We start from the raw sequence: 44,397 nt of genomic DNA on the forward strand, positions 1-44,397 counted from the left end.
GGATTTGAACCTGTGACCCCATCATTATGAGTGATGTGCTCTAACCAGCTGAGCTACTTAGCCATCTCTTTTGTTATCACTTCATCGCTGAGTGCGGGGCGTATTATGCTGATATGACCCAAATCCGTCAACACCTTTTTTGCAAAAAAACACTTAACAGGGTTTGTTTGCAGGAAAATTAAGCTAAGAGACTAAATTTTAATAAAATTGCTGTTTTTTTAACTGCAAATCAACTGCCAAAGTACACTAAGTAATAACAACTTAAAACCGTTAGTACAAAAATTGCTGAGTATTTCAGCAGTCGTTTTGCGATCAAGTCGTATTAAAGCCTAAGTTTATTGCGTATTTTAGCTATTGAATGAAGCTATGATACTTAACAACTAGGCTATGTAATCATTTTAAGCAGGCATAAGCCGCGCTAATTGCGCTAAAAGTTACATATTAATCACCGTGGAGGCAGTTGGTAGGGCAATTTGCTTATTATAGATACGTATTTCTCACGTCAAATAGAGTATTTAACATAGCTCGTTAGTAGAATAGTAAATCGTAACAATACTTAATCATTTTGCGGACTAAATGTGTTGCTATCTGTATTAACAAATTCTCTTTTAGAGCAACTAAATAGAAGTTTTTTGCCCAGCTATTAACACGTTTATCCATTCTCAAAATAGATCACTTAGCTAAGCAAAGTGGTATAAAAAGCTAAAAGTGATTAAGGTCGTTTAATTTTTGGATAAAACCTTACTTGGTTACAGGCATAAAAAAACCCGCATTAAGCGGGTTTTTATAAACAGGTTGTTTAAGCGTAATTATACGTTAAACAAGAAGTTCATTACATCGCCATCTTTAACAATGTACTCTTTACCTTCTTGACGCATTTTACCTGCTTCTTTAGCGCCACCTTCGCCGTTAAAGGCAATGTAGTCGTCATAAGCAATGGTTTGTGCACGAATAAAGCCACGTTCAAAGTCGGTGTGAATTTTACCAGCCGCTTGCGGTGCTGTTGCACCAACTGGAATAGTCCAAGCGCGTACTTCTTTTACACCTGCAGTGAAGTAGGTTTGCAAATGTAATAGCTCGTATCCACCACGAATTACTCGGTTAAGGCCTGGTTCGTCTAAGCCTAGGTCAGCCATAAATTCAAGCTTGTCTTCTTCATCTAGTTCAGAAAGCTCAGACTCAATTGCTGCACACACCGGAATAACAACCGCGTCTTCAGACTCTGCAATAGCGCGCACACGATCAAGGTGTGGATTATTTTCAAAGCCATCTTCAGCTACGTTAGCTATGTACATGGTAGGTTTAATAGTTAAGAAGTTAATTGAGCTAATTGCTGCTTTTTCTTCTTTAGTAAGCTCTAAAGAACGAAGTGTTAAGCCTTCGTCTAAATGTGCTTTAACTTTTTCAAGTACTGCATTTTGCTCTTTAGCGTCTTTATCGCCGCCTTTCGCTTTTTTAGCATTACGGAAAATGGCTTTATCAGCACTGTCCATATCGGCAAGTACTAATTCGGTATTGATAACGTCAATATCGTCAGCAGGGTCAATAGTGCCTGCAACGTGAATTACGTTTTCGTCTTCAAAACAGCGAACTACATGGCCAATTGCATCCGTTTCACGGATGTTTGCTAAAAATTGGTTTCCTAAACCTTCACCTTTCGATGCGCCTTTTACTAAACCAGCAATATCAACAAATTCCATACTAGTAGGTAGAATACGTTGAGGATTTACAATTTTTGCTAGCTCGTCTAAGCGAGGATCGGGTACCGGTACTACACCTGTGTTAGGTTCGATGGTACAAAAAGGAAAGTTAGCGGCTTCAATACCCGCTTTAGTTAGTGCATTAAAAAGCGTTGATTTACCAACATTAGGCAAGCCAACGATGCCACATTTAAAACCCATAGTAAGATACCTTGTTAAGATTCGTTTAAACGATTATGGTTTAAAAGAATGTAGTCTGTTTTGTGCTTTTAACACACCATCTTTTGCAAGTATTTCCATACAACGAACTGCTTCATCAACCGCTGCATCCATTTTTTCTTGGTCTTCTTTGGGGGCTTTTCCAAGCACCCAACCTGTGACCATTTCACGATGTCCTGGATGACCGATACCTATGCGTAAGCGCATAAAATCTTTTTGGTTTGCCATTTTTGCAATAATGTCTTTTAAGCCATTATGACCGCCATGGCCGCCGCCTTTTTTAAGTTTGGCAACGCCTGGGTCTAAATCCATTTCGTCATGGGCAACGAGTATGTTTTCCACGGGGATTTTGAAAAAATTGGCTAAACTACCGACCGCTTTACCACTTAAGTTCATGTAGGTGGTGGGGATCAATAATTTGAATTCTTGGCCTTGGATGATCACTTTGCCAGTTAGGCCGTGATATTTAGGATCGTGTTTGAGCGTGCAGTTGTATCGTGCTGCGAGTTCTTCAATAAACCAAGCACCTGCATTGTGGCGTGTGTTTGCGTATTCGGGGCCTGGATTAGCCAGGCCCACAAGCATTTGAATAGAATTCAAGGTGCAAGACCTTAAATATTATTCAGCAGCGTCTGAAGCTTCTTCTTCAGCTGGAGCTGCTTTGTTAGCTTTGATAGTTACTACTGACAGGTCGTGGCCTTCGCCTTTACCTAGCTCAACAGACTGAACGCCTGCAGGAAGCTCAAGGTCAGAGATGTGAACTGAATCACCAACTACTAGGTTAGAAACGTTAACTTCAACGAATTCTGGTAACGCTTTAGGAAGACAAGAAATCTCAACTTCAGTTAACTGGTGAACAACAGTTGCGCCAGCTTTAGTTACTACTTCTTCACCGATGAAGTGAAGAGGAACTTTAGTTACTAGTTTGTGAGTTGCATCTACACGTTGGAAATCAAGGTGAGTGATTTTTGGCTTGAATGGGTGACGTTGAATATCTTTTAAGATAGCTTCAACAGACTCGCCGCCAACATTTAGCGTAAGAATGTGCGTGTAAAAACCTTCGCTTTCTTGTGCTTTGATCATGTCTTTATGAGCAAGAGTAAGCGATACCGCTTCTTTATCTGCACCGTAAAGGATAGCAGGTACTTTGTCTTCGCGACGTAGGCGGCGGCTCGCACCAGTACCAGTTTCTACGCGAAGTTCAGCGTTGTAAGTATAAGTTTCGTTAGACATAATGTCTCCAATAATTAAAAGTGTTAGGGCCTTTGCGACCAAGGTCCCTACCCAAAAGGCGCGCTATCATAACACCACCCCCCGATAAAATAAACAACACATACAAAAAAAGCGCCAAAAGGCGCTTACATGTTCAAGCAGATGCGTGGTTTTAGTGTTCAAACATCGCTGAAATAGATTCTTCATTGCTGATGCGACGAATTGTTTCGGCTAACATGTCAGCAAGTGTCAGTACTTTTACTTTATCAAGCGCTTTTAATTCATCAGATAACGGAATTGAGTCAGTTACAATCACTTCATCGATTACTGAGTTACGGATGTTCTCTGCGGCTTTGCCCGATAAAATAGGGTGTGTTGCATAGGCAAATACGCGTTTAGCACCATGTTCTTTAAGTGCTTCTGCGGCTTTACATAAGGTACCACCGGTATCAATCATATCATCTACGATAATACAGTCGCGCCCTTCAACATCACCAATAATATGCATTACTTGAGAAACGTTTGCTTGCGGGCGACGTTTATCAATAATAGCAAGGTCTGTGTCGTGAAGTAGTTTTGCAATAGCGCGGGCACGCACTACACCACCAATATCTGGTGATACTACAACAACGTCTTCAAACTCACGCTCTTCCATATCTTCAAGTAGTACAGGGCTACCAAATACGTTATCTACTGGTACATCAAAGAAGCCTTGGATTTGCTCGGCATGTAAATCAACCGTAAGAACGCGGTCAACACCTACACTTGATAAGAAATCGGCAACAACTTTAGCGGTAATTGGAACGCGCGCAGAACGTACTCGACGGTCTTGACGTGCATAACCAAAATAAGGAATAACGGCCGTAATACGACCTGCTGATGCACGACGTAGAGCATCAACCATAACGATAAGTTCCATTAGGTTATCGTTAGTAGGGGCACAGGTTGATTGCAAGATAAAAACATCCGAGCCACGAACATTTTCATTTATTTGAACACTGATCTCACCGTCGCTAAAACGGCCAACAACAGCATCGCCTAATTCAATATACAAACGTTTTGCAACTTTTTGAGCTAACTCAGGTGTTGCGTTACCAGCGAAGAGCTTCATGTCAGGCACGGTAGGGTTCCTCAGGCACTGAATTTTTGGACTAACGGGTAAATAGGTAAAACCTACTACGCGTTAACTTATGATTACTTGTACGTTACTTCATTGATCGAATATGGCGGCAAGCTCCGTATGAGCAGGTGAGACATTTGTGCTTGAAGCAACAAAACCCTGCCAAGTATGGGGGAGGTTATCAAGTACATCTTGTGCTTGAACTTGACTAGCAAATTCGACAAAACAACATGAACCTGTTCCGGTCATCTTCGACGGGGCGTATTTTAGCAACCACTGTAGGGTTTTTTCAACCTCGGGGCAGAGCTTTTTAACTAAAGGCTCACAATCATTGGTTAATTTGTGGGTTTGCCAATCACCTGAAATTTTTGGTGTGTCGCGTTTTAAATCTGGATGGGTGAATATTTTAGCGGTACTTACATGTTGATTAGGATGTACTACACAATACCATTTTTGCGCTAATTCTACGTCCACCAACTGTTCGCCAATACCGTGCGCTATGGCGCTTTTACCACGAATAAATACTGGTACGTCGGCACCTAATTGCAAGCCTAGGTTGGCTAATTCATCGATGCTTAGCTGAGTATCCCACATTTTATTAAGCGCAAGTAACGTGGTGGCAGCATCTGACGAACCGCCACCAACACCGCCGCCCATAGGCAGGCGTTTAATTAGATTTATTTTCACACCTGATGAAATACGACAATGTTTTTTAAGTAATAAAGCAGCTTTATAGATGAGATTATCGCAATCTGCTATGCCTTTAGTATCACCCGTTACTAAAATAGTAGCGCTTTCATTAGCAGAAAATTCGAGTGTGTCTCCAAAATTTAAAAAGGTAAATAAAGTTTCTAGTTCGTGATAGCCATCATCACGACGCGCGTTGATGTGTAAAAATAAGTTGAGTTTTGCCGGCGCAATGACCGAAAAAGCCGTTTGAGTATTCATGCTTAATTAAACTGCCAATTGTAGAGTTGAATTTTGATTTTAATTTGCTGGTGTTTTAGCGTGACATTGCCGGGGACCCAAAAGCCACCTTGCTGTTTATAGTTTGAATACGTTATTTGCCATTTTTTATTCGTGTTATCGTACCAGATAACTTGTTGTGCACGGCCAAGTTCGTCTACTTTTAATGTTTGTGAGGTTAACGTGCCTTTTAACCAGTTATCAGCGTTATCAACAGGTAAATCAAAACCGGTTAAGCGTTTCAATAATAACGCAGCGTTAGTATCCGTGTATGTTTTATCGTCGTAATCAAGTAGCGCACCTGTGCGGGTTTGTTTTAACGACAATATGCGTGTACCAATAAACGTAGTGAGCACTAAGTTGTTTTGTTTTTCGTCTTGTTGCCAATTTAAGTTTGCAGATTGTCGCTCATCTGGACTTATAAACGCTAACTTACCTTGAGCTTGCCAGGTTTTTTGCGCCGCTAAGCGAGGTTTCCAATCATCGTAAAGCGTTGTTTTTGTATCAATTTTGTGGGCGCAGCCCGCTAAAAACAGAAAAAGAGTGAATAAAATTAAATAATGTCTAATCAAATGTTGTTCCTTACTTTCCATATTCCGCTGATTTTTGGTAAAATTGCCGCCTTTAAAGTAGGGCGCAGCAATATTTGGCAAATATGACCATCATAGCACTTGGTATTAATCACAAAACCGCATCCGTAGAATTACGTGAAAAAGTGGCTTTTTCGCCTGAGCAAATGTCTGAGGCGCTCCAGCAATTAAGCGGTCATGCCGACTTTAACGAAGCCGTTATTGTATCTACCTGTAACCGTACCGAAATCTATTGTAGCCTTGAGCAGTCAAATTCCCAAGCATTGCTAGCGTGGCTTGCCAGTTTCCATGGCTTAGATGAACATGAACTGAGCAAAAATATATATTGCCACCAAGGTGATGCTGCTATTAATCATTTAATGCGTGTTGCGTGCGGCTTAGATTCATTGGTATTGGGTGAGCCGCAAATTTTAGGGCAAATTAAGCAAGCTTACCATAGTGCTAAAACACATGATGCTGTAGGCGTTAAGTTTGATAGGTTGTTTCAAAAAACCTTTTCGGTCGCTAAGCAAGTTCGTACCGACACCGATATTGGTGCCAGTGCTGTGTCGGTGGCGTTTGCTGCGGTTAATTTAGCAAAACATATTTACGGCAAGCTTGATAAAACTAATGTGTTATTAATTGGTGCCGGCGAAACAATAGAGCTTGTCGCTAAACATTTATACCAAAATGAGCCGCAACAAATTACGGTTGCCAATAGAACCATTGAGCGTGCACGCGGTTTAGCGCAGGAAGTATCGGCCGATGTGATTGCGCTGGCGCAGTTACCTGAACGTTTGCACAAAGCCGATATTGTTATTAGCTCAACAGCCAGTACGTTACCAATTATAGGTAAAGGGGTAGTAGAGCAAGCATTAAAACAGCGCCGCCATAAGCCTATGCTGTTTATTGATATAGCTGTACCGCGCGATATAGAAAGCCAAGTAGGCGAGCTTGATGCGGCCTATTTATATTCCGTTGATGACTTACAAGCCATTGTAAGCGAGAATATGGCCGCGCGTGAACAGGCAGCACAGCAAGCACAATTAATAATAAGCGAGCGCGTAAAAGAATTTGAAATGTGGGTTCGCTCTCTCGATTCGGTTGACTTAATTCGCCACTACCGAAACGACGTACAAACCATTAAGTCAGAACTTGTTGAGCGGGCGGTTAGTCAGCTAAATACAGGTAAAGATGCAGAAAAAATTATATTAGAGTTGGCCAATAAATTAACCAACCGCTTAATGCACGCGCCTACCCGTGCAATTCAAGATGCGGCTAAAAAAGGTGAAGTGGCTCAACTAACTCAGTTGAAAAAAATGTTAGGTATTGATCAGGAATAACAGTTAAATGAAAGAGTCTGTATATCGTAAATTAGAAACCTTAGTAGAACGCTACGAAGAAGTACAAGCGCTACTGAGCGATCCGTCGGTCATTAGTGATCAAAACCGCTTTCGTGCTCTTTCAAAAGAATACTCTGAGCTTGAAGAAATTGTAAAAACATTTTTAGCATACCAACAAGCACAAGACGACGTCGCCACTGCTGAAGAAATGCTAAAAGATTCAGACCCAGATATGCGTGAAATGGCGCAAGAAGAATACAAAGAAGCTAAAGCGCAAATTTTATCATTAGAAGATGAGCTACAAGTGCTTATGCTTCCAAAAGATCCTAAAGATAACAACAATGTATTTTTAGAAGTACGTGCCGGTACTGGTGGTGACGAAGCGGCTATTTTTGCAGGCGATTTATTTAGAATGTACAGCCGTTACGCTGAAACACAAAAATGGAAAGTGGAAGTGGTGAGCACCAATGAAGGTGAACACGGCGGCTACAAAGAAGTTATCGCAAATATTAGCGGCGAAGGCGTGTACGGTAAGCTTAAGTTTGAATCGGGCGCTCACCGTGTACAACGCGTACCAGAGACTGAATCGCAAGGGCGTGTACATACCTCTGCGTGTACGGTAGCAGTAATGGCTGAAATTCCAGAAGCCGAAGCCATTGAAATAAACACTGCTGATATAAAAGTAGATACATTTAGAGCCTCGGGTGCCGGTGGGCAGCACGTAAATAAAACCGATTCTGCAATTCGTATTACTCATATTCCAACAGGCGTGGTGGTTGAGTGTCAGGATGAGCGTTCGCAACATAAAAACCGTGCTAAAGCGATGTCGGTGCTTTCTGCGCGCTTACAGCAGGCCGAAGATGAAAAACGCCAAGCCGAAGAAGCTTCTGAACGTCGTAATTTAGTGGGAAGTGGCGACCGCTCAGAGCGTATTCGTACTTACAACTACCCGCAAGGACGTATTACCGATCACCGTATTAATTTAACGCTTTATCGCTTAAACGAAGTGGTAACCGGTGATTTAGGCGCAATTATTGACCCATTAATGCAAGAGCATCAGGCCGATTTACTTGCCGCCATGGGCGATGAGTAATTGTGAGTCACACTCTTGAGCAGGCAATCGCGGTTGGTGCAAACATACTTGCACCAACAAGTGACAGTGCCAAATTAGATGCACAAGTACTGTTATTACACGTTCTTCAAAAGCCTCGCAGTTATTTATTTACATGGCCAGATAAGCTGCTTAGTAGCGATGAGCAGCGCCAATATGATGAATTTTGTCAGCGGCGTTTAAATGGTGAGCCCGTAGCGCATATTATTGGTGAGCGCGAATTTTGGAGCTTACCCCTAGAGGTAAATACCACGACGCTTATTCCTAGACCGGATACTGAAACCTTAGTTGAACACGCTTTAGAGCTTGCCATGCCTGAGCAAGCTAAAGTGCTTGATTTAGGCACTGGGACTGGTGCTATTGCACTTGCACTGGGCAGTGAAATGCCAAAGTGGCATATTACCGCAGTAGACAAAGTAGCAGATGCGGTGGCCTTAGCGACGCGTAATCAGCAGCGTTTAGCGATTAATAATGTGCAAGTTATGCAAAGCAATTGGTTTAGCGCGCTGAAAAATGAGCAGTTTAATTTAATTGTTACCAACCCCCCTTACATTGAGCACGACGATAAGCATTTAAAAGAAGGGGATGTGCGCTTTGAACCGCTTTCTGCATTAGTGGCCGATGAGGCTGGAATGGCTGATATAAAACAAATAATTACACAATCACGTGACTATTTGCTCGCGAGTGGCTATCTTTTAATAGAACATGGTTTTGAACAGGGTGAAGCTGTTCGACATTTGTTTGAACAAATGGCGTATATAAATATTAAAACAGTAAAAGACTTGGGAAATAACGATCGTGTAACGCTCGCACAATGGCCTTAATTTGACAACAAACAGCCATGATGTGTGTTCTATAAATGCATTAAGGAACTTTTAATATGATGGGTGATTTTTTATTTTCAGATGAGCCAGAAGAGTTAGAAAGTGAAGTAGAGCTTGGCACTTGGAAAGTATTAATCGTTGATGACGAACCTGAAGTTCATGCTGTTACAAAGCTTGCGTTGAGTGATTTTGAATTTCAGAATAAACGTTTAGAGTTTTTAAGCGCATATTCAGGCGCTGAAGCAAAAGAATTAATAAATGCGCACCCAGATGCCGCTATTGTACTGCTAGATGTAGTAATGGAAACCGATGATGCCGGGTTGCAAGTTGCTAAATTTATCCGCGAAGAAGCTAACAATAATCATATTCGTATTATTTTAAGAACAGGTCAGCCAGGGCAAGCACCTGAACGTCAAGTTATTATTAATTATGATATTAATGATTACAAATCAAAAACAGAGTTGACAGCGCAAAAGTTGTTTACTGTTATTATGTCAAGCCTGCGCTCGTATCGCGATATTATTTCTATAGAACAATCTCGCGAAGGGCTTGAAAAAATCATTATTGCCTCGCGGGATATTTTTGCAACGCGTTCAATTGAGCAGTTTATGGAAGGAGTAATGCAGCAACTTACTTCTTTACTAGGCATTGCGGATCAAGCCGTTTATGCAACAACATTGGTTGCTCAAAATATTGAAGACAGTAGTAACGATAAGTTGATTGTTCGCTCTGCTACGGGAGAGTTTGAAAAAAGCGAAGGTAAAGTTTTGGATGATGTACTTCCCAGTGAGCAATTAGAAGCCTGCCATAAAGCACTTGAAGATAAGAGCATAATCTATAAAGACAACTATTTATTTGCTTATTGTAGCAGCGAGTACAATCATAATTCGATGCTATTTATATCGGGGATCCCTAAAAATATAACCGATACGCAACGTAATTTAATTGAGATTTTTTCTCAAAATGTGCAACTTGCATTTGAGAACGTGCAACGCCAACAAGGCTAGCTATTACTGTACATTAAAAAGCACATAGCGTTTGCAGCTATGTGCTTTTTGGTTTATGGGGCATAATAGCCGATATAGTCCGTAGAGCATGTTGAACGTTAAACGGATTCTAATACCAATCCGCAATAATATCTAATCGTTTTGCGGGGCTAAACGTGTCGTTATCTGCGTTTTTCCATCCTCAAAATAGATCACTTACTTATGCGGATTGGTATAATAATTTTAATAAAACAAAAAGTACTGAGGCTTATGGATTATTTAGCAGTAAAACACTCACACATGGCAATTGCTATGCTAAGCGTTATTTTATTTTACATCCGCTCTTTTTCGCGTATGGGCAGTGGCAAGTTTGCCAAAAATAAATTGGTTTTTATTGGCAGTCACAGCATTGACACTTTGTTACTTATTTCTGCATTTACACTCGTATTTATGGCCAAAATAAACCCATTTGAGCAACTATGGTTATTAGAAAAAATAGTGCTTGTGGTGATTTATATTGCGATAGGTATTATTAGTGTTAAACAAACGAAAACACTGCCTAAAATTATGTATGTGGCGGTTAATACGGTGGTCATTTTAGCAATAGGGTATTTAGCAACGGCTAAAGCGCCGCTACTTTTATAAGAATTTTTGGTTAAGAGTCGATGCGTGTTTAATTTTTTTAGACACGCACAGCACCCTAGAAAAACGCTTTATTCGGCAAACGCCGCTCTGTATTTGCCAAATCCTTCACACTTTCACAAGCTACCGTGCTACCACTTTTTTGTAAAGCGCATCACTATTCTTAATTTATAAGCCAAAGCTTTGCTGGATTGGTAACTATCCTTAAAATTAGGTAAACTATGCCTTCGTTTTTTAATAAATGTTGTAGTATTGATGACCACCCTCGGGTATGACGAACACGACGAATCTTATTTAGATGATGCATATGATGAATTTACTCCACCGCCACTTTATCGGTGTATTAATGCAGAATCGAAATGGGACCCTCAAATAGACTTAGCACCTACTTTTTCTGTTTTAACTGACTTTGAACAGCAGATAAGTGCATTGTGCGTTAAGCAAAAAGACCCTCACGATAGATTAGAAGCTTTACTTGATACTTTTTATAGCAAGTGGCTATTTAGTGCCTCAGGCTTAAAGGTGCCAGAGCATAAAATAAATAGTTTGAGTTACACACTCACCATGCGCAGCGGCTCAGTAACCACATTAGGAATTTTATTAACACACTTGCTTGAGCAAGCGCAGCTAGATGCTAGCGTGTGTATTAATCAGGGCGATATTAGCGTTCATGTCGCAATAAGTGATGAAGAAGGCTACATTATTGAGCCGAGCAGTGGACAACAAAGCTGGTATATCATTCCTGAAAATGCGGATGAAGAAAATGGCCAAGAACAAGAGCCACTTGAGCTTATCTATAACGATGAAGTTTATAAATTGTTTTTAGCGCAGCAAAAATGGTCGTTTATTAGCGAGAATAAATTTGGCCATGCTTTAGTTTGTGTTGAGTTGCTAATGGAGCTATTAGGCGATGACCCGTACGAGAGACGCGACAGAGGTTACTTACTCAACCAGTTAGATTGTCCTAAAATGGCACGCGATGATTTACAGTTTTTTATTGATGAGTGCCCAGACGACCCGGCAATCGAAATTATTCAGCATCAACTAGAAGAACTTGAAGATAATAATAAAACACACCATTAAGAATAGGAACAAATATGGCTGATACTCACACTGCATTAATTACCAATGATGCTGTTGTACTGGGGTTGCTTGCTGTAATTTTAGGGTTTATTTTTAAAACCTCTAGCAGCGAAAATCCCAAACTAAAAGCATTTTATAAGTATGTACCGGCATTATTGTTGTGTTACTTTTTACCTTCTTTACTCAATACCTTTGGCATTGTTGATGGGCATAGCTCCAATATTTATTATGTTGCCTCGCGATATTTACTGCCTGCATGTTTAATCTTACTTACCATTAGTATTGATTTAAAAGCGATTATCAATTTAGGCCCCAAAGCGCTCATTATGTTTTTAGTGGGAACGCTGGGTATTGTGATAGGTGGACCTTTATCAATTTTAGTGGTGAGTGTATTTAGCCCTGATTTAGTAGGCGGCCACGGCCCAGATGCTGTTTGGCGTGGTATGACAACGGTTGCCGGCAGCTGGATTGGTGGCGGCGCTAACCAAGCTTCAATGAAAGAAATGTTTGAAGTGGGCGGCGATATTTTCTCGGTTATGGTGACCGTTGATGTGATTGTGGCGAATATTTGGATGGCTGTTTTATTACTAATGGCCGCAAACCATAAAAAAATTGATGCCGCAACAGGGGCTGATACTACCGCCATTGAAGATTTAAAAAACCGTGTTGAGCAATACCACGCAGAGCATGCTCGCATGCCGACACTTAATGACTACATGACCATTATTGCCATAGCATTTGGTATAACAGGGCTCGCTCATTTTTGTGCCGACTTTTTAGGGCCGTTTTTTGCAAACAATTATGCGTGGGCTAAAGAGTACAGCTTAAACAGTAAATTCTTTTGGCTAATTGTTATTTCAACCACGATTGGTATTAGTTTATCATTTACTAAAGTAAGACAAATAGAAGCGTTTGGCGCATCAAAAGTTGCTTCAAGCTTTTTATATATTTTAGTAGCATCAATTGGCTTACACATGAACGTAACCGCTATATTTAGTAACCCTGGGTTATTTTTAATTGGGGCTATTTGGATGCTAACACACGCAAGTTTAATGCTGATTGTGGCCAAAGTAATAAAAGCCCCGTTATTTTATATGGCGGTTGGCTCGCAAGCTAACGTTGGCGGCGCTGCGTCGGCGCCTGTGGTGGCTTCTGCGTTTCACCCTTCGCTTGCGCCAGTGGGCGTGTTATTAGCTGTACTAGGGTATGGTGTAGGTACATATATGGCCTACATTTGTGGATTAATGATGCAAGCAGTTGCACCTTAAGGAATTTAAATGAACAACCAAGTAATTAATATTAATAACATTGAGCTGGCAAACGACAAACCATTTGTATTATTTGGTGGTATGAATGTTTTAGAATCGCGCGATTTAGCAATGCGCATTGCAGAGCACTATGTAGAAGTAACGTCTAAATTAAATATTCCTTATGTATTTAAAGCCTCGTTTGATAAAGCGAATCGCTCATCAATAAATTCATACCGCGGTCCAGGTATGGAAGAAGGCTTAAAAATATTTGAAGAGATTAAAAATACCTTTAATATTCCGCTTATAACCGACGTGCACGAACCACACCAAGCAGCGCCTGTTGCTGAAGTGGTTGATGTAATTCAATTACCTGCATTTTTAGCACGCCAAACAGATTTAGTAGTCGCTATGGCTAAAACGGGTGCCATTATTAATGTGAAAAAACCACAGTTTTTAGCACCACACGAAATGCGTCATATCATTACTAAATTTAATGAAGCGGGTAACAACAATGTTGCACTGTGTGAGCGCGGCTCAAGCTTTGGTTACAACAACTTAGTGGTTGATATGCTAGGTATGGATGATATGAAAGCTATGGCACCGGTTATTTTTGATGCAACCCATGCGCTACAACGCCCAGGCGGGCGAGCAGACTCTGCTGATGGACGCCGTGCACAAGCTGCCGAGCTTGCTCGCAGTGGCATGGCATTGGGTATAGCGGGCTTATTTATTGAAGCGCACCCTAATCCTAATGAAGCAAAGTGTGATGGCCCATGTGCATTAGCACTTAGTAAGCTTGAAGGGTACTTATCGCAAATGAAAGCAGTAGATGATTTAATTAAAAGCTTTGCACCACTTGATACAAGCGCAAGCGATTTATAATTTAACACCTATTTAAGTAATAGTTAAAAAGCGGCTTAGGTCGCTTTTTTTATTCCTTTAATATACACGCACAACGATGCTGTATATAATCTTACGCATAAGAAAAACTAATTCTAAGCTTGGTTACTATGTCAAGACGAGTCCCTCCACTAAACGCACTTAAAGCTTTTGAAGCTGCGGCACGCCATTTAAGCTTTACTAAAGCAGCAGAAGAACTGTATGTAACGCAAGCAGCAGTGAGCCACCAAATTAAAACACTTGAGGAACATTTAGGCCTAAAATTGTTTTTACGTAAAAACCGCTCGTTGTTGTTAACTGAAGAAGGCCAAGGGTACTTTTTAGATATAAAAGAGATTTTTACGCAGTTAATAGATGCTACCGAAAAGCTACTTGCTCGCGGTGCAAAGGGGTCACTTACCGTAAGCTTAACTCCTAGTTTTGCGATTCAGTGGTTAGTACCTCGGTTAAGTTTGTTTAATGAGCTGCACCCTGAAATAGATGTGCGTATAAAAGCGCAAGACCAAGATGAAAATTCATTAAGTGATGATGTAGATATTGCTATTTATTATGGCAGAGGGCATTGGAGCGGGGTTCAAACTTACAAACTACACACAGAGTATTTAGTGCCTTTATGCAGCCCGCTGTTATTAAGCGGTCATAAGCCGCTTAATGAGCCAAGTGATTTAGCTCAACACACGCTGTTGCACGATACCACACGGCGTAACTGGAAAACTTGGATGAAAACGGCGGGTGTACGCAACGTTCAAGTAAATCAAGGTCCCATATTTAGCCACTCGTCAATGGTATTGCAAGCCGCGGTGCATGGCCAAGGGGTAGCAATAGGCAATAGTGTGCTTGCCAAACCCGATATTGATGCTGGTCGTTTAGTGATCCCGTTTAGTCACAGTTTAGAAAGCAAAAATGCGTATTACTTAGTGATCAGAGAGTCGCAAACAGAGCTGGGTAAAATAGTGTCGTTTAAGGATTGGATGCTCAGCTTGGTTGAACAAGAACAAGAGTATTAATAATGATTGAATGGTTTAAAAGTGAAACGCAGCCGGCTATTGCACAGTTTATATTTGCGCACGGTGCAGGGGCTGGTTCAGATTCTGATTTTATGCAGCATATGGCTAAACTCATTAGTACGCAGGGTATTGATGTAGGTTTATTTGATTTTGAATACATGCAAATCGCTAAACGAACACAAAAACGTAGGCCACCAGAGCGAGCTCCAAAACTGTTAGCTTATTACGAGCAAGTACTGACAAATGCGCAACCTAATTTACCGTTATTTATTGGCGGCAAGTCGATGGGTGGGCGCATGGCGTCTATGCTTGCATGTACTTCTGCACAACCGATAGCTGGTGTTTTAGCGTTTGGCTATCCGTTTCATCCACCCGGTAAGCCCGAAAAGTTACGCACCGAACACTTTGCAGACATACCTTGCCCGTTTTTAGTATTACAAGGCGAACGAGATACCTTTGGCACTCGCGAAGAGCTTAAAACGCTTTCTATGCCAAAACAGCCAAGCTTTGTATGGCTTAGCGATGGTGACCATTCACTTAAACCTCGTAAAAAAAGTGGTGTAAGCGAGCTTGAAAACCGCGAAACAGCGGCGCGTGAAGCAGGTAAATTTATAGCCAATAGAGTGGAGCAATTATGATTAAATTATTTTTACTTACAGGCAGCTTTTTTTGCATGCTGTCGGTTATGTTAGGGGCGTTTGCCGCGCATGGCTTAAAAAGTCGTTTAACTGAGTATTCACTTGGGGTATTTAAAACCGCAGCTGAGTATCAAATGATGCATGGCCTAGCGCTTATAGCCGTAGCGATTTTAATTAAGTGGGGTATTAATTTAACTATGGCGGGTGGTTTTTTTATTGCCGGTACGCTGCTTTTTAGTGGCAGTTTGTATTTATTAGCACTTAGCGGAATGAAGTGGTTAGGCCCAATAACCCCATTAGGTGGGTTATGTTTTATAATTGGTTGGGTTGTTATTTTAGTGCAAGTTGCACGATTTAAGTTTTAAAGAGTTTAAGGGTTAATATGTCTAGTGTTGTGATTTATTGTCGTAGTGGTTTTGAAAACGATGCGGCTGCTGAAATAACGTTTCATGCTGCCGAGCAAGGTTTTGCCGGCTATGTTAAAGCCAAACCAAATACCGGCTACGTGATTTATGAATGTTTTGAAGCGCAACACAGCGACGAAATAATCAAAAAGGTCGACTTTAAAAATATGGTATTTGCGCGCCAGTGGTTTGCAGGTACGTTGATTGAAAATATGCCGGTAGAGGACCGTGTGACGGCATTAAAAGAAGCCGCAAAGGATTTTCCATTGTGCAGTGAATTGCGTGTAGAAACCCCCGATACTAACGAAGGCAAAGAGCTGCTGACCTTTTGTAAAAAAATATCAACACCACTAAAAAAAGCACTTGAAAAACAAAACACGGTATTGCGTGAGCCAAAAGCAAACCGCCCAGTGATGCATATACTATTTTTAGCCAATAATGCCGCGTATGTAGGGTATTCGTATAGCTATAATAATTCGCCATTTTTTATGGGTATTTTACGTTTACGTATGCCAAGTGATGGACCGAGCCGCTCAACGTTAAAACTTGACGAAGCCTTTAATGTTTTTATACCTGAGAAAGAACGTGAAGAGCGAGTACAACCAGGCATGCGAGGGGTTGATTTAGGTGCTTGCCCTGGCGGTTGGACCTATCAATTAGTGCGCCGAGGCATGTTTGTGAGCGCAATAGATAATGGCCCAATGAACGATAGTTTGATGGAAACAGGCCAAGTTAAACATTTTAGAGCTGATGGTTTCAAATATCGCCCAGAAAAAAGAAATATTAATTGGTTAGTGTGCGATATGGTGGAAAAACCAACCAAAGTGACTAATCTAATGATTGACTGGGCAGTAAACGCATACGCCAAAGAGCTTATATTTAATTTAAAGCTGCCTATGAAAAAACGCTTTGATAGTGTTTATGAATGCCTGACGATGATCAAAGAAGAGCTTGCTAAGTACGGTATAACCTATGAGTTGCAAGCAAAGCATTTGTATCATGATCGTGAGGAAGTCACCGTTCATTTAAACGTTGTTAAGGTGCCCCAAAATTTGTATAGCTAAATTATAGAGGCATAAAAGTGGTATTAAATAATGTTTACAAATGGCTAGGATTACTTTTTTTATCACTTTTAATAGCCGGTTGCGGCGGCGGGGGCAGTGATGGTGACTCCTCAGACAGCGGTTCGACTGCTAATACTGCCCCTACCGTTAGTATTGATGTTAGCAGCAGTGTTATTGTTGCTAGTCAAACCTTTACCATTACAGCTCAAGCAAGCGATAGCGACGGGCAGGTTTCTAGTTACCAGTGGCAGCAGCTATCGGGGCCTGAATTTACCTTTACAGCCAATGGCAACACACTCACCGTAACGGCCCCAAGTGTAAATACTGACACTAATTTTAGCTTTTCGGTGCTAGTAACTGATAACGACGGGGCGACATCAGAGCAGGTGTTTTCAGGCACGGTTACTGTCCAAAATACGCCTCCTACGGTAAACATTACAGGCCCAAGCAGCGCACTGGCTAATACCCAAGTGAGTTTAACTGCTAATGCACAAGATATCGACGGCACGATTAGCAGCATAGTGTGGGTGCAATCTGCTGGTTCCTCTATTGAATTTAGCCAAACCGAAGGTGCACTAAACTTTACTGCACCGAATGTGAGTGAAAACGAAACGCTAGGTTTTACTGTTACTGTAACTGATAATGCAGGAGGCACTGTGCAAGGCAGCGCAACGGTACTTATTACGCAATTAAACAGTGCGCCTAGTATTACCTTAGCAGGGCCTGAGGAGGCAATGCAAAATGAGTCAGTTACAATAACAGCCACTGCGCAAGACGATGATGGCACTATTAACGAACTAAGCTGGCAGCAAACAAACGGCCCTGTGGTCGAATTCACGCAAACCGATTCAAGCATTACCTTTATGGCCCCAACGGTTGCTCAGAACACCAATATTACCTTTTTAGCCACAGTTAAAGATAACGACGATGCAACCAATAGTGCACAAAAAACGGTAATTGTGGTGCCGCCAAATACTCCACCTGTAGCTGATGATATAAGCATTGAAGTGGAGTACAACTTAAGTGCTGAATTTAATTTATTAGTAAATGACATCGATGGGGATACGGTACAAATTATCTTTCCAGATGATTTAGAAGGGGCACAAGTAAGCGTTATTGATGCCCAAGCGCTGCGCTTTAGCTATACACCGCCTGTAAATAGTATTTCTGCAAAAAGCTATACTCTGATAGCCAGTGACGGTGAAGACAGCACTAACTTTTTACTCAACACAATAGTTGTTGATACCAGCGCTGCAACGGTGACAGAAATAACACCTAATGGATCAGATGAACCGGTATTGGTTGACACCCCCCTTAGCATTACGTTCTCTGATGTAATGCGCAGTAGTTCGTTAACTGTTAATAGTAGCGCGGGTAGTTGTGAAGGCAGTATTCAGGTATCAAGTGATGATTTTGCAACCTGTGTGGCACTGAATATAGAAAGCATATCTGATGGGCCAGATGAAACGAATGAGTATTTTAAAAGCGTTAACCTAAGCGCTAATTTTTCAGAAAACACGCTATACAAAGTCCGCTTAACTGATCTGCTAGTAAATTTCTTCGGCACTGCTTCAATAGCTGGTCAAGTGAGTGAGTTTACTACGTCTACCCAAGATTTAAAAATCACTGAAATCATATCGGTTCAATTTACTAATGATACGCCCTGGGTTGAGATTTATAATGGCACTGGAGAGGCTGTTAATTTACAAAATTACTCATTAAAAACGCACGCAATTAATATGCTTGATAGTTCAGTAAGCGCCGAGCAAGTATTTACTTTACCCAATAAAGTAGTAGAAAACGGCAGTTATATTTTACTGCAAAGCCGCTTTGGTGATGAATTTTTAGCAAGTGCGGCACTTAATAACCCTAAAATTGTGCTGGTGGGTAACCAAAGCGATGAACTACGTCCTTATTGGTATATAAATGGCTATGCAGAGCTATTAAACAGTGCAGCAACACAAACAATCGACTTTGTAAAATTTGGTAACTCTAACCAGCAACCAGTTAGTGCCGCGCAATGGCAAGGCGGCAATGCGCCAGCAATGCAGGCTGAACAAGGGTCAAGCTTAAAACGTGCGCTTAATGCAACAGATACTAACCAAGCAAGCGATTGGGCTTACTCAGTTTTTAATACGCCTGCAGGGCAAAACGATGTTACCTGTGATACCGATACTGATTTAGATGGTATTCCAGATTGTGCTGAGCAAGAAGGCTCAACCTTTGGCGGGCTACCCTTATACGAATGGGGAGCGCGTGAAAATCAAAAAGATATATTTATAGAAATTGATTATATGGACAGTACAGATCCAGGTATTACGCCACAGCGCATAGCACTTGAAAAAGTAGTGAGTGTATTTGCATCTAATGGTTACATGGTTCACTTTGATGTGGGCGATTTGTTTGATCAAAGCACGGGTATTTCCACCGCTAACTTTGATTTAGGGGGCGGTACAACCGTACCATTTAACAGCTACACGCCCTTTGAATATGATCAAGGCACAGCTAATTTATTTGCTTATAAAATGGAATATGCCGATACAACGCGCCGTCCGATTTTTCATTATTTATTAATGGCAAACAGTGGTAACGAAGACGGCAGCATTAGTGGCTCGGGTATTGCTGAAATAAATGGTAATGACCTAATGTTGACCATGGGCGGTTGGGGGTTATCGGTTGATGATCAAACATCACAAAATGTGACGAACAATTACCAAGCATCTACTATTTTTCATGAGTTAGGCCATAATTTAGGGCTTTACCATGGTGGCGATGAAGAAGTGAACTTTAAGCCAAACCATTTAAGCTCAATGAATTACTTATATCAATTAACGGGGCTTGCAAGCATAGGCAATAATGAAGGCGACCGTTATTACGATCGGTTTTATACCAATAATATTAATTGTGACCTTGTACCAAATACTAATAATCAAACGGGCTCAACAGATGACTTTATAATTGACTATTCAAATGGTAGTGCTGCAGATATAAATGAAAGTGCTATTGAAGAAAGCGCCGGGTTAAATAGACCAGGCTCCGAGGCAGTTGATTATAATTGCAATGCAATATTTGGCGATACATTGACTAACTTTGATGCAAACCAAGACTCGCAAATTACTATACTTACCGACGCTGACGAGTGGGGCATGATCAACCTGCAGTTTTACTCGCAAAGTGCAGGCAATCGATTTGGTGTTGCCAATACAATGAGCCATAAACAGTATCAACAACAACGTGTTCAAGCTGTTTCTACTTCATTGCCTAGCTATATAAAAGAAGCAGCACCAAGCGAGCTTATAATCAACCAAATTAAAGCAATTAAAGAGCACTAAATGAGCTACCGATTTAAAAAAGCAGCCCTCTTGCAAGGTGCTATTATTTGTTTTATCGCTGCGTGTAGCCAAAACGCCACATATAACACTGGCAATAGCCATGATAGTGAATGGTTACTAACTGATGCACTTTATTATAATAACAAGCCAGTAAATTGGCAGCAAAGGCGTGTAAACGGGTGCAGCACGTGTTTAATACAAAAAGACTCTGTACTACAGCCCGAGGGCATAACGCGTTTTAATACGCTTTATAAAGAAGGTGAGTGGATTGCAATGCAAGAGCAAAGCAGTTTAAATGTTATAAGGTTAAAACTGCCTTTGCACACCCCCTATTTGTATGTTGAGCAATTAGCAAACGGCGAGCTTAAACTGTTTAATCAGCAGCATACTTATAAAACTAAAATAGGCGAAGTCATCAACATAACGTTTAAAAAGCAGTTATTCTCGATAGTGATCACTGCGTTTATTTTACAAGATGAAAAAAGTGCACCACTGCCAAGGCGCGCTAAATTAAATTACACTGCACTTAAATTGAAGTAGGTAAAATAAAAGCACCAAAAGGTGCTTTTATTAATTGCTATAGTGTTATTTAGCCCGCTCGGTATTTAGAGCGGTAATTATCTACCCACAAACGGGTGGCGCCACACACAGCAACGGGCATAACAATTAGGTTAATAAATGGGATTGCAGTGAGCAGCATAACAGCAAAGCCAAAGCCATAAGATAAGCCTTGCTTAGACTTTAAATCGTCTTTCATTTGTTTAAAGCCTACTTTATGGTTATCGAAAGCGAAGTCTTTGTATTGCACAGCATACATCCAACATGTAAATAAAACCCATAATACTTGGCCAATAACGGGTAAAATCCACAGTAAAATAAAAAAGCCAATAGCGCGGGGTAAGTAATAGCAAAGCTTTGTCCACTCTCTGCCTACCATGCGGGGTATGTCTTTAACTAAATCAGCAAAACCGTCGTCATTTATTTTTTGACCTGTTAAATAAAGCTCAACTTTTTCACTGAGTAAGCCATTAAATGGTGCGGCAATAAAGTTGGTTATTACGGTAAAAAGCATACTGTAACTAAATAGTACAACAAGTATTGCTATAGGCCACATTAGCCACTCAAGCCAACTAAGCCACTCAGGTAACATGTTGTTGATATAATTAAAGCTGTCGCTTAACCAACCAAATAAAAAGAAGAGTGAACTACCAAACAATAAAATATTAAGTAAAAGCGGAATAAGCACAAAGCGCTTAAGGCCTTTTTGGCTAATTAATTTAAAGCCCGAAAAAAAATATTCCATACCTTGTATGATCTGCACAGTAACCTCAAAAAATACTCATATCTGCATGCAGTATAATTAGACTGATAATTTTGAACAGCCTTTTTAAGTAACAAAGTGTTAAACCTGCAAAATTTTTAAAAAGTTGATGAATGTCTTAGTTGGGTCGCTTTGTTAACAATGTTTATTTTTTGTTGCAAAATAATGTGGGCTTGACGCATACTAACACTGATATTTAGCTATTTTATTAAAAACAATTTCTATAATCGTAATAATAAAACTCGCGTTGTAAGTTTTTTAACTATACTCACTTTAAATATACGAACTAAGAGCAGGAATTTATTGATGCACTGCTTTTTTAAAGTGCTTAATAACTTAATAGTACCTAGATGCATGGTGAAGTATGAATACTGCAAAACTAAAACAATTGTTATCTCACCAGCAGAATATATTATCTAAAATTGCGTTAGGTATAGCTTTAGACGATGTTTTACAAGATATTTGTTTAGCTATAGAGCAGATCATTGAAGACAGCTCGGCAAGGTGCTCTATACTTTCTTTAACGGGTAATCAGTTATTTCATCGTGCTGCCCCAAATATCGACGATGGATATTTAAAGGCAATAAATGGTTTATTTATAGGTCCTAACGTTGGCTCTTGCGGCACCGCTGCTTATAAAAACGAACGAATTATTGCGCCTGATATTAACCTCTCACCTTTATGGGAAGGTTTCAAAGAGTTAGCGCAAAGCTATGGTTTATACTCTTGTTGGTCATCCCCGATTGTGTCAACCACTGATGAAATATTAGGCACGTTTGCTATTTACCACGGCACCCCTAAAGCACCTACACAGCAAGATTTAGAGCTTATTGACTATTTTGTACACTTTTCCAGCATAGCACTTGAAAAAAACGCAGAATCGCTAAAAGCTAGGCAGCTAGTTGCAGACCTGCAAAAAAGTAATGAAAAATTTAAAGCGTTTACGCAGGTGATGCCCGATCTTATTTTGATTTTGAACGAAGAGGGAGTCTATACCGATATTTATGGCACCTCGAATGATTTATTACTCGAATCATCGAATGATTTGGTTGGTCAAAGTGTAAAAGATTTGTTCCCTGTAAAAGATGCCGACATGATTATGGGGGTTATCAACAAAACCATCCAAACTAATGAAATGCAAGTATTTGAGTACGATTTAAAAGTGCCTAAGGGCCACATCACCTTTGAAGGTAGAGCGGCCGCACTTAACAACTATCAGCCAGACAATCCAACACTTAAACACGTAGTGTGGATGGCAAGAGATGTGACCCTACGCAAAAAAGCCGAGCAAGAAGTGCAGCGGCTTGCTTTTTTTGATCCTTTAACTGGGTTACCTAATAGGCGCATGCTCAGCGACAGCTTAAAAAAATGTGTAGAGCGTATTAAACGCAGCAACAAAACGGGCGCACTTTTGTTTTTAGATGTTGATAACTTTAAACGAATAAATGACTCACTAGGTCACGGCGCAGGCGATCAAGTACTAAAAGAATTGGCAAAACGCTTAAGTGGCGTATTAAGAGCATCAGATACGTTAGCGAGAGTGGGGGGCGATGAATTTATTATTTTACTCGAATACATTGGTGAGCATAATCACCAAGCCTGTGTTGAATCTGAAATAGTCGCAAAAAAAGTGCAAAGCGTGTTTAACGATAAGTTTTCAATTGGGGAGCTGGCATTTCAAGTGAGCTGTAGTATAGGCATTTGTTTAATCAACGAAGAGCACACAATCACCGATAACATATTAAAATTTGCAGATACCGCTATGTACCGCTCCAAAGAAAAAGGGGGAAACAGCTGCAGCTTTTATGATCCTAGGTTGCAAACATTACTTGAAAAACAAGCTGAATTAGAAACCGATATTGTAAGGGCCATTGCAAATAATGAGTTTTGTGCGTATTTTCAGCCGCAAATAAATATGCAAGGGAATTTAGTGGGTGCAGAGGCGCTGATTAGATGGATTCATCCAGAAAAAGGGGTTATCGCGCCCAACCAGTTTATACCCATAGCAGAACAATACGGTTTGCTCCAAAAACTGCAAAATATAGTGCTTCGTAATATTTGTAGCCTTATCAATCAACTTAGTCAAAGCAATATGATAGAAGAGCACTTTAGTGTATCTATAAATATTAGCCATATACAGTTTAATTCGTCGCAGCTTACCCGTGAGCTATGCTCTACAATTAAAGAGTTCAACATAAAGCCACAACACATAAAACTTGAGATCACAGAAACCATGTTGTCGGGTGATATAAACAGCACAATAAAACAAATGGCTGAACTACAAGAACGTGGATTTGTGTTTTCAATTGACGACTTTGGCACTGGCTATTCGTGCTTAGCACATTTGAATGCCTTCCCTGTTCAGGAAATAAAAATTGATAAAAGCTTCATTGATAAAATTTTAGATAAAGGCAAAGGCTTTAATATTGTTAATACGATTATAAGCCTTGGTAAAAGTTTAGATATTACTGTGGTCGCCGAGGGTGTAGAGCAAGAGGCGCAATTTGAGCTACTAAACTTGCTCAATGCAGATTGCATACAAGGCTACCTAGTCGCAAAGCCAATGAACAGCAGCAATTACCTTAAGTGGCATGCCCATCAATTAAAAAAGCAAAGTCTAAGTGCTTAGTAGCCTGAACGTTGTTTACGCTCATTTAGCTAACGTTTTAATAATTCTATTTTTACCTTATTAAAACATTTTGTTTAAACAACACTAGGAACACATGTCGTAAATATATATTATGAACTTATTATAATGATTCAAAATAAAAAATGGACGACAAGAGATGCAGTTAGTCGAATTAACCCCTAAGGATCCTGATGTAGTTAATGTGTTTGCAGATATAGATAGACTGATAAACTCGTTATATCCGGTGGCTACAGCCCAATCTCTTAAAATAGAAGAATTAGATAAAGACAACGTTTACGCAATTGGTTTAAAAAATGAAGATGGCATTATAGCTTGTGGCGCTATTGTTAAGCAAAATGACGGTACGCTTTATGGCGAAATAAGGCGCTTATACGTTAAACCGAGTTACCGAGGTAGAGGCTTTTCAAGACGTATCATGCAAAACTTGCTGCATTATGCCGGCGAAACAAAAATTCCACTCATTCGTTTAGAAACGGGCCCTAAGCAAACCGAATCAATTAGTTTATACGAGGATTTAGGTTTTGAGCGCTGTGCAAGCTTTGGCTCGTATAAAGATAACCCACAAAGTGTATTTATGGAGCTTGGTCTAAGCCCTGAGCCAAAATAAAATTGCTAATTTACTCCTTGCGCCTGCCCTTTAATGTGGGCGCAAAAAATACTTCACTGTTTTTCATTGCGCTGTTCGTATAAAATTCGCCACGTAAGTTTTAATCTGCATTTAGCACTTCATAAGTGAGAATTTTATCTTTTTTAAAAGTAGCCCAAAACCAATGAGCGATTTAACAGTAGTAACCCACAGCGGTAATTTCCATGCCGACGATGTGTTTAGCATTGCGGTACTTAAGCATGTATTGCCTGCCTTTAACTTGGTACGAACCCGCGATAAAGCCATAATAGAAAGTGCCGATATTGTTGTTGATGTAGGTGGCGAATACAACCCTGACACAGGACGCTTTGATCACCACCAACGCGGCGGCGCAGGCGAGCGTGAAAATGGCACGCCATACTCGTCATTTGGCTTAATTTGGAAAAAGTATGGTGTAGCACTGTGTGATAATAACCAAGCGGTGGCTGATAGAGTAGACGCTGGTTTAGTCTCTACTATTGATGCAATAGATTGTGGTTACGTTAAAGGTGTGGTTGAGGGCATAACGCTTAGCCAAACGCTTTCTATGTTTAATCCTACATGGGAAGAGGAAGGCAACTTTGATGAATGCTTTGATGAAGCCGTTGAGTTTGCAGCGCGTTTATTAACCCGTTTTATTGCCTCAGCAAAGGGAAGCATTAACGCCAAAGATATTGTTGCAAAAGCAATAGAAGAGGCAAAAGATCCCCGCGTGATTATTTTAGAAAAATACACACCATGGAAAAAAACAGTACACCATTTATCAAGCGACGCTTTATTTATGGTTTACCCTTCGCAAAACGGCCAATGGATTATTCAAACTGTACCAGTAGAGCCAGGCTCGTTTGAAGACAGAAAGTCACTGCCTAAAGCGTGGGCTGGTTTATCGGATGAAGAGTTTCAAGCTGAAACAGGCTTAGACGACGCTGTATTTTGCCACAATGGTTTATTTATAGCCGGTACTAAATCGTTCGAAAGTACAATGAAGCTGGCTGACGCGGCCTTGGCCGAGTAACTTGTTTTGCTTAAATATGGGTAAAGAATTTTTTACCCATATTTCACATTATATTTTAGCTAAGTAACTAATTTTTAGTTACTTAGCGTTATTATGTTCTTGTTATTTAAATTACGTGAGGTTTTATGTTTGAAGTAAAAACTATCGCGCTATTTATTATTACCGCCCTTGCTGAAATTATTGGTTGTTACTTACCTTATCTTTGGCTTAAAGAAGATAAATCCATATTCCTTTTAATACCTGCAGCAGTCAGTTTAGCGCTATTCGCGTGGTTGCTAACGTTACACCCAGCAGCCGCTGGACGAGTGTATGCCGCGTATGGCGGCGTGTACATATGTGTGGCTTTACTGTGGTTATGGGCTATTGATGGCGTAAAACTTACAATGTGGGATTTAGTGGGCGGGGCGGTTGCCTTACTGGGTATGGCTATTATTATTTTTGCGCCTAAAAGCGCTTAAAAAGTAAGTCATATTAAAGGTGAAAAACGCCTTACAGGCTATTGTTAACGCGCATATATCGCTCAATTAAATTGCCAACTACTTTTTTATAAGTAAGCGTTAAAGCTGGGTTATCTATTAAACTTGTTTGTACAACATGCCCGGTATATAAGCCATAAAACTCATACGCAAAAATGCTCGGCTCTTTGTCTTGGCTAAAGTAGCCTTGTGCTTGGCAGTTAACTGCAAGTTTAGTGAGGTAGTTAATCATTTTTAAGTGTTGGTCTTGCATAAACTGCCTTACCAAACAATTGGGGCTCGCTTTAAATTCTACCGACGCTTTAATGAGCGGGCAGCATGCCTGCTTACCAGGCGATACCGTATCTAAAAAATTGAGCCACTCAAGCCAGCGTTGCTGAAAATTATTTAAATGAATTAACGCATCTTCATCAACAGATATATCAACAACCTGTTTTCTAAACTCTTCTTCTGTGTAGGCCAAAATAGCCACTTGCATATCTTCTTTATTGGCAAAGTGTGAGATCACCCCCGTACGCGACATGTTAGTTACTGCCGCTATTTTCCCTATCGACAAGCTATATAAACCTTGTGCAGCCGCATAGGCCATTCCTTTGTGCAGTATATTGCGCTTAGTGCTCTCACTTTTTTTCATTGTTAATCCATAAAGCGTGTTATTTGGTCGTACACGTATTGGCTTTTTAAAATGCGTACGTGCCCAAGCTCCTGTGTGGCCACAAGTGTTGCGGGTGTGTTCTCAGTCAATAATTTTATTGCTTCAAAGCTTGCCACTGAGTCATTTTTATCATGAATAAACAACATGTTTTCGTTTATTTTATTTTTAGAATGGTCAGGGTGAAGGTTTTGCCAGCTAATACCATATTTATCCGACACCTTATTAAGCATGTTTTCTAGCATGAGCTCAGAAATCCCCACTTGCCTAACTTTTGCAAACATGGCTTCAAATATTTGTGCAGGGGCAGAGATAAACACAATTTTTTTATTTTCTAAATAATGAGGCGCTAAGTTTAACAAAGCAACACCGCCCATAGAGTGTGTAACGACTCTATTAATGGTAATGTTTTGCCCATTAAAGTACTCAAAAGCCGCTGTTAGACCCTGCATATACCCGTATAAGTGCGAGGTATTGCCGTGCGAATAGCCATGGCCTATGTGATCAATTGAATAAACATTAAAGCCTTTTTCAAGTAGTTCGTCTATTAAAGCAGTAAATCGATTAGTGCTGTCGGCCCAGCCATGAGATAAAAATACCGTTTTAGTGTTTTCGGCTTGGCTAAAATAGTACAGGTTTACTGCACCAAGCTCGGTAGTAAGTTTAATATTAATTGGCTGTATACATGTTCTAAATTCGTATTGGCGTCGGCTATGCGGATTACAAAATACCTTCATGGCAAGGCGGGCACTGAGTTTAGGAAATGTTTTGGTCAGACCAAAAGTGGCAGCCTTTGTTATTTTAGAAAATTTAGGTGGCTTGTTTTGATTAAAATAAATTTGTTTCATATTTATACCAAATAAGTACAGTTGTTCTATTTTATATTAAAAAAGTACAGCTGTACTTATTTTTTTAGCTGTAAAAAGCTAAGGTGTAGGTGTTTTTTCTCAACACTAAAAATCACTCGTTACGAGTAAAAATACTTGTTGGACTTAACAGTCTATTTTTCTTTTAATGCGCCCAACTCGCCGAACCGGCATTCATTAAACAAAAGAGAAAGATAAATGAAAGAGACAACATCACTAGAACAAGCTCGCACGAGTTACAATGTTCGTCATTGGAGCCAAGGTTTTTTTGGTATTAATGATCAAGGTGATGTGTATGTTGCCCCAAAGGCTCACGCCCCAGAGCAAACTATTGCACTAACAGATATTACAAAACAACTTCAAGAAAAGGGCTTAAGCTTACCGGCTTTAGTGCGCTTTCCACAAATTTTACATCATCGTGTGCACAGTTTATGTAGTGCGTTTAATACCGCGATTGAAAACTATGGTTACCCAAAAGATTACTTATTAGTTTACCCAATTAAAGTAAACCAACAGCGCGAAGTGGTTGAAGAAATAGTAGCAAGCCAAGCCGAATTAGAAAAAAAACAATTAGGCCTTGAGGCGGGCAGCAAACCAGAGCTTTTAACAGTATTGGCAATGGCAGAAAAAACCAGTGCAGTGATTGTATGTAATGGCTACAAAGACAAAGAATATGTGCGCTTAGCACTGATTGGCGAAAAGCTAGGCCACAAAGTATACATAGTGCTTGAAAAGCTTTCTGAGCTCGACATGGTGCTTAACCAAGCAAAAGCGCTAAATGTTAAACCACGTATTGGTATTCGTGTACGTTTAGCATCGCAAGGCAAAGGTAAGTGGCAAGCAAGTGGCGGCGAAAAATCTAAGTTTGGTTTATCAGCGTCGCAAGTTTTGCACGTAGTGAACCGTTTAAAAGACGCAGGCCAGCTTGATTTAATGCAACTTATTCATTTTCACTTAGGCTCGCAAATGGCAAACATTCGCGATGTGCGTTTAGGTGTAAGCGAGGCTGCGCGTTTTTACTGTGAGTTACGCAAATTAGGTGCAAACATTGAGTGCTTAGATGTAGGGGGCGGTTTAGCGATTGATTACGATGGTACACGCAGCCAATCGCATAACTCTATGAATTACAGCTTAGCTGAATATGCAAATAACATTGTGTACACCATTGGTGATACCTGTAAGCAGTACGCGCAGCCCATGCCGACGATTATTTCTGAGTCAGGACGTGCGCTTACGGCGCATCATGCAGTGCTTATTTCTAATGTTATTGGTACTGAAAGTTACACGCCAGAGGAATTAGTAGCGCCAGTGGCGGATGCACCTCTGTTATTAAAAAACATGTGGGCATCGTTTGTGCAATTAACCGATTTAACGGATGACCGTGCACTGATTGAAATTTATCACGATAGCCAAGGTGACTTAGCAGAGGCGCATAACCAATTTGCACTGGGGCTTTTAGATTTAACGCAGCGTGCGTGGGCAGAGCAAGTTAACTTGCGTATTTGTTATGAGCTTAACAAACACATGGATAACAAAAACCGTTTTCATCGCCCAATTATTGACGAGTTAAATGCGCGTTTAGCTGATAAGTTTTTTGTAAACTTTTCGCTTTTTCAATCATTGCCTGATGCGTGGGGGATTGATCAAGTGTTTCCGGTATTGCCATTAAGTGGATTAACCGAAGCACCAAAAAATCGTGCGGTATTACTTGATATAACCTGTGATTCAGACGGCGCACTTGAACACTATGTTGATGGCCAAGGCATTGAAAGCACCTTACCCGTGCCTGAGTACAGTGTAGATAAACCTTACTTAATGGGCTTTTTCTTAGTGGGAGCGTATCAAGAAATTTTAGGTGATATGCACAATTTATTTGGCGATACGCACAGTGCCATTATCAATATGGATGAGCAAGGTGTTGCCAGTATTAGCGAGATAAACCAAGGCGATACGGTGGCCGATATGATGCGCTATGTGCATTTAGATGTTGAGAGTTTTCAACAGTCGTACGCGCAGTTAGTGTCTGCAAAAATAGACAAAAATGAACAGCAAAGCGTTTTAGACGAGTTGCAAAACGGCCTTAATGGCTACACTTATTTAGAAGAGTTATAAGCAATGTCTAGCTTGTTTGGTCATGTTGACCACTCATTGTATTCAAACGGGATGACGTTTCTACGTCGTCCTATGGTGCAAAATATTAATGCCATTGATGCAGATGTTGTTGTATTAGGTTTACCCTTTGATTTGGCAACGTCGGGTCGCCCCGGTGCACGCTTAGGGCCCGATGCCATTCGCAGAGCGTCGGTACATTTAGCCTGGGAAGACACTAAATACCCGTGGACATTTCCTTTGTTCGAGCGTTTAACGGTTGCAGATGCAGGGGATTTTACTTATCCGGTAGGCGATCCTGAGTATTTTACGGCACAGCTAGAAATGGCCGCAGAGCAAATACTTCGCCAAGGTACAACGCTGTTAGGCCTTGGGGGCGATCACTTTGTAACGCTTCCGCTATTGCGTGCACATGCAAAGATACATGGCAAAATGGCCTTGGTTCATTTTGATGCGCACACTGATACATACAGCAATGGCTCACGTTTTGATCACGGTACTATGTTTTATCATGCGCCTATGGAAGGGTTGATTGATGTAGAGCACAGTATACAAATTGGTATTCGCACCGACTTTGACCAATCAAAGCACGAGTTTGCCGTGATTGATGCAATGCAGGCTAACGATTTACCTGCCAATGACATTGCAGCGCAAATACGTGAGCGAGTAGGCGACTTACCCGTTTACCTAACGTTTGATATAGATTGTTTAGACCCTACATTTGCACCAGGTACAGGCACACCGGTATGCGGTGGTTTAACATCTGATAAAGTGCTTAAAATACTGCGCGCGCTAAAAGGCATAAATATGGTGGGTATGGATGTGGTAGAGGTATCACCGTCGTACGACCAAAGCGAGCTTACCGCTATTGCCGCAGCAACCATTGCGAGCGAGTTATTGCATTTGTGGACACATAAAAATAAGTATTAACGTTATAAGAGAGCACTACAAAAAAGGTATGGGCAGGCATACCTTTTTTATTTTAAAGATACCGATTATTTAGTAATTTCTTTTAACCAAATAACGCTTAATCCAATAAGCGGCAGGTTAGTGGTTACTGGGTTAAATGCTTCAATAAGTAATTGTGGCTGCATTGCTACTACAGCGAGTAGAAGGCCAATCAACGCTACGATATTTAAAATAACGATGTGCTTTTGTTTATAAAACACTAATAAGCACACGCCAAATATAATTTCGCCAATACCCGCCGAACGTGTAATTAAGTCAGACACTTGTGCTGAAAAACCCGCACTGCCAGTCATCAATTTTTCAAGTGGTGCAATATGATACAGCTTTGGGAAAAAGCCGTGGTATATCCAACTCAGCCCCACAATATAGCGGGCAAGTTGAATATAAACCGTGTTATTTTCTGGCATTATCAATGCGCTCTTGTGCACTTGGGTGGCTTGATAGGTATTCGAGCAAATTATTAACCTTTTCAAGGTGTTCATTTTCACTTGTATGGGCACTTTGCAGTGCTTGTATGGCATCGGCAAAATCATTGCTCGAATAACCCAAATGCTCAAGTTGAATGAGCGCATAGCTATCTGCCTCACGCTCCATATCACGCGAAAACCCTTGCTGTGCAAAGGTAGCACCGGTGCCAAGTGCCACTTCTGCTATGCCTTCTAAATCACCAAATATCACCGCAAGTACAATGGTACTGGCTGCCGATTGCGCGGTCATGCGTACACTATGCTGGTGGACTACATGACCAATTTCGTGAAGTAATACCGCTTTTAACGCGTTGGGTTTATCAGCTAATAAGTTAGCTAATTCATCAGTGACCACTATGCGCCCGTGAGGCATTGCAAATGCATTCGCTCCAAAGGCCTCTGATTTATAAAACGACAACCTATAAATAGATGGCTCAAGTGAGAGTTCATTAAGCATGGTATTAAAGTATTGTTGTACTCTAATTTGTTGCTCATTAGGTAGTTCGCTTTCATCAAGTGCTAGCTTTTCAATTATGGTAAAGCTTTGTTCACCCATCTGCTCTACAACACTACGCGGCAGAGTATCAATACTGTAAACGGCAATAGTGGGCACAACTTTATAAAGCATTAGCCACATAAAAAGCGGTGTAAAAATAACAGCCGCGATAATGGCCCATTTACTTTTTTCAAGGCGCTCGAGTCTATCGAGTTTATTCGTTTTAAAAGGCCAGCGATAATTTACATCAGTAGGAATAAAGCGGCTACCATCATTAAAACACAGTTCGTCAGCAAGACCGGCAAGCCCTGGGGTGAGTGTTATATCGCTTATAGCGTAGCTTGAAATAAGCTGATCATCGTAGCTAATCTCAACACAGGTGTCGCTAATATTAGCGACACCTTGCTGGTAATTGCTTGATGCTTTGGGGAAGTAATGTCCCTGTACGTGCATAATTAGCTCTTAGGTTAGCGATAGGTCAATATCAAATACATTGGCCGCTTCTTCGGCAAATGATGACTGCTCTTGCTGCGTACTATCAACCAAGTTTAGGGCGCTTGGGTAAATACTAACGGTTGTAACCTCGGCAAGCATCCTTGATGTGCGTACTTTGGTCCACGGGTAGGCAAGCCCAAGAGTAAACGCAATGGCTAGCATATTAGTTAACAGTAATATGGCAAAAGGAATAGGCTTAAGCTCTGATTTAAATGACGCTACGTCTTCAAATTGACTGTTATCAAAAATATGGTTACGAATAGCCGCAGCCCACACAGCGGTTACTATTGCTATCATAAATACGTAAGCAATCATTATCCCACCAAACATAATGCCCATTTTGGCTGGATCTTGTGCAGCTTGTTGGTTTTCTGCATTCATTAAATCAAGGCCAAACAAGCCTAAAACAGCCATAAAAATCACCATAGTGATAGAGCTCACCACAAAACAAATAAGGGCGGTTAAGTAGTAGGTTTCACCTTTTAGGTTTACGGTTAACGGCGTATCACCGTAGCTAATATTGCTGTGTATGTAACTGTCGATACGTTTTAAAACATACGGCATTAATAAATAAAGGGTAAAAATACTGGCGATAGGTAACAGTATAAAATTAATGAAGGCTTCGCCGTAATCGCCTTTAAATGCAAAGCGTACATTTCGATGACGGGTCATACGCATATTAAAGCGCAGGCCTTGGTTAATAATCCATGGCATTAAAAAGATAAAAGCAACCGCAAATAGTAAGCCTACAAGAGGAAAAAAGCTGCTACCAAAGGAGTAAATTAAAAATACAATAACCGCTAAAATACGGCCTTTTAAAATTTGCATCGGGGTGGCTAAGTAGTCAAAGCTGTGTCCGTCAATGCGGGTGTGGCCATAAAAGTATCGCATTGTGCGCACTTTTGCCCAAGCCGAATAAATACCTAAAGTAAGCACGCTCAGTAAAATATTGACTATCCAAATACCAAAAAATTCACCGCCTTTACCGCTAAACTGTACTTTGCCGCTAAAAATAGGGGCAGCAGGTTCACTTACTGCAGGGTTGGTTTCTGGGGGAGTAGGGTGTATAGATTCCATTAAAATTATATCCATGTTGTTTTTTTGTTAATTTACCTAAATTTGGTGCAAAGCTCAATCTTTAATAGCCTTACAGCCTACAATGGCGCTGCTTTTAATATATGTGGTGCTGCACTTTAAATCATCTCTGGTATACTAGGGCGATAATTTTATGGGGCTGTTATGATTTCAAAAAACCAACTCAAGCTTATTCGCCAACTTGGCCAAAAAAAGTACCGAAAGCAATATAATCAATACCTTGTACAAGGTGAAAAAAACGTACTTGAGTTGTTAAACAGCCCATTAAAGGCGGTTGATATATTTGCAACACAGGCGTTTATAAATACTCACCAAAACCAGTTTCCACATGTAGATTTTACGCCGGCAGAAGAAGAGTCGCTGACTAAAGCCAGTACCTTAGTGAGTAATAACGCGGCCATTGCCGTGGTTGATATGCCAAAGGCTGATTTACCTGATAATAGCGGCTTAATATTGGCGCTTGATGGGGTTTCTGATCCGGGGAATTTAGGTACTATTATCAGAGTTGCCGACTGGTATGGCATTAAACATATAGTAACAAGTACCGATAGTGCCGATGCTTACAACCCTAAAACAATTAGCGCGACTATGGGTTCGTTTGTCAGAGTATCGGTAAGCCAAGTAGAGCTACCTGAATACTTACAATCATTAAATATGCCTATTTATGGGGCATTTTTAGATGGGCAAAGCGTACATACAACAGACTTTAGCGCAAAAGGTGTGTTGCTTATGGGCAGTGAGTCGCATGGCATACGCGAGCAGTGTGCAAAATTAGTAAGCGATAAAATAACCATACCGGCTTTTGGTGAGGCAGAGTCACTTAATGTGGCAATGGCCACAGGTATTATTTTAGATAACTTTAAACGCCAAGCTTAACTTTTTAACTGTTTATGAGTTAAATTGTTTATAAGTAATAACAATAATAATCGGTAATAACAATAAGATGCGCTTAAGCACTATTAAATTAGCGGGCTTTAAATCGTTTGTAGAGCCCACTAAAATTCCATTTCCTGATCAAATGACGTGTGTTGTTGGGCCTAACGGCTGTGGCAAATCAAACGTGATTGACGCTGTGCGATGGGTGCTTGGTGAAAGCTCAGCTAAAAACTTACGTGGCGATGCCATGACCGATGTTATTTTTAATGGTTCAACTAATCGTAAACCTATCTCGCAAGCTTCAGTAGAGCTTATTTTTGATAACACCCAAGGTGATTTACCTAATACATTTGCCGACAGAAACCAAATAGCGATTAAGCGTTTAGTAACACGCGATGGTCAATCGTTATACTTTTTAAATGGGAGCAAATGCCGTAAGCGCGATATTACCGATATATTTTTAGGCACTGGGCTTGGTCCGCGTAGTTACGCAATTATAGAGCAAGGGATGATCTCGCGTTTAATCGAGAGCAAACCTCAAGAGCTGCGCGTATTTTTAGAAGAAGCCGCTGGTGTGTCTAAATACAAAGAACGCCGCCGCGAAACGCAAACCCGCATTAAAAGTACCCGCGAAAACCTTGAGCGTTTACTTGATGTGCGTAAAGAATTACAAGCGCAACTAGATAAACTGGCTGTGCAGTCGGTTGATGCGAAAAAATACCGCGATTTAAAAGCGCAAGAGCGTACCTTAAAAGGCCAAGTGTCTGTATTAAAATGGCAAAAACTGCATCAACAACAGCTTGAAAAAAGTGAGCAAATTAAAAAGCTTAATGAGCAAATCGCCTTTTTTAAAACGGCCCACTCAGGCCACGACGATGTGCTTGCAAGCCTAGAGGCTCAAGTAAATGCAGAGCAAGATGCGCTTAACGATGCGCAGCACCAACAACACGTTACCCACACAGAGTTGACTCGCGCCGAACAGCAACACATTAATATTAAACAGCAAACGCAAACACTTAAGCAAAGTATGGTTAAGCTTGAGCAACGAAAGCTGCAAAGTGAAGCGCTAAAAACACAGCAGCAAAACGTATGTGAGCAGTTAGCTGTGAGCCACCAAGAGATAAGTGAGTACAGTTTAGAGTGCAGAGAGCAAGTCGAAGAGCTTAGCCTTACACTTGCAGATTTAGCGGATGAAAAAAATAAGCACACAGCCGCGTGGCAAAGCCTAAATCAACAACAGCACGCGCTTAATAATAAAGTACAGGCGCAGCAAAGTAGTGTTAAGCAAACAGAGCAATCATTAGCCCATGTAAACGCACAGCTTAGCCAGCTAAATAGCCAAATTGACGATATTAAAAGTAGCCAATTAGAGCAGCAACTAGCCGAGCAACAAAAATACAAACAAATCCTAACTCATGAGCTTGCTAGTAAGCAAACGGCGCAAACACAGTGCAACGCAGCGCTTAAAGAGCAAACCGATTTAGTAAATGACGCTGAGCAACAGCATCAGCAAAGCGTGCAGCACGTTAATGAGTTAAAAGCGCGCATTGCTGGGCTTAAAAGCAGTTTAGGGATTGAAGATGACAATAAGCAGCACACTTTATTTAATCAATTAGAAGTAAAACCAGGGTTTGAACATATAGTTGAACAGGCACTGCAAACCCTTGAGCATCTAAACGTAGCGGATGTGCAAAGCAACAATAGCGTATGGCCGCAGAAGAGTGAAATACCAGTAAATAGCGTTGCGGCACTCATTATTGAGGGGGTTTATCCAGATCTACTGACCCGTATTGCGTACAGCGAAAGTGCAGACTTAGCTGCATTAAACGATACATTTTATATTGCGGTTATGGATAAGAGCGGTGCTTTACATGCTCGAAACTGGCACCGCGGCGCAGACAAAAACGCCGAAAACTCACAACTTTTAAAACACACACAGTTAAAGCAAAAAAAAGCGAGCTTAGTAGAGGCCGAAAATACACTTGCAAGAGACGTTGAGCAGCTTAATGCGCTAAAAACACAGCAGCAAAAGCTGAATGATGAATTAGCGGTTCTTAAAAATGCAATTCATCAATTAGCACAAAATATTGCCGTGGCCACTACGCGAAGCGACATGTTAAAAGAGCAAGTAGCACAGTTTTTACAGCAACTAGAAAAGTACCAGCAACAAAAGCGTGCATTAACCACTGAGCAATCACAATTATTAAAAACCCGCGATGAGCACAACACTGCGCTTGAAGGGTTACATCACAAGCAAAGTGTTTTAGCTGACGAACTGGCAAGGGCCGACGCCGCTTGCACACGCAGTAATACAGCATACAGCCAAGCTGCAGCGACACTTGAGCAATATAAAACAAAAGCGTATCAAGCCACGTTAAAAGAGCAAAAAGCACACAGTGAGTGGCAGCTTAGTCAAACAAAGCTTAATCATGCTGAGCAAGCGCTCATTAGTGCGCAAGAAGAAGCGCAAGAGCTACAAGCGCAAATGGAAGCGTTACTAATACCTGAGCAAGAGCTCACTGAGCAAATAGCACAGCTTTTAATAAAACATCAGCAAGGTGAAGCGAGCTTAGATGTGATACAAAAAAAGCTTAATGAGGCAAAGCAAACACTTATAAGCAAGCAAGCGAGTCTTAAGCACTCTCAAGGTGAGTTGGTGGCTTTGCAAGAACAACATCAAACGCTAAGCATTGAAGAGCAAAGCCTAATTATAAAAGCGCAGGCAGCACTTGAGCCGCTTGAAGAATTAAAGCAAAGTCTAAAAAGTGTTTTAGATACACTGCCTGATTCACTGAGTTTAAATGCAGCGCAAAATCAGATCAGTGGGCTTGTGCATCAATTAGATAAGCTAGGTCCAGTTAATTTAGCCGCAATAGATGAGTTTGAACAAGCTAAAGAGCGCAGTGATTACCTTAATAATCAACTTGAGGATTTAACCAAAGCGTTAAATACACTTGAAGGGGCGATACGTAAAATAGACAGTGAAACCAAAACACGCTTTAAAGCTACCTTCGATCAAGTAAACAATGACTTTGCCGAGCTATTTCCAAAAGTATTTGGCGGTGGTAGCGCGTATTTAGAATTAACCAGTGACGATTTACTCGAAAGTGGTGTTAGTATAATGGCACAGCCGCCAGGCAAGAAAAATTCGACAATTCATCTGTTAAGTGGTGGAGAAAAAGCGCTGAGCGCATTATCATTAGTGTTTTCTATATTCAGGCTCAATCCAGCTCCATTCTGTATGCTGGATGAAGTAGATGCGCCGCTTGATGATGCTAACGTGGTACGCTTTTGCCGTTTGGTTGAAGAAATGTCACAATCGGTGCAGTTTATTTATATTAGTCATAATAAAATTGCGATGGAAATGGCAGGGCGTTTAACTGGCGTTACTATGGCAGAGCCAGGCGTATCACGCATGGTAGCAGTAGATATAGAACAAGCAGTGCAACTTGCACACACATAACAGTTTATTTTAAGCGTATTAGTGTTAATTAATACACGGGTTTAGGCATAACAAATAATAAAAGGTGAGGGGATGGCCGAAGAACTAAGATTGGTTTTAATTGTGATCAGTGTACTTGTCATAGGTGGCTTATTAGTACATGGTTTATGGTCAGTTAGAAAAAAAGACAGCCCAGAGGTAGCGCCTTCAGAGCGGGTTGAGCCAATGCAAGATACACCTTCGCATACACCTGTTGAACCTAAAGAGCCGGTTGTTGCCCAGCGAGATGAGCCGCAATTTGGCGAGCTAAACTTTGATGCAAACGAGCCGCAAATAGATACGAGTGTGGCGCAAACACCCATTGAAGACGACCTGCAAGTAGTCCAAGAGCCAGAGCTAGAACCAGAGCCAGAGAGCAAAAAAGAAGCGCCAGCAGATGTGTCTGACTTTGTTATCGTGCATATTCAAATGCCTGAGGGGCTAAGCATGCAAGGCAGTAAGTTATTGCCTGCAGTAAATACTTTAGGATTTAAATATTCAGAAGAAGGCTTTTTTAATCGCCATATAGACCCTGCAGGGCAAGGTCCAGTGTTATTTAGATTAGTAAATATGTATAACCCAGGTACGTTTGATATTGATAATATGGAGCAATTTAGTACCGCAGGGGTTAGCTTATTTATGACTTTACCTTGTGAAGGCGACGGGCTTGCAGCGTTTAATATGTTACATAGCGCAGCTAAGAAAATTGCCGATGAATTTGGTGCACAAATTTTAGATGCCGAGCGTGAAGAAATGACCGTTGAGCGCGTTCGTCAATATGTTGAGCAGGTTCGTGCATTTTCTGCGTAATTTATACGCACACATTATTTTTATTAAGCCACTTACCTAAAAGTGGCTTTTTTTATGTTTTTTGAGGTTTAAATGTCTAGCAGCATTAGTGAGCAAATTAATCATCTTCGTAGTACGTTAGAGCAACACAACTACAATTATTATGTCCTTGATACACCCAGTATTCCTGATGCAGAATACGATAGACTATTGCGCGAGTTAAGCGCCCTTGAAAGAGAAAATCCAGAATTTTTAACGCCTGATTCGCCAACTCAAAAGGTAGGAGGCGCAGCGCTGAGTAAATTTGAACAAGTTGCTCACCAAGTGCCCATGCTATCGCTTGATAACGCCTTTAGTGAAGAAGAATTTAGCGCTTTTAACCGCCGTATTAAAGAGCGTTTAATGAGCCAAGATGAGCTCACTTTTTGTTGTGAACCTAAATTAGATGGCTTGGCAGTGTCGATTATTTACCGTGATGGTGTGCTTGTGCAGGCAGCAACGCGCGGCGATGGATTTACAGGCGAGAATATTACACAAAATGTAAAAACAATCCGTAATGTGCCTCTTAAGCTGCGTGGCGATTACCCGGCAGAGCTTGAAGTACGTGGCGAAGTATTTATGGATAGCGCTGGGTTCGAAAAACTAAACGCCGAAGCCGAAAAACGTGGCGAAAAAGTATTTGTTAACCCGCGAAATGCAGCCGCAGGTAGCCTACGCCAGCTTGATTCAAAAATTACTGCTAAACGCCCACTAATGTTTTATGCATATAGCACCGGGCTGGTGGCTGAGGGTACAATTCCTGAGGATCACTACCAACAATTGGCAAAATTAACTGATTGGGGTTTACCGCTGTGCCCAGAAACAAAGTTAGTAGAAGGCACACAAGCGGCTTTAGATTACTACAGCGATATCTTGACGCGCAGAAGCGAGCTTAAATATGAAATTGATGGCGTAGTAATAAAAATAAATCAAAAAGCCTTACAAGAGCGTTTAGGGTTTGTTGCACGTGCGCCGCGCTGGGCCATCGCTTATAAGTTTCCTGCGCAAGAAGAAATAACCCAGTTACTTGATGTTGAGTTTCAGGTTGGCCGTACAGGTGCTATAACACCCGTAGCGCGTTTAGAGCCTGTATTTGTAGGCGGTGTTACGGTATCAAATGCAACGCTTCACAACGGCGATGAAATTGCTCGCTTAGGTGTAAAGGTAGGCGATACAGTAATTATACGCCGCGCTGGCGATGTTATTCCGCAAATTACACAAGTAGTGCTAGAGCGCCGTCCAGATGATGCACGCGACATTGTATTTCCTGCCAGTTGCCCTATTTGTGACTCACACGTTGAAAAAGTAGAAGGCGAAGCCGTGGCTCGTTGTACCGGTGGCTTAGTGTGCCAAGCTCAGCGTAAACAAGCGATAAAGCATTTTTCATCACGCAAAGCGCTTGATATAGATGGCTTAGGCGACAAAATAGTTGATCAGCTGGTTGATAGAGAGCTGGTAAAAACCCCCGCAGATTTATTTATATTAAAACAAGGTCACTTTGAGTCACTTGAGCGTATGGGCCCTAAGTCGGCTAAAAACTTAGTGGATGCGCTTGAAGTTGCAAAAACAACGACGCTTGCAAAGTTTTTGTATTCGCTGGGTATTCGTGAGGTTGGCGAGGCCACAGCGCAAAACTTAGCAAATCATTTTTTAACACTTGAAAAGGTAACCCACGCCAGTGTTGAAAGCTTTACGCAAGTGAGCGATGTAGGCGTTATTGTAGCAACGCATGTTCGTGGCTTTTTTGATGAGCAACATAATGTAGATGTGGTTAATGCTTTAATCGAACAAGGCATTAATTGGCCAGCGCTAACGCCGCCTTCAGAGGATGAACAACCTTTAGCTGGGCTAACCTATGTATTAACAGGCACGCTTAATACTTTAAACCGAAACGATGCTAAAGCACGCTTACAACAGCTAGGTGCAAAAGTAGCTGGTAGTGTGTCGGCTAAAACAGATGCATTGGTGGCGGGCGAAAAAGCGGGATCTAAATTAACTAAAGCACAAGATTTAGGTATAGACATACTTAGCGAAGACGACTTAATTGCACTGTTTGATAAGTACAATGCTTAGGATAATAAAATGAGCCGATATGGACCCGAGTATTGGGATAAATACGGTAGCTACCGTACGCCAATTGCATTTCACCTAAGTTTATTGGTGTTACTACGGGCGTATTTTATTTGGGTTATAGCGGCGCTGAGTCGCCGCCCTGAGCTTGATTTAATGTCGTTATTTTTTAAATCTAAAAACGATTTTTTTATCGCAATTTCAATTGGTGCTATTGCGATTGTGCCCACTTTTTTATTTTGCTTAAGACGTCCGCGGGACTCGCACCAACAAAGCGCGCGTTTAGCGATGGCATGGCGTTACATGCGCTGGCCGTTACTTGTGTGCGCAATAACCGACTTAAGCTGGTTAACAATACAAGCAGCACATAGTCATTACCGGTTTTCACTGTTTTTAGCTGTGCAAATGGTAATTGTGTTTTGGGTAATGTGGTACTTGGCAAAGAGTCGTTATTTAAAGGTGTTTTTTAACGATTGGCCAGAGCCTACCGAAAAAGCAGATGATAAAAACGCTAAATAAAAGAGAGCTAAATGGATAACATTAATAAAAAAATTGCCGTTGTAGTGCTTGGTATTGGCATTGTTTTAGGTGCTTTGGTGCTGTTTACATCGTTAACTGATCATATTTGGTTTTCTGCCGTAATAGGATTATGGTTATTTGTGTTTTGTTCGTGTTGTTACAGGCTGACACCCGCCTTTAAAAAGCGCAATACGCTTGATAATTTTATTCAGCGCGATGCACAGCACTTAATGTTATTTAGTTTGGCAGGTTTTTTTGATAAAAAATTTGGCCCGCAATGGCTTGTTATTGGCAACATTGAACATATAGAAAGTAAGAACGATGAGCTTATTATTCATAGCAATAACGAGCGACAATTTAGTGTAAGTTTACCCGCACAAAAAAATGACATAGACGCCTACATGAAGCGCATACTTTCAGATCATGAAAAGCAAACTATTCGCTTTAGTTAGGGTCTGTTGAACTTTGTGGATTAAAGTTTGTTCAAACTAGGGGCTATTTAATCGCGGCGCGAGGTTTGTAACCTAGTGGGCTAAGTAAAAGCTGAGCAACAAAGAGTAAATAGCCCCTAGGAAGAACCCGTTGGGCAGCGCCTGTTTGGCATTAATGCTACGTTATCGCCCAATTATGGGGAATAACTACACTGCATAGGCTCTGCCTTGCCTAAATACCAAACAGACTGCTGCAAATTTAACCTTAAAAGAACAACAGGCCCTAATCACTTATTAATACCGAAGGAGGCTATTATGCTTACTTGGAATGATGTTATAAATTTTGCCAATAATGGCAACCCTACGCCACGCGAAAAGGTTGTAAAAACAGACGCGCAATGGCAGGCAATGCTAAGTGATGAGCAATATTATGTGACACGTAAAAAGGGTACAGAACGCCCACATAGCTCTCAAAGTTGTACATTATTGGAACCAGGTAAATATGCATGTGTTTGCTGCGATAATTTACTTTTTGATGCCGATGAAAAGTTTGATAGCGGCACAGGTTGGCCATCATTTACGCAGCCTGCAACTGTCGATGCAATTGGTTATGTGAACGATTTAAGCCATGGTATGCAGCGCGTTGAAGTGGTGTGTAATGTGTGTGATGCACACTTAGGCCATATTTTTCCTGATGGCCCAGCACCGTCGGGTTTGCGCTACTGTGTAAATGCCGCTGCAATGAAAAAGCTCTAGGGTTTTATTTACTTAAGTTTTGTATATCGAGTTTCATTTCTTTTGCCATATGCAAAATTTTATCTAATCGCTGTGACTGATCTGGTTGCAAGGTAGCATTACTCAAAAGGGCGTAACACTTTTTAGCAATAACCAAGTTAAAAGTGCCGCCTTTTTGTTTTGTTGAATCAAATAAACACTGTAATAAATTAAGAGCAATGCTTGGGTTGCGCGGCATTACTCTAAATGCTTGCGTAAACGCCTCTAACGCTGTATTTAATTGCCCTTTATTAAACTGCGTTACTGCATGGTTGTTAAGCTCTTTCGGGCCCATTTTAATATCGCGACGCTCACTTTGCTGCTGTTGAATGTAACGCAAGTAAGTCATATCACTCATATTGGGGTGGCGTTCACAGTGGCTAATTATTTGGCTGAATAAGGCTTGTGCTTTTTGGTGAAAACCCAGTTCGTGAAACGCTTTTGCTTTATCAAGCGCCCCATCTACAGAGCGTATTAACGTATCGTCATCATCGAGCTGCTCAATAAGACGCTTTGCTTTTTGATGCTCGTCTTTTAAATAGTGCAAACGCGCATTAAGTACATCAATTTGAGATTGATTTGCGTTATTAGGAAACTGCTTTTTTAAATCATTGATGTATTTGTTAGTTTGGCGCGAAATACGTTGTATTTGATCTGTTTGATCGGTTGTTAGCGCAAAGTCTATACCGGCACGGGCAGCATTGAGATAAATATCGGGGCTGTCGTGAATAGAATGACGCGCGTAGCTGGCTATGTCTTTTTGGGTTAAATAGCTTTTTTCGTAATCGTGGTTTACTAACGAAACATTGCTTAACGATTTTTGTCTTTGAATATTACGGGGCGCAATATCCACAGCTTGGCTTAAAAAATCTTGTGCTAGCTCAAATTGGTTTAATTTGATTTCTAACCGGCCAAGTAAATCTAAAGCAACTAAACGTGTTTCATGACGTTCAAGCATGGTTTTTAACATACGTTGAGCCAGTATATGCTCATTGTTAGCAATCAACGCTTCTACTAAACCCACTTTGGCCCAGGCAAATTTTTGTATATCTAACACCGAGGTAAAAAAGTCTTTAGCTTCTTCACTTCGGTTTAACCTAAGCAACGCATCACCTTTTAAGCGCAGTAGAATAGGACTATATATATTGTTTTTTTTATTTAAAGCGGCATCGATTACTTTGATAGCTTTAGAGTCGTTGCCATCATCTATTAAAGTATAAATACTCTGTAGCTCATTTTTACGTTTTAAAATACGCTCAATCCGCGTTTTTAACTCTTGTACCGTAAATGGCTTTACTAAGAAATCGTCGGGTTGAAGCTCCAAAACACTATGTACTAGCGCACCGCTGGTTTCTGCAGAAATAAAAATAAACGCGGTGGAGTTTTTTATCAGTTGTTTAACTCTGAGTTCTTCGTAGAGTTGGTAGCCGTCTTGGTGTTTGCTTAAATTAAACGAACATACAATTAAATCAAATTGCTCCGCTAAGCATTGCTCTTTTGCTGCTATTGCATGATCGGCAAAGTACAACTGCCGAAAGCCAAGCCTTTCTAGCGACTGTTTCATATAGCTTTGAGCGAGAGGCTGCTCTTCCACTATCAGTATTTTGGCTTTGGCGTAGATCTTAGTTGGCATTGGCTTGAATGTTGTTTGATTTATCACAGACTATAATCAACAGTTTAGCTGCTTACAAGGGAATTTAACTATTAGCCGAGGTTATTAGAAGATTAAATTATTTCAATACCTTTAGCTGGCTTAATATCACCTGGCTTGAACCAGTGACCCTCGCCATTGTTTGTAAAGGGTGGCGATGC

39 protein-coding genes and 1 pseudogene are annotated in these 44,397 nt (G+C 40.9%); 27 read left to right on the plus strand and 13 right to left on the minus strand.

What is annotated here, in order from left to right; translation table 11 throughout:
• Positions 1–809: 809 nt before the first annotated feature.
• The 6 genes from ychF to lolB form a co-directional block, all read right to left on the minus strand.
• The gene (gene ychF, locus CWC17_RS11900; protein ID WP_055018915.1) at positions 810–1,901 is read right to left on the minus strand and encodes a redox-regulated ATPase YchF; all 1,092 of its coding nucleotides are present in this window, start codon (positions 1,899–1,901) and stop codon (positions 810–812) included.
• A gap of 33 nt (positions 1,902–1,934) precedes the next feature.
• Positions 1,935–2,519, minus strand: a complete 585-nt coding sequence (gene pth, locus CWC17_RS11905; protein WP_082422814.1) for an aminoacyl-tRNA hydrolase — start codon at positions 2,517–2,519, stop codon at positions 1,935–1,937.
• 18 nt (positions 2,520–2,537) lie between these two features.
• Positions 2,538–3,152: a 50S ribosomal protein L25/general stress protein Ctc gene (locus tag CWC17_RS11910; RefSeq protein WP_055016466.1), complete on the minus strand. Its 615-nt coding sequence runs from the start codon at positions 3,150–3,152 to the stop codon at positions 2,538–2,540.
• Positions 3,153–3,303: 151 nt separating this feature from the next.
• Positions 3,304–4,251, minus strand: coding sequence for a ribose-phosphate pyrophosphokinase (locus CWC17_RS11915; protein WP_004588832.1), 948 nt, complete (start codon positions 4,249–4,251; stop codon positions 3,304–3,306).
• A gap of 90 nt (positions 4,252–4,341) precedes the next feature.
• Positions 4,342–5,199 carry a 4-(cytidine 5'-diphospho)-2-C-methyl-D-erythritol kinase gene (gene ispE / locus CWC17_RS11920; protein ID WP_138613013.1) on the minus strand — a complete coding sequence of 286 codons (858 nt, stop codon included), beginning with the start codon at positions 5,197–5,199 and terminating at the stop codon, positions 4,342–4,344.
• A 2-nt stretch (positions 5,200–5,201) separates the two neighbouring features.
• The gene (gene lolB, locus CWC17_RS11925; protein WP_082422816.1) at positions 5,202–5,789 is read right to left on the minus strand and encodes a lipoprotein insertase outer membrane protein LolB; all 588 of its coding nucleotides are present in this window, start codon (positions 5,787–5,789) and stop codon (positions 5,202–5,204) included.
• Between the two features lie 83 nt (positions 5,790–5,872).
• Here lolB and hemA point away from each other — a divergent pair, with 83 nt between their 5' ends.
• The 14 genes and pseudogenes from hemA (at position 5,873) to CWC17_RS11995 (ending at position 20,910) form a co-directional block, all read left to right on the plus strand.
• Positions 5,873–7,129 (plus strand): glutamyl-tRNA reductase, encoded by a 1,257-nt coding sequence (gene hemA / locus CWC17_RS11930; protein ID WP_171042088.1) that lies wholly within the window; start codon positions 5,873–5,875, stop codon positions 7,127–7,129.
• Positions 7,130–7,136: 7 nt separating this feature from the next.
• Positions 7,137–8,222, plus strand: a complete 1,086-nt coding sequence (prfA, locus tag CWC17_RS11935; RefSeq protein ID WP_055016470.1) for a peptide chain release factor 1 — start codon at positions 7,137–7,139, stop codon at positions 8,220–8,222.
• 2 nt (positions 8,223–8,224) lie between these two features.
• Entirely contained in the window at positions 8,225–9,064 is an 840-nt protein-coding gene (prmC, locus tag CWC17_RS11940; protein WP_138613014.1) for a peptide chain release factor N(5)-glutamine methyltransferase, read from the plus strand.
• Between the two features lie 56 nt (positions 9,065–9,120).
• Positions 9,121–10,062: pseudogene (locus tag CWC17_RS11945) on the plus strand (DUF3369 domain-containing protein); the annotation flags it as partial.
• 258 nt (positions 10,063–10,320) lie between these two features.
• Positions 10,321–10,695 (plus strand): SirB2 family protein, encoded by a 375-nt coding sequence (locus tag CWC17_RS11950; RefSeq protein ID WP_138542258.1) that lies wholly within the window; start codon positions 10,321–10,323, stop codon positions 10,693–10,695.
• 252 nt (positions 10,696–10,947) lie between these two features.
• Positions 10,948–11,775, plus strand: coding sequence for a tetratricopeptide repeat protein (locus CWC17_RS11955; RefSeq protein WP_138613042.1), 828 nt, complete (start codon positions 10,948–10,950; stop codon positions 11,773–11,775).
• Between the two features lie 14 nt (positions 11,776–11,789).
• Positions 11,790–13,043 carry a DUF819 family protein gene (locus CWC17_RS11960; RefSeq protein WP_138579197.1) on the plus strand — a complete coding sequence of 418 codons (1,254 nt, stop codon included), beginning with the start codon at positions 11,790–11,792 and terminating at the stop codon, positions 13,041–13,043.
• A gap of 9 nt (positions 13,044–13,052) precedes the next feature.
• Entirely contained in the window at positions 13,053–13,907 is an 855-nt protein-coding gene (gene kdsA / locus CWC17_RS11965) for a 3-deoxy-8-phosphooctulonate synthase (protein WP_055018788.1), read from the plus strand.
• A gap of 128 nt (positions 13,908–14,035) precedes the next feature.
• Positions 14,036–14,932, plus strand: a complete 897-nt coding sequence (locus CWC17_RS11970) for a transcriptional regulator GcvA (protein WP_055016476.1) — start codon at positions 14,036–14,038, stop codon at positions 14,930–14,932.
• Positions 14,933–14,934: 2 nt separating this feature from the next.
• Complete coding sequence (locus tag CWC17_RS11975) at positions 14,935–15,570, plus strand: alpha/beta family hydrolase (protein ID WP_138613015.1); 636 nt, start codon at positions 14,935–14,937, stop codon at positions 15,568–15,570.
• The gene (locus CWC17_RS11980) at positions 15,567–15,935 is read left to right on the plus strand and encodes a DUF423 domain-containing protein (protein WP_171042089.1); all 369 of its coding nucleotides are present in this window, start codon (positions 15,567–15,569) and stop codon (positions 15,933–15,935) included. Before CWC17_RS11975 ends, CWC17_RS11980 begins: the two co-directional genes overlap by 4 nt.
• Positions 15,936–15,952: 17 nt before the next feature.
• Positions 15,953–17,038, plus strand: coding sequence for a 23S rRNA (cytidine(2498)-2'-O)-methyltransferase RlmM (gene rlmM, locus CWC17_RS11985; RefSeq protein WP_138613016.1), 1,086 nt, complete (start codon positions 15,953–15,955; stop codon positions 17,036–17,038).
• A gap of 17 nt (positions 17,039–17,055) precedes the next feature.
• Positions 17,056–20,370, plus strand: a complete 3,315-nt coding sequence (locus tag CWC17_RS11990; RefSeq protein WP_138613017.1) for a PKD domain-containing protein — start codon at positions 17,056–17,058, stop codon at positions 20,368–20,370.
• Positions 20,371–20,910 carry a hypothetical protein gene (locus tag CWC17_RS11995; protein ID WP_138613018.1) on the plus strand — a complete coding sequence of 180 codons (540 nt, stop codon included), beginning with the start codon at positions 20,371–20,373 and terminating at the stop codon, positions 20,908–20,910.
• A gap of 49 nt (positions 20,911–20,959) precedes the next feature.
• Here the strand turns inward: CWC17_RS11995 and cysZ are convergent, their stop codons facing one another.
• Positions 20,960–21,673 (minus strand): sulfate transporter CysZ, encoded by a 714-nt coding sequence (gene cysZ / locus CWC17_RS12000; protein ID WP_171037676.1) that lies wholly within the window; start codon positions 21,671–21,673, stop codon positions 20,960–20,962.
• Between the two features lie 382 nt (positions 21,674–22,055).
• Between cysZ and CWC17_RS12005 the strand changes: the two genes are divergently transcribed.
• The 4 genes from CWC17_RS12005 to CWC17_RS12020 all read left to right on the plus strand — a co-directional run bounded on the left by CWC17_RS12005 (position 22,056) and on the right by CWC17_RS12020 (position 26,439).
• Complete coding sequence (locus CWC17_RS12005) at positions 22,056–24,320, plus strand: bifunctional diguanylate cyclase/phosphodiesterase (RefSeq protein ID WP_138613019.1); 2,265 nt, start codon at positions 22,056–22,058, stop codon at positions 24,318–24,320.
• Between the two features lie 157 nt (positions 24,321–24,477).
• Positions 24,478–24,948, plus strand: coding sequence for a GNAT family N-acetyltransferase (locus tag CWC17_RS12010; RefSeq protein WP_138542267.1), 471 nt, complete (start codon positions 24,478–24,480; stop codon positions 24,946–24,948).
• A 163-nt stretch (positions 24,949–25,111) separates the two neighbouring features.
• Positions 25,112–25,981, plus strand: coding sequence for an MYG1 family protein (locus CWC17_RS12015; RefSeq protein ID WP_138542268.1), 870 nt, complete (start codon positions 25,112–25,114; stop codon positions 25,979–25,981).
• Between the two features lie 125 nt (positions 25,982–26,106).
• Positions 26,107–26,439: a YnfA family protein gene (locus CWC17_RS12020; RefSeq protein WP_138542269.1), complete on the plus strand. Its 333-nt coding sequence runs from the start codon at positions 26,107–26,109 to the stop codon at positions 26,437–26,439.
• A 31-nt stretch (positions 26,440–26,470) separates the two neighbouring features.
• Here the strand turns inward: CWC17_RS12020 and CWC17_RS12025 are convergent, their stop codons facing one another.
• On the minus strand, positions 26,471–27,091 hold the full coding sequence (locus tag CWC17_RS12025; RefSeq protein WP_138613020.1) for a TetR/AcrR family transcriptional regulator: 621 nt from the start codon (positions 27,089–27,091) through the stop codon (positions 26,471–26,473).
• Positions 27,092–27,093: 2 nt separating this feature from the next.
• A complete protein-coding gene (locus tag CWC17_RS12030; protein ID WP_138542271.1) occupies positions 27,094–27,957 on the minus strand; it encodes an alpha/beta hydrolase in 864 nt (287 codons plus the stop codon).
• A gap of 216 nt (positions 27,958–28,173) precedes the next feature.
• Between CWC17_RS12030 and speA the strand changes: the two genes are divergently transcribed.
• Positions 28,174–30,087, plus strand: a complete 1,914-nt coding sequence (gene speA / locus CWC17_RS12035) for a biosynthetic arginine decarboxylase (protein WP_138613021.1) — start codon at positions 28,174–28,176, stop codon at positions 30,085–30,087.
• A gap of 3 nt (positions 30,088–30,090) precedes the next feature.
• A complete protein-coding gene (gene speB / locus CWC17_RS12040) occupies positions 30,091–31,014 on the plus strand; it encodes an agmatinase (RefSeq protein WP_138613022.1) in 924 nt (307 codons plus the stop codon).
• A 65-nt stretch (positions 31,015–31,079) separates the two neighbouring features.
• On the opposite strand, the gene CWC17_RS12045 is transcribed toward speB, so the two are convergent.
• Genes CWC17_RS12045 through CWC17_RS12055 form a run of 3 tightly spaced genes read right to left on the minus strand, consistent with a single transcriptional unit; the run spans position 31,080 to position 33,588 of the window.
• A complete protein-coding gene (locus tag CWC17_RS12045; protein ID WP_138613023.1) occupies positions 31,080–31,460 on the minus strand; it encodes a DoxX-like family protein in 381 nt (126 codons plus the stop codon).
• Positions 31,447–32,469: a M48 family metallopeptidase gene (locus tag CWC17_RS12050; RefSeq protein WP_138613025.1), complete on the minus strand. Its 1,023-nt coding sequence runs from the start codon at positions 32,467–32,469 to the stop codon at positions 31,447–31,449. The genes CWC17_RS12045 and CWC17_RS12050 overlap by 14 nt, the downstream gene beginning before the upstream one ends.
• A 9-nt stretch (positions 32,470–32,478) precedes the next feature.
• Positions 32,479–33,588: a YjgN family protein gene (locus CWC17_RS12055; protein WP_138613027.1), complete on the minus strand. Its 1,110-nt coding sequence runs from the start codon at positions 33,586–33,588 to the stop codon at positions 32,479–32,481.
• Between the two features lie 162 nt (positions 33,589–33,750).
• On the opposite strand from CWC17_RS12055, the gene CWC17_RS12060 reads away from it, so the two are divergent.
• The 7 genes from CWC17_RS12060 to msrB all read left to right on the plus strand — a co-directional run bounded on the left by CWC17_RS12060 (position 33,751) and on the right by msrB (position 42,567).
• Positions 33,751–34,482, plus strand: a complete 732-nt coding sequence (locus CWC17_RS12060; protein ID WP_138613029.1) for an RNA methyltransferase — start codon at positions 33,751–33,753, stop codon at positions 34,480–34,482.
• A gap of 67 nt (positions 34,483–34,549) precedes the next feature.
• On the plus strand, positions 34,550–37,945 hold the full coding sequence (locus CWC17_RS12065; protein WP_138613031.1) for a chromosome segregation SMC family protein: 3,396 nt from the start codon (positions 34,550–34,552) through the stop codon (positions 37,943–37,945).
• A gap of 72 nt (positions 37,946–38,017) precedes the next feature.
• The gene (gene zipA / locus CWC17_RS12070) at positions 38,018–38,773 is read left to right on the plus strand and encodes a cell division protein ZipA (RefSeq protein WP_138613034.1); all 756 of its coding nucleotides are present in this window, start codon (positions 38,018–38,020) and stop codon (positions 38,771–38,773) included.
• Positions 38,774–38,845: 72 nt separating this feature from the next.
• A complete protein-coding gene (gene ligA, locus CWC17_RS12075) occupies positions 38,846–40,864 on the plus strand; it encodes an NAD-dependent DNA ligase LigA (protein WP_138613036.1) in 2,019 nt (672 codons plus the stop codon).
• A gap of 9 nt (positions 40,865–40,873) precedes the next feature.
• The gene (locus CWC17_RS12080) at positions 40,874–41,380 is read left to right on the plus strand and encodes a DUF2919 domain-containing protein (RefSeq protein WP_138542281.1); all 507 of its coding nucleotides are present in this window, start codon (positions 40,874–40,876) and stop codon (positions 41,378–41,380) included.
• An 11-nt stretch (positions 41,381–41,391) separates the two neighbouring features.
• Positions 41,392–41,832 carry a hypothetical protein gene (locus CWC17_RS12085; RefSeq protein WP_138613038.1) on the plus strand — a complete coding sequence of 147 codons (441 nt, stop codon included), beginning with the start codon at positions 41,392–41,394 and terminating at the stop codon, positions 41,830–41,832.
• A 294-nt stretch (positions 41,833–42,126) separates the two neighbouring features.
• Positions 42,127–42,567 (plus strand): peptide-methionine (R)-S-oxide reductase MsrB, encoded by a 441-nt coding sequence (gene msrB, locus CWC17_RS12090; protein WP_004588868.1) that lies wholly within the window; start codon positions 42,127–42,129, stop codon positions 42,565–42,567.
• A gap of 4 nt (positions 42,568–42,571) precedes the next feature.
• Here the strand turns inward: msrB and CWC17_RS12095 are convergent, their stop codons facing one another.
• Complete coding sequence (locus tag CWC17_RS12095; RefSeq protein ID WP_138613040.1) at positions 42,572–44,218, minus strand: tetratricopeptide repeat-containing response regulator; 1,647 nt, start codon at positions 44,216–44,218, stop codon at positions 42,572–42,574.
• Between the last annotated feature and the right edge of the window lie 179 nt (positions 44,219–44,397).

It is taken from the genome of Pseudoalteromonas sp. S3785, assembly GCF_005887365.1.
Taxonomy (GTDB): Bacteria; Pseudomonadota; Gammaproteobacteria; order Enterobacterales; family Alteromonadaceae; genus Pseudoalteromonas.

What these genes read in the sequence shown, in the direction of transcription:
- ispE (WP_138613013.1), bottom strand. Translation starts at nt 5,199, where the DNA reads ATGAATACTCAAACGGCTTTTTCGGTCATTGCGCCGGCAAAACTCAAC.
- msrB (WP_004588868.1), top strand. Translation starts at nt 42,127, where the DNA reads ATGCTTACTTGGAATGATGTTATAAATTTTGCCAATAATGGCAACCCT.
- prfA (WP_055016470.1), top strand. Translation starts at nt 7,137, where the DNA reads ATGAAAGAGTCTGTATATCGTAAATTAGAAACCTTAGTAGAACGCTAC.
- CWC17_RS11950 (WP_138542258.1), top strand. Translation starts at nt 10,321, where the DNA reads ATGGATTATTTAGCAGTAAAACACTCACACATGGCAATTGCTATGCTA.
- kdsA (WP_055018788.1), top strand. Translation starts at nt 13,053, where the DNA reads ATGAACAACCAAGTAATTAATATTAATAACATTGAGCTGGCAAACGAC.
- CWC17_RS12005 (WP_138613019.1), top strand. Translation starts at nt 22,056, where the DNA reads ATGAATACTGCAAAACTAAAACAATTGTTATCTCACCAGCAGAATATA.
- speA (WP_138613021.1), top strand. Translation starts at nt 28,174, where the DNA reads ATGAAAGAGACAACATCACTAGAACAAGCTCGCACGAGTTACAATGTT.
- CWC17_RS11980 (WP_171042089.1), top strand. Translation starts at nt 15,567, where the DNA reads ATGATTAAATTATTTTTACTTACAGGCAGCTTTTTTTGCATGCTGTCG.
- CWC17_RS12065 (WP_138613031.1), top strand. Translation starts at nt 34,550, where the DNA reads ATGCGCTTAAGCACTATTAAATTAGCGGGCTTTAAATCGTTTGTAGAG.
- zipA (WP_138613034.1), top strand. Translation starts at nt 38,018, where the DNA reads ATGGCCGAAGAACTAAGATTGGTTTTAATTGTGATCAGTGTACTTGTC.
- CWC17_RS11975 (WP_138613015.1), top strand. Translation starts at nt 14,935, where the DNA reads ATGATTGAATGGTTTAAAAGTGAAACGCAGCCGGCTATTGCACAGTTT.
- rlmM (WP_138613016.1), top strand. Translation starts at nt 15,953, where the DNA reads ATGTCTAGTGTTGTGATTTATTGTCGTAGTGGTTTTGAAAACGATGCG.
- CWC17_RS12030 (WP_138542271.1), bottom strand. Translation starts at nt 27,957, where the DNA reads ATGAAACAAATTTATTTTAATCAAAACAAGCCACCTAAATTTTCTAAA.
- CWC17_RS11910 (WP_055016466.1), bottom strand. Translation starts at nt 3,152, where the DNA reads ATGTCTAACGAAACTTATACTTACAACGCTGAACTTCGCGTAGAAACT.
- hemA (WP_171042088.1), top strand. Translation starts at nt 5,873, where the DNA reads ATGACCATCATAGCACTTGGTATTAATCACAAAACCGCATCCGTAGAA.
- ychF (WP_055018915.1), bottom strand. Translation starts at nt 1,901, where the DNA reads ATGGGTTTTAAATGTGGCATCGTTGGCTTGCCTAATGTTGGTAAATCA.
- cysZ (WP_171037676.1), bottom strand. Translation starts at nt 21,673, where the DNA reads ATGGAATATTTTTTTTCGGGCTTTAAATTAATTAGCCAAAAAGGCCTT.
- CWC17_RS12085 (WP_138613038.1), top strand. Translation starts at nt 41,392, where the DNA reads ATGGATAACATTAATAAAAAAATTGCCGTTGTAGTGCTTGGTATTGGC.
- CWC17_RS11970 (WP_055016476.1), top strand. Translation starts at nt 14,036, where the DNA reads ATGTCAAGACGAGTCCCTCCACTAAACGCACTTAAAGCTTTTGAAGCT.
- CWC17_RS11960 (WP_138579197.1), top strand. Translation starts at nt 11,790, where the DNA reads ATGGCTGATACTCACACTGCATTAATTACCAATGATGCTGTTGTACTG.
- CWC17_RS12095 (WP_138613040.1), bottom strand. Translation starts at nt 44,218, where the DNA reads ATGCCAACTAAGATCTACGCCAAAGCCAAAATACTGATAGTGGAAGAG.
- CWC17_RS12050 (WP_138613025.1), bottom strand. Translation starts at nt 32,469, where the DNA reads ATGCACGTACAGGGACATTACTTCCCCAAAGCATCAAGCAATTACCAG.
- speB (WP_138613022.1), top strand. Translation starts at nt 30,091, where the DNA reads ATGTCTAGCTTGTTTGGTCATGTTGACCACTCATTGTATTCAAACGGG.
- CWC17_RS12010 (WP_138542267.1), top strand. Translation starts at nt 24,478, where the DNA reads ATGCAGTTAGTCGAATTAACCCCTAAGGATCCTGATGTAGTTAATGTG.
- CWC17_RS12020 (WP_138542269.1), top strand. Translation starts at nt 26,107, where the DNA reads ATGTTTGAAGTAAAAACTATCGCGCTATTTATTATTACCGCCCTTGCT.
- CWC17_RS12080 (WP_138542281.1), top strand. Translation starts at nt 40,874, where the DNA reads ATGAGCCGATATGGACCCGAGTATTGGGATAAATACGGTAGCTACCGT.
- CWC17_RS12055 (WP_138613027.1), bottom strand. Translation starts at nt 33,588, where the DNA reads ATGGAATCTATACACCCTACTCCCCCAGAAACCAACCCTGCAGTAAGT.
- ligA (WP_138613036.1), top strand. Translation starts at nt 38,846, where the DNA reads ATGTCTAGCAGCATTAGTGAGCAAATTAATCATCTTCGTAGTACGTTA.
- CWC17_RS12060 (WP_138613029.1), top strand. Translation starts at nt 33,751, where the DNA reads ATGATTTCAAAAAACCAACTCAAGCTTATTCGCCAACTTGGCCAAAAA.
- CWC17_RS11995 (WP_138613018.1), top strand. Translation starts at nt 20,371, where the DNA reads ATGAGCTACCGATTTAAAAAAGCAGCCCTCTTGCAAGGTGCTATTATT.
- CWC17_RS11955 (WP_138613042.1), top strand. Translation starts at nt 10,948, where the DNA reads ATGACCACCCTCGGGTATGACGAACACGACGAATCTTATTTAGATGAT.
- CWC17_RS12015 (WP_138542268.1), top strand. Translation starts at nt 25,112, where the DNA reads ATGAGCGATTTAACAGTAGTAACCCACAGCGGTAATTTCCATGCCGAC.
- CWC17_RS12025 (WP_138613020.1), bottom strand. Translation starts at nt 27,091, where the DNA reads ATGAAAAAAAGTGAGAGCACTAAGCGCAATATACTGCACAAAGGAATG.
- CWC17_RS12045 (WP_138613023.1), bottom strand. Translation starts at nt 31,460, where the DNA reads ATGCCAGAAAATAACACGGTTTATATTCAACTTGCCCGCTATATTGTG.